The 56,358-nt window shown below is 64.8% G+C and carries 50 protein-coding genes and 2 pseudogenes (2 of these 52 only partly in view); 25 read left to right on the forward strand and 27 right to left on the reverse strand.

Annotation, left to right across the window (positions count from 1 at the left end):
* A pseudogene (locus RTH46_RS26270) lies at positions 1–441 on the reverse strand (cache domain-containing protein) (its annotated part extends 597 nt beyond the left edge of the window); the annotation flags it as partial.
* Positions 442–670: 229 nt separating this feature from the next.
* On the opposite strand from RTH46_RS26270, the gene bamE reads away from it, so the two are divergent.
* Together bamE and RTH46_RS11205 are read left to right on the forward strand one after the other, a co-directional pair.
* Positions 671–925, forward strand: a complete 255-nt coding sequence (gene bamE, locus RTH46_RS11200; protein ID WP_125465865.1) for an outer membrane protein assembly factor BamE — start codon at positions 671–673, stop codon at positions 923–925.
* Positions 922–1,494 (forward strand): lipocalin family protein, encoded by a 573-nt coding sequence (locus RTH46_RS11205; RefSeq protein WP_153788954.1) that lies wholly within the window; start codon positions 922–924, stop codon positions 1,492–1,494. Before bamE ends, RTH46_RS11205 begins: the two co-directional genes overlap by 4 nt.
* Before the next feature lie 89 nt (positions 1,495–1,583).
* On the opposite strand, the gene RTH46_RS11210 is transcribed toward RTH46_RS11205, so the two are convergent.
* The gene (locus tag RTH46_RS11210; RefSeq protein WP_316905706.1) at positions 1,584–2,948 is read right to left on the reverse strand and encodes a formimidoylglutamate deiminase; all 1,365 of its coding nucleotides are present in this window, start codon (positions 2,946–2,948) and stop codon (positions 1,584–1,586) included.
* 145 nt (positions 2,949–3,093) lie between these two features.
* On the opposite strand from RTH46_RS11210, the gene hutC reads away from it, so the two are divergent.
* The 11 genes from hutC to mdoH all read left to right on the forward strand — a co-directional run bounded on the left by hutC (position 3,094) and on the right by mdoH (position 17,912).
* On the forward strand, positions 3,094–3,804 hold the full coding sequence (gene hutC / locus RTH46_RS11215) for a histidine utilization repressor (protein ID WP_178125886.1): 711 nt from the start codon (positions 3,094–3,096) through the stop codon (positions 3,802–3,804).
* A complete protein-coding gene (locus RTH46_RS11220) occupies positions 3,801–4,373 on the forward strand; it encodes a HutD family protein (protein ID WP_316905707.1) in 573 nt (190 codons plus the stop codon). Before hutC ends, RTH46_RS11220 begins: the two co-directional genes overlap by 4 nt.
* A 180-nt stretch (positions 4,374–4,553) precedes the next feature.
* Positions 4,554–6,248, forward strand: coding sequence for a urocanate hydratase (gene hutU, locus RTH46_RS11225; protein ID WP_390965750.1), 1,695 nt, complete (start codon positions 4,554–4,556; stop codon positions 6,246–6,248).
* A gap of 108 nt (positions 6,249–6,356) precedes the next feature.
* On the forward strand, positions 6,357–7,889 hold the full coding sequence (hutH, locus tag RTH46_RS11230) for a histidine ammonia-lyase (RefSeq protein WP_153788950.1): 1,533 nt from the start codon (positions 6,357–6,359) through the stop codon (positions 7,887–7,889).
* Positions 7,890–8,010: 121 nt separating this feature from the next.
* Positions 8,011–9,414: an amino acid permease gene (locus RTH46_RS11235; protein ID WP_279848886.1), complete on the forward strand. Its 1,404-nt coding sequence runs from the start codon at positions 8,011–8,013 to the stop codon at positions 9,412–9,414.
* Positions 9,415–9,429: 15 nt separating this feature from the next.
* Positions 9,430–10,635 (forward strand): imidazolonepropionase, encoded by a 1,206-nt coding sequence (gene hutI, locus RTH46_RS11240; protein ID WP_316905708.1) that lies wholly within the window; start codon positions 9,430–9,432, stop codon positions 10,633–10,635.
* A 10-nt stretch (positions 10,636–10,645) separates the two neighbouring features.
* Positions 10,646–11,461 (forward strand): N-formylglutamate deformylase, encoded by an 816-nt coding sequence (hutG, locus tag RTH46_RS11245; RefSeq protein WP_316905709.1) that lies wholly within the window; start codon positions 10,646–10,648, stop codon positions 11,459–11,461.
* A 497-nt stretch (positions 11,462–11,958) separates the two neighbouring features.
* The gene (gene pip / locus RTH46_RS11250) at positions 11,959–12,930 is read left to right on the forward strand and encodes a prolyl aminopeptidase (RefSeq protein ID WP_153787269.1); all 972 of its coding nucleotides are present in this window, start codon (positions 11,959–11,961) and stop codon (positions 12,928–12,930) included.
* Positions 12,927–13,364, forward strand: coding sequence for a D-aminoacyl-tRNA deacylase (dtd, locus tag RTH46_RS11255; RefSeq protein ID WP_316905710.1), 438 nt, complete (start codon positions 12,927–12,929; stop codon positions 13,362–13,364). Before pip ends, dtd begins: the two co-directional genes overlap by 4 nt.
* A 263-nt stretch (positions 13,365–13,627) precedes the next feature.
* Positions 13,628–15,352 (forward strand): glucan biosynthesis protein G, encoded by a 1,725-nt coding sequence (locus RTH46_RS11260; protein ID WP_279848894.1) that lies wholly within the window; start codon positions 13,628–13,630, stop codon positions 15,350–15,352.
* A complete protein-coding gene (gene mdoH, locus RTH46_RS11265; protein WP_316905711.1) occupies positions 15,345–17,912 on the forward strand; it encodes a glucans biosynthesis glucosyltransferase MdoH in 2,568 nt (855 codons plus the stop codon). The genes RTH46_RS11260 and mdoH overlap by 8 nt, the downstream gene beginning before the upstream one ends.
* 75 nt (positions 17,913–17,987) lie before the next feature.
* On the opposite strand, the gene hpaE is transcribed toward mdoH, so the two are convergent.
* The 3 genes from hpaE to RTH46_RS11280 are packed head-to-tail and all read right to left on the reverse strand — an operon-like array spanning position 17,988 to position 20,892.
* The gene (gene hpaE / locus RTH46_RS11270; RefSeq protein WP_153785072.1) at positions 17,988–19,448 is read right to left on the reverse strand and encodes a 5-carboxymethyl-2-hydroxymuconate semialdehyde dehydrogenase; all 1,461 of its coding nucleotides are present in this window, start codon (positions 19,446–19,448) and stop codon (positions 17,988–17,990) included.
* 2 nt (positions 19,449–19,450) lie between these two features.
* Positions 19,451–20,221 (reverse strand): fumarylacetoacetate hydrolase family protein, encoded by a 771-nt coding sequence (locus tag RTH46_RS11275; protein ID WP_316905712.1) that lies wholly within the window; start codon positions 20,219–20,221, stop codon positions 19,451–19,453.
* Positions 20,218–20,892 carry a fumarylacetoacetate hydrolase family protein gene (locus RTH46_RS11280; RefSeq protein ID WP_316905713.1) on the reverse strand — a complete coding sequence of 225 codons (675 nt, stop codon included), beginning with the start codon at positions 20,890–20,892 and terminating at the stop codon, positions 20,218–20,220. The genes RTH46_RS11275 and RTH46_RS11280 overlap by 4 nt, the downstream gene beginning before the upstream one ends.
* 163 nt (positions 20,893–21,055) lie before the next feature.
* Here RTH46_RS11280 and hpaA point away from each other — a divergent pair, with 163 nt between their 5' ends.
* Positions 21,056–21,958, forward strand: a complete 903-nt coding sequence (gene hpaA, locus RTH46_RS11285; RefSeq protein WP_153785069.1) for a 4-hydroxyphenylacetate catabolism regulatory protein HpaA — start codon at positions 21,056–21,058, stop codon at positions 21,956–21,958.
* 175 nt (positions 21,959–22,133) lie between these two features.
* Positions 22,134–22,556, forward strand: coding sequence for a homoprotocatechuate degradation operon regulator HpaR (hpaR, locus tag RTH46_RS11290; RefSeq protein WP_110993855.1), 423 nt, complete (start codon positions 22,134–22,136; stop codon positions 22,554–22,556).
* Between the two features lie 392 nt (positions 22,557–22,948).
* On the opposite strand, the gene RTH46_RS11295 is transcribed toward hpaR, so the two are convergent.
* Both RTH46_RS11295 and RTH46_RS11300 read right to left on the reverse strand, forming a co-directional pair.
* Positions 22,949–23,542: a TetR/AcrR family transcriptional regulator gene (locus RTH46_RS11295; RefSeq protein WP_218575525.1), complete on the reverse strand. Its 594-nt coding sequence runs from the start codon at positions 23,540–23,542 to the stop codon at positions 22,949–22,951.
* A 5-nt stretch (positions 23,543–23,547) separates the two neighbouring features.
* Positions 23,548–24,747: a multidrug effflux MFS transporter gene (locus RTH46_RS11300; protein ID WP_316905714.1), complete on the reverse strand. Its 1,200-nt coding sequence runs from the start codon at positions 24,745–24,747 to the stop codon at positions 23,548–23,550.
* A 282-nt stretch (positions 24,748–25,029) separates the two neighbouring features.
* On the opposite strand from RTH46_RS11300, the gene RTH46_RS11305 reads away from it, so the two are divergent.
* On the forward strand, positions 25,030–25,221 hold the full coding sequence (locus RTH46_RS11305; protein WP_153785066.1) for a general stress protein: 192 nt from the start codon (positions 25,030–25,032) through the stop codon (positions 25,219–25,221).
* A 53-nt stretch (positions 25,222–25,274) separates the two neighbouring features.
* On the opposite strand, the gene RTH46_RS11310 is transcribed toward RTH46_RS11305, so the two are convergent.
* The 3 genes from RTH46_RS11310 to RTH46_RS11320 form a co-directional block, all read right to left on the reverse strand.
* Positions 25,275–27,614 carry an RHS repeat-associated core domain-containing protein gene (locus RTH46_RS11310; protein ID WP_316905715.1) on the reverse strand — a complete coding sequence of 780 codons (2,340 nt, stop codon included), beginning with the start codon at positions 27,612–27,614 and terminating at the stop codon, positions 25,275–25,277.
* Entirely contained in the window at positions 27,611–30,313 is a 2,703-nt protein-coding gene (locus tag RTH46_RS11315) for a hypothetical protein (protein ID WP_316905716.1), read from the reverse strand. Before RTH46_RS11315 ends, RTH46_RS11310 begins: the two co-directional genes overlap by 4 nt.
* Positions 30,314–30,546: 233 nt before the next feature.
* Entirely contained in the window at positions 30,547–30,858 is a 312-nt protein-coding gene (locus RTH46_RS11320; RefSeq protein WP_153785063.1) for a hypothetical protein, read from the reverse strand.
* A 312-nt stretch (positions 30,859–31,170) separates the two neighbouring features.
* Between RTH46_RS11320 and RTH46_RS11325 the strand changes: the two genes are divergently transcribed.
* Complete coding sequence (locus RTH46_RS11325) at positions 31,171–31,722, forward strand: ATP-dependent Clp protease proteolytic subunit (RefSeq protein ID WP_153785062.1); 552 nt, start codon at positions 31,171–31,173, stop codon at positions 31,720–31,722.
* 120 nt (positions 31,723–31,842) lie between these two features.
* Here RTH46_RS11325 and paaZ read toward each other — a convergent pair whose 3' ends face one another.
* The 15 genes and pseudogenes from paaZ to paaF all read right to left on the reverse strand — a co-directional run bounded on the left by paaZ (position 31,843) and on the right by paaF (position 47,302).
* Entirely contained in the window at positions 31,843–33,906 is a 2,064-nt protein-coding gene (paaZ, locus tag RTH46_RS11330; RefSeq protein ID WP_316905717.1) for a phenylacetic acid degradation bifunctional protein PaaZ, read from the reverse strand.
* Positions 33,907–33,940: 34 nt separating this feature from the next.
* Positions 33,941–35,173, reverse strand: a complete 1,233-nt coding sequence (locus tag RTH46_RS11335) for an OprD family porin (protein WP_153785060.1) — start codon at positions 35,171–35,173, stop codon at positions 33,941–33,943.
* Positions 35,174–35,208: 35 nt separating this feature from the next.
* Positions 35,209–36,777 (reverse strand): annotated as a pseudogene (locus RTH46_RS11340) (cation acetate symporter); the annotation flags it as partial.
* Positions 36,768–37,076 (reverse strand): DUF485 domain-containing protein, encoded by a 309-nt coding sequence (locus RTH46_RS11345; protein ID WP_110993846.1) that lies wholly within the window; start codon positions 37,074–37,076, stop codon positions 36,768–36,770. The gene RTH46_RS11345 and the pseudogene RTH46_RS11340, both read right to left, overlap by 10 nt.
* Before the next feature lie 129 nt (positions 37,077–37,205).
* Positions 37,206–38,282: a 1,2-phenylacetyl-CoA epoxidase subunit PaaE gene (paaE, locus tag RTH46_RS11350; RefSeq protein WP_153785059.1), complete on the reverse strand. Its 1,077-nt coding sequence runs from the start codon at positions 38,280–38,282 to the stop codon at positions 37,206–37,208.
* Between the two features lie 15 nt (positions 38,283–38,297).
* A complete protein-coding gene (gene paaD, locus RTH46_RS11355) occupies positions 38,298–38,822 on the reverse strand; it encodes a 1,2-phenylacetyl-CoA epoxidase subunit PaaD (RefSeq protein ID WP_153785058.1) in 525 nt (174 codons plus the stop codon).
* Entirely contained in the window at positions 38,809–39,567 is a 759-nt protein-coding gene (paaC, locus tag RTH46_RS11360; RefSeq protein ID WP_153785057.1) for a 1,2-phenylacetyl-CoA epoxidase subunit PaaC, read from the reverse strand. Before paaC ends, paaD begins: the two co-directional genes overlap by 14 nt.
* 8 nt (positions 39,568–39,575) lie before the next feature.
* A complete protein-coding gene (gene paaB / locus RTH46_RS11365) occupies positions 39,576–39,857 on the reverse strand; it encodes a 1,2-phenylacetyl-CoA epoxidase subunit PaaB (protein ID WP_023631078.1) in 282 nt (93 codons plus the stop codon).
* A gap of 26 nt (positions 39,858–39,883) precedes the next feature.
* Positions 39,884–40,873, reverse strand: coding sequence for a 1,2-phenylacetyl-CoA epoxidase subunit PaaA (paaA, locus tag RTH46_RS11370; RefSeq protein ID WP_279847134.1), 990 nt, complete (start codon positions 40,871–40,873; stop codon positions 39,884–39,886).
* A 240-nt stretch (positions 40,874–41,113) separates the two neighbouring features.
* Positions 41,114–42,433, reverse strand: a complete 1,320-nt coding sequence (gene paaK / locus RTH46_RS11375) for a phenylacetate--CoA ligase PaaK (RefSeq protein WP_316905718.1) — start codon at positions 42,431–42,433, stop codon at positions 41,114–41,116.
* A 93-nt stretch (positions 42,434–42,526) separates the two neighbouring features.
* A complete protein-coding gene (pcaF, locus tag RTH46_RS11380; RefSeq protein WP_316905719.1) occupies positions 42,527–43,747 on the reverse strand; it encodes a 3-oxoadipyl-CoA thiolase in 1,221 nt (406 codons plus the stop codon).
* A complete protein-coding gene (paaI, locus tag RTH46_RS11385) occupies positions 43,740–44,189 on the reverse strand; it encodes a hydroxyphenylacetyl-CoA thioesterase PaaI (RefSeq protein ID WP_316905720.1) in 450 nt (149 codons plus the stop codon). The genes pcaF and paaI overlap by 8 nt, the downstream gene beginning before the upstream one ends.
* On the reverse strand, positions 44,182–45,699 hold the full coding sequence (gene paaH / locus RTH46_RS11390; RefSeq protein WP_316905721.1) for a 3-hydroxyacyl-CoA dehydrogenase PaaH: 1,518 nt from the start codon (positions 45,697–45,699) through the stop codon (positions 44,182–44,184). The genes paaI and paaH overlap by 8 nt, the downstream gene beginning before the upstream one ends.
* Positions 45,700–45,701: 2 nt before the next feature.
* Entirely contained in the window at positions 45,702–46,496 is a 795-nt protein-coding gene (gene paaG / locus RTH46_RS11395; RefSeq protein WP_153785051.1) for a 2-(1,2-epoxy-1,2-dihydrophenyl)acetyl-CoA isomerase PaaG, read from the reverse strand.
* Between the two features lie 32 nt (positions 46,497–46,528).
* Positions 46,529–47,302, reverse strand: a complete 774-nt coding sequence (gene paaF / locus RTH46_RS11400) for a 2,3-dehydroadipyl-CoA hydratase PaaF (protein WP_153785050.1) — start codon at positions 47,300–47,302, stop codon at positions 46,529–46,531.
* A gap of 343 nt (positions 47,303–47,645) precedes the next feature.
* On the opposite strand from paaF, the gene paaY reads away from it, so the two are divergent.
* A complete protein-coding gene (gene paaY, locus RTH46_RS11405) occupies positions 47,646–48,245 on the forward strand; it encodes a phenylacetic acid degradation protein PaaY (protein WP_316905722.1) in 600 nt (199 codons plus the stop codon).
* Between the two features lie 59 nt (positions 48,246–48,304).
* Complete coding sequence (gene paaX / locus RTH46_RS11410; RefSeq protein WP_153785048.1) at positions 48,305–49,228, forward strand: phenylacetic acid degradation operon negative regulatory protein PaaX; 924 nt, start codon at positions 48,305–48,307, stop codon at positions 49,226–49,228.
* 35 nt (positions 49,229–49,263) lie between these two features.
* On the opposite strand, the gene RTH46_RS11415 is transcribed toward paaX, so the two are convergent.
* Complete coding sequence (locus RTH46_RS11415; RefSeq protein ID WP_316905723.1) at positions 49,264–49,761, reverse strand: DUF4019 domain-containing protein; 498 nt, start codon at positions 49,759–49,761, stop codon at positions 49,264–49,266.
* A gap of 200 nt (positions 49,762–49,961) precedes the next feature.
* Here RTH46_RS11415 and RTH46_RS11420 point away from each other — a divergent pair, with 200 nt between their 5' ends.
* The 4 genes from RTH46_RS11420 to RTH46_RS11435 all read left to right on the forward strand — a co-directional run bounded on the left by RTH46_RS11420 (position 49,962) and on the right by RTH46_RS11435 (position 53,373).
* Entirely contained in the window at positions 49,962–50,972 is a 1,011-nt protein-coding gene (locus RTH46_RS11420) for an aldo/keto reductase (RefSeq protein WP_316905724.1), read from the forward strand.
* 72 nt (positions 50,973–51,044) lie between these two features.
* Positions 51,045–51,455 (forward strand): SRPBCC family protein, encoded by a 411-nt coding sequence (locus tag RTH46_RS11425; RefSeq protein WP_153785045.1) that lies wholly within the window; start codon positions 51,045–51,047, stop codon positions 51,453–51,455.
* Between the two features lie 93 nt (positions 51,456–51,548).
* Complete coding sequence (locus RTH46_RS11430; RefSeq protein WP_153785044.1) at positions 51,549–52,445, forward strand: LysR family transcriptional regulator; 897 nt, start codon at positions 51,549–51,551, stop codon at positions 52,443–52,445.
* A 7-nt stretch (positions 52,446–52,452) separates the two neighbouring features.
* Positions 52,453–53,373 (forward strand): LysR family transcriptional regulator, encoded by a 921-nt coding sequence (locus RTH46_RS11435; RefSeq protein WP_153785043.1) that lies wholly within the window; start codon positions 52,453–52,455, stop codon positions 53,371–53,373.
* Between the two features lie 34 nt (positions 53,374–53,407).
* On the opposite strand, the gene RTH46_RS11440 is transcribed toward RTH46_RS11435, so the two are convergent.
* Positions 53,408–54,709 (reverse strand): MFS transporter, encoded by a 1,302-nt coding sequence (locus tag RTH46_RS11440; RefSeq protein ID WP_153785042.1) that lies wholly within the window; start codon positions 54,707–54,709, stop codon positions 53,408–53,410.
* A gap of 280 nt (positions 54,710–54,989) precedes the next feature.
* Between RTH46_RS11440 and RTH46_RS11445 the strand changes: the two genes are divergently transcribed.
* Both RTH46_RS11445 and RTH46_RS11450 read left to right on the forward strand, forming a co-directional pair.
* Positions 54,990–56,153, forward strand: coding sequence for an iron-containing alcohol dehydrogenase (locus RTH46_RS11445; RefSeq protein WP_316905725.1), 1,164 nt, complete (start codon positions 54,990–54,992; stop codon positions 56,151–56,153).
* 56 nt (positions 56,154–56,209) lie between these two features.
* Positions 56,210–56,358, forward strand: the 5' end (the start) of a protein-coding gene (locus RTH46_RS11450; protein WP_125858593.1) for an NIPSNAP family protein. It continues 166 nt past the right edge of the window; 149 of the gene's 315 nt are visible here — the first part of the coding sequence; its start codon is at positions 56,210–56,212; its stop codon lies off the right edge, out of view.

Raw genomic sequence — 56,358 nt, forward strand, 5'->3', positions numbered from 1 at the left:
CGAGATATACGGCTCGGTGACGATGGTCTGGCCGGCGGCAGTGGCCGCCTTGTACCAGCCGCGCACGCGCGGGTCGTAATCGGCGGCGCGGCTGCCTACCGGCACCGACTGCATGCTGCCGTCCTGGCCGCCGAAGTAGCTGAGCATGAAGTTGCTGGCGTACACCGGCAACGCCAGGCTGCGGTCCAGGCTGGCTTTGCCCGGGCCATCGACGGCGACTTGCTGGGCCAGGGTGTTGAGCAACTGGATACGGCTGTCGAGCCAATTGCGGATGTTACCGGCGGTGAGATTGCCCAGGTCCTGCAGAGTGGCCTCCGTGTCACTGCGCAGGGACTGGCGTTGTCGGTAATCGTTGAACAGCACGAAACAGGTGAAGGCAACGGCCACCACCAGGGCGGCAGCCAGCAGGATCTTGTGGCTGAACTTGAGGTTCTTGGTCATTTTTAGAAAGTCTGCGCACGGGCACGGAGGAGGGCAGGTGCGACGAAAAGCCACACCGTCGGAAGCTGTGTCGTCAGCGCCGGAAAAAACATTAATCGTTTGCGCAGATACCGACTGGCGGTGCCGGAGGAAAACCTCGGACGGCAGGGAACCGCGGGCCCTTTTTCCCTTCTAAGCTCCCAGCAGGCCTCTCAGAACCTGTGTATCCACCTCCAGGAGTGTCACTTTCATGTCGTTGCGTTCCCTCGCCCTGTTGTCCTTGTGCGTCGTCCTGACCGCCTGCAGCAAGATCAACCAGGAAAACTATTCCAAACTCAAGGCCGGCATGAACAAGGCCGAGGTCGAGCAGATGCTCGGCACGCCTACCGAGTGCTCCGGCGCGCTGGGCATGAGCAGCTGCACCTGGGGTGACGAGAAGAGCTTCATCAGCGTGCAGTACGCGGCGGACAAAGTGCTGATGTATTCCGGGCAGGGTCTCAAATGAGGCGTCTGCACCTGCTGTTGAGTGTGTGCCTGGTGATGCTGCTGGGTGGCTGCGCCACATCCGCCACCGACCCGCTGGCACCGAAGACCGCAGGTGCGGTGGACCTCAAGCGTTATCAGGGTAAATGGTTCGAACTGGCGCGCTTGCCGATGAAGTACCAGGACGGCTGCGCCCAGTCCGAGGCCCATTACAACCTCAAGCCCGACGGCACGGTGGGCGTGCTCAACCGCTGCCGCACCCTGGGTGACGAGTGGCTGCGCGCCGAAGGCCATGCCAACGTGCAACAGCCCGGGCATACCGACAAGCTGTGGGTGGAGTTCGACAACTGGTTCACGCGCTTGGTACCGGGTGTGGCCAAGGGTGACTACTGGATTCTGTTCGTCGACGAGCGTTACCGCACCGCCATCGTCGGCAGCCCGGACCGCAAGTACCTGTGGATCTTGTCGCGCACGCCGTCGTTGCCGGCGTGGGAGCGCGAGAACCTGTTGGCCAAGGCGCGCCAGCAGGGGTACGACACCCGCCGGTTGATCTGGCGCACGCCAGACAAGGAAATCGTCGCCCGGCATTGAGGTCGCGTTGCATGCTTCGCGGGTGAACCCGCTCCCACAGGCTCGTGCGAATCCTGTGGGAGCGGGTTCACCCGCGAATGGCCCTTCAATTAGCCCAGCAACTGGCGCAGCACCTCGACAAACGCCAGCGCACTCTCTGCTTCCTGCCCATGCCGCCCCTGGCGCACCACCCACTGCCCGTTGACCATCACATCGCGCACCTGGCGATCGCCGCCTGCAAACAGCCAGCGGTTGAGGATGGCGTCGCCGTCCGCCACGGCCAGGTACGGGTCCTGCCCGTCCAGCACCAGCCAGTCCGCACGCTTGCCCACGACCAGTTCACCGATCGGCTGGCCCAGCGCCTGGGCGCCGCCCACCAGCGCAGCGTCGTACAAGGTACGCCCGACCATCGGCTGATCGTTGCGGTACAGGCGGTTGCGGCGCTGGTCGCGCAGGCGCTGGCCGTATTCCAGCCAGCGCAGCTCCTCGACCACGCTCAACGACACGTGGCTGTCCGAGCCGATCCCCATGCGCCCGCCCTGGGCCAGGTAGTCCACTGCCGGGAAAATACCATCGCCCAAATTCGCCTCGGTGGTCAGGCACAGGCCGGCGATCGCGCCGCTGCGGGCCATGGCGCTGACTTCGTCGGGCTCGGCGTGGGTGGCATGCACCAGGCACCAGCGCGAATCGACCTCGGTGTGCTCATAGAGCCACTGCAGGGGGCGCAGGCCGCTCCAGGCCAGGCAGTCGTCGACTTCCTTCTGTTGCTCGGCAATATGGATGTGGATCGGGCACTGTTTGTCGCTGGCGCCGAGCACCTCGGCGATCTGCCCGGGCGTCACCGCGCGCAGGGAGTGGAAGCACAGCCCCAGCTGTTGCGCCGGTTGCGCGGCCAGCACCGGGGCGAGCTGCTGCTGCAGCGCCAGGTATTGCTCGGTAGAGTTGATGAAGCGCCGTTGCCCGTCGTTGGGCGCTTGCCCGCCGAAGCCCGAGTGGCTGTAAAGCACCGGCAGCAGGGTCAGGCCGATGCCGCTGGCGGCGGCTGCAGCGCTGATGCGCCGGGACAGCTCGGCCGGGTCGGCGTAGCGCTGGCCGTCCTGGTCATGGTGCACATAGTGGAATTCGGCCACCGAGGTGTAGCCGGCCTTGAGCATCTCGATGTACAGCTGGCGGGCGATGACCTGCAACTGCTCCGGGGTGATGCGCCCGACCAGGCGGTACATCAGGTCGCGCCAGGTCCAGAAGCTGTCGTTGGGGTTGCCAGCCACTTCCGCCAGCCCCGCCATGGCCCGCTGGAACGCGTGCGAGTGCAGGTTGGGCATGCCCGGTAACAGCGGGCCGGCCAGGCGCTCGGCGCCCTCGGCGCTGGCGTTGGCCTCGACCGCCGTCAGCCGGCCATCGGCGGCGACCTCCAGGCGGACATTACGGGCCCAGCCCGTGGGTAGCAGGGCGCGTTCGGCGAAATAGGCGGACATCGGTGAAATCCTGTTATTGTTTAACTTGTATATACATATACAGCCGTTTGCCTGCCGGGTAAACTCCGGCAAGCTACCGTTCACTCCAACCGTACAAGGATTCCACGCCGTGCCGACACCTCCTGTCTCCGCGCTGGTTGCCCAGATGGGCGAAGGGCCGGCGCCGCTGTATGCCCGGGTCAAGCAGATGATCGCCCAGCAGATCGAAAACGGCAGCTGGCCGCCGCATCACCGGGTGCCGTCGGAGAGCGAGCTGGTCAGCGAGCTGGGTTTCAGCCGCATGACCATCAACCGTGCCCTGCGTGAGCTCACCGCCGAAGGGCTGCTGGTGCGCATGCAGGGCGTCGGCACCTTCGTCGCCGAGCCGAAGAGCCGCTCGGCGTTGTTCGAGGTCAACAACATCGCCGACGAGATCGCCGGTCGCGGCCACCAGCACAGCTGCCAGGTGATCACCCTGGCCGAAGAGGCCGCCGGCTCCGAGCGTGCCCTGGCCTTGGACATGCGTGAAGGCCAGCGGGTATTCCACTCGCTGATCGTGCACTACGAGAACGGCGTGCCGGTGCAGATCGAGGACCGCTACGTCAACGCCGCCATCGCCCCGGACTACCTCAAGCAGGACTTCACCCGGCAGACGCCCTACGCCTACCTGTCGCAGGTGGCACCGCTCACCGAAGGCGAGCACGTGGTCGAGGCCATCCTGGCCGAGCCCGATGAGTGCCAGTTGCTGCAGATCGAGCGCGGCGAGCCCTGCCTGTTGATCCGCCGCCGCACCTGGTCGGGTCGCCAGCCGGTCACCGCCGCTCGCCTGATCCACCCCGGTTCCCGTCATCGCCTGGAAGGACGATTCAGTAAATGAGTGCGTTGCAGTTGTTGCGTGCGCAGGATTACCCGCGCATGCCCTGGAAGAACGGTGGCGGTTTCACCGAAGAGATCACCCGCGACGCCGGCGACGGCCTGGACGGCTTCGGCTGGCGCCTGTCGATCGCCGACATCGAAGCGTCCGGCGGATTTTCCACCTTCACCGGTTACCAGCGCATCATCACCGTGTTGCAGGGCGATGGCATGCGCCTGCTGGTCGATGGCCAGGCCAGCCGACCGCTGCTGCCATTCGATGCCTTCGCCTTCAGCGGCGAGAGCCAGGTCAGCTGCGAGCTGTTGGGTGGGGCGATCCGGGATTTCAACCTGATCTATTCGCCGCAGCGCTATCACGCACGGTTGCAGTGGTTCGACGGCACCAGCCGGCTGTTCAGCTCGGCCTCGACGGTGTTGTTGTTTGCCGCGAGCAATCACGTGGAAGTCGGGCTGACGGGGCACGAGACCCAGCAGTTGGGCCGGTATGACTGTTTGCGCCTGGAGGGCAACCAAGGGTTGCTGGCGCTGGATGTGCAGGGGCGGTTCTGCCTGATCGAGCTGATGCCGCGTTAAACCAGCTGTTGCACTATCGCGGGGCAAGCCCGCTCCCACGCCTGACTTTGGTTGGCGTGTGAGCGGGCTTGCCCCGCGATGCATTTCGGAGGAACGGTCCGGATTTTTTGGTTGTCCATGCTTGTACATACAAGTAAAGATGTGTTTGTATAGCACCACGACACACACACATGCCGTCGCATGACCGCAGAGGACATCCCCGTGACTGACAACAACAAATACCGTGACGTTGAAATCCGTGCCCCGCGTGGCAACAAGCTGACCGCCAAGAGCTGGCTGACCGAAGCGCCGCTGCGCATGCTGATGAACAACCTCGACCCGCAGGTTGCCGAAAACCCGAAAGAACTGGTGGTGTACGGCGGCATCGGCCGTGCCGCGCGCAACTGGGAGTGCTACGACAAGATCGTCGAGACCCTGACCCGCCTGGAAGATGACGAAACCCTGCTGGTGCAGTCGGGCAAGCCGGTCGGCGTGTTCAAGACCCACAGCAACGCCCCACGCGTGCTGATCGCCAACTCCAACCTGGTGCCGCACTGGGCCAACTGGGAACACTTCAACGAACTGGATGCCAAGGGCCTGGCCATGTACGGCCAGATGACCGCCGGCAGCTGGATCTACATCGGCAGCCAGGGCATCGTCCAGGGCACCTACGAAACCTTCGTCGAAGCCGGCCGCCAGCACTACAACGGCAGCCTGAAAGGCAAGTGGGTACTGACCGCAGGCCTGGGCGGCATGGGCGGTGCCCAGCCACTGGCCGCCACCCTGGCCGGTGCCTGCTCGCTGAACATCGAATGCCAGCAGAGCCGCATCGATTTCCGCCTGGAAACCCGCTACGTCGATGAGCAGGCCACCGACCTCGACGACGCCCTGGCCCGCATCGCCAAGTACACCGCCGAAGGCAAGGCCATCTCCATCGCCCTGCACGGCAACGCTGCCGAAATCCTGCCGGAGCTGGTCAAGCGTGGCGTGCGCCCGGACATGGTCACCGACCAGACCAGCGCCCACGACCCGCTCAACGGCTACCTGCCGGCTGGCTGGACCTGGGAACAGTACCGCGACCGCGCGGTGACCGACCCGGCTGGCGTGGTCAAGGCCGCCAAGCAGTCCATGGCCGTGCACGTGCAAGCCATGCTCGACTTCCAGAAGCAGGGCATTCCGACCTTCGACTACGGCAACAACATCCGCCAGATGGCCAAGGAAGAAGGCGTGGCCAACGCCTTCGACTTCCCAGGCTTCGTCCCGGCCTACATCCGCCCGCTGTTCTGCCGCGGTGTCGGCCCGTTCCGCTGGGCTGCGCTGTCCGGTGACGCCGAGGACATCTACAAGACCGACGCCAAGGTCAAGGAACTGATCCCGGACGACGCCCACCTGCACCGCTGGCTGGACATGGCCCGCGAGCGCATCAGCTTCCAGGGCCTGCCGGCGCGTATCTGCTGGGTTGGCCTGGGCCTGCGTGCCAAGCTGGGCCTGGCCTTCAACGAAATGGTCCGCAGCGGCGAGCTGTCGGCGCCGGTCGTCATCGGCCGCGACCACCTGGACTCGGGCTCGGTATCCAGCCCCAACCGTGAAACCGAAGCCATGCGCGACGGCTCCGACGCGGTTTCCGACTGGCCACTGCTCAACGCCCTGCTCAACACCGCGGGCGGAGCCACCTGGGTTTCGCTGCACCACGGCGGCGGCGTGGGCATGGGCTTCTCCCAGCACTCGGGCATGGTCATCGTGTGTGACGGTACCGACGAGGCGGCCGAGCGCATTGCCCGCGTCCTGACCAACGACCCGGGCACCGGCGTGATGCGCCACGCCGATGCCGGTTACCAGATCGCCATCGACTGCGCCAAGGAGCAGGGCCTCGACCTGCCAATGATCACCGGCTGATTGCCGCGCTTTGGATCGCACCCCACAAGGGTGATACTGAACAACAAGAAGTGGCCCGCGGGCACCCTGAACACAGGACCCGCGGCCACAAGCGATTGGAGTAGCGAAGTGACCGAACTGACCCTCAAGCCTGGCACCCTGACCCTGGCCCAACTGCGCGCCATCCATGCCGCGCCCGTGCGCCTGCAACTGGATGCCAGCGCCGCCCCGGCCATCGACGCCAGCGTCGCCTGCGTCGAGCAGATCATTGCCGAAGACCGCACTGCCTACGGCATCAACACCGGTTTCGGCCTGCTGGCCTCGACCCGCATCGCCAGCCATGACCTGGAAAACCTGCAGCGCTCGCTGGTGCTGTCCCACGCCGCCGGTATCGGCGCGCCGCTGGACGACGACCTGGTGCGCCTGATCATGGTGCTGAAGATCAACAGCCTCAGCCGTGGTTTCTCCGGCATCCGCCGCAAAGTCATCGACGCCCTGATCGGCCTGGTCAACGCCGAAGTCTACCCGCACATCCCGCTCAAAGGTTCGGTCGGCGCCTCCGGCGACCTGGCCCCGCTGGCACACATGTCGCTGGTGCTGCTGGGCGAAGGCAAGGCCCGCTACAAAGGCCAGTGGCTGCCTGCTACCGAAGCCCTGGCCGTTGCCGGCCTGGAGCCGCTGACCCTGGCCGCGAAAGAGGGCCTGGCCCTGCTCAACGGCACCCAGGCCTCCACCGCCTATGCCCTGCGCGGCCTGTTCCAGGCCGAAGACCTGTACGCCGCCGCCATCGCCTGCGGTGGCCTGAGCGTTGAAGCCGCACTGGGCTCGCGTTCGCCGTTCGACGCCCGTATCCATGAAGTGCGTGGCCAGCGTGGCCAGATCGACACCGCTGCCTGCTTCCGCGACCTGCTGGGCGATTCCAGCGAAGTGTCGCTGTCGCACAAGAACTGCGACAAGGTCCAGGACCCGTACTCCCTGCGCTGCCAGCCACAGGTCATGGGCGCCTGCCTGACCCAGATCCGCCAGGCCGCCGAAGTGCTGGGCATCGAAGCCAACGCCGTGTCGGACAACCCGCTGGTGTTCGCCGCCGAAGGCGATGTGATTTCCGGTGGCAACTTCCACGCCGAGCCCGTGGCCATGGCCGCCGACAACATTGCCCTGGCCATCGCCGAGATCGGCTCGCTGAGCGAGCGCCGCATCTCGCTGATGATGGACAAGCACATGTCCCAGCTGCCGCCGTTCCTGGTGGAGAACGGTGGGGTCAACTCCGGCTTCATGATCGCCCAGGTCACCGCTGCCGCGCTGGCCAGCGAGAACAAGGCGCTGTCGCACCCGCACAGCGTCGACAGCCTGCCAACCTCGGCCAACCAGGAAGACCACGTGTCGATGGCCCCGGCTGCCGGCAAGCGCCTGTGGGAAATGGCCGAGAACACCCGTGGCGTGCTGGCCATCGAGTGGCTGGGCGCCTGCCAGGGCCTGGACCTGCGCAAAGGGCTGAAGACCTCCGCCAAGCTGGAACAGGCGCGTCATGCCCTGCGCCGTGAAGTGCCGCACTATGACCGCGACCGCTTCTTCTCGCCGGATATCGAGGCCGCCGCCGCACTGCTGGCCCAAGGCACCTTGACCGGCCTGCTGCCGGCTGGCGTCCTGCCAAGCCTGTGATATCGCGATCGCGGGGCAAGCCCGCTCCCACGCTGGTAACACGTGGGAGCGGGCTTGCCCCGCGATTGGCTGCCTGGCAGCCCCCTCATTCTCACGACCAGAACAACAATAAGGACGTGACATGCAACAAGCTCAAGGCCTCACCCGCGGGCTATCTGCCCGGCATATCCGTTTCATGGCGCTCGGTTCGGCAATCGGTACCGGGCTTTTCTACGGTTCCGCCTCGGCCATCCAGATGGCCGGCCCGGCCGTGCTGCTGGCCTACCTGATCGGTGGCGCCGCGGTCTTCATGGTCATGCGCGCCCTCGGCGAAATGGCCGTGCACAACCCGGTGGCCGGTTCCTTCGGCCACTACGCCAGTACCTACCTCGGCCCCATGGCCGGCTTCATCCTCGGTTGGACCTACGCCTTCGAGATGGTCATCGTCGCCATCGCCGACGTGACCGCCTTCGGTATCTACATGGGCTTCTGGTTCCCCGAAGTCGCCCGCTGGATCTGGGTGCTGGGCATCGTGTTCCTGATCGGCGGCCTGAACCTGTGCAACGTCAAGGTGTTCGGCGAGATGGAGTTCTGGCTGTCGCTGCTCAAGGTCGGTGCCATCGTCGCGATGATCCTCGCAGGCCTGGGGATCATGGCCTTCGGTTTCAGCCAGGTGGGCAGCGGCCACGCCGTCGGCGTGAGCAACCTGTTCGAGCATGGCGGCTTCATGCCCAATGGCGTCAGCGGCCTGATCGCCTCGTTCGCCGTAGTGATGTTCGCCTTCGGCGGCATCGAGATCATCGGCGTGACCGCCGGTGAAGCGAAAGACCCGCAACGCGTGATCCCGAAGGCGATCAACGCCGTGCCGCTGCGCATCCTGCTGTTCTACGTGCTGACCCTGTTCGTGCTGATGTGCCTGTACCCCTGGCCGCAGATCGGCAGCCAAGGCAGCCCGTTCGTGCAGATCTTCAGCAACCTGGGGATTGGCTCGGCGGCGGCGGTGCTCAACGTCGTGGTGATTTCGGCAGCCATTTCAGCGATCAACAGCGACATCTTCGGCGCTGGCCGCATGATGTACGGCCTGTCCCAGCACGGCCAGGCGCCGCGTGGCTTCGGCAAGCTGTCCAAGCACGGCGTGCCGTGGATGACCGTGGTGGTCATGGGCGCGGCGCTGCTGATCGGCGTGCTGCTCAACTACCTGATCCCGGAAAACGTGTTCCTGCTGATCGCTTCCATCGCCACCTTCGCCACCGTGTGGGTCTGGCTGATGATCCTGGTCACCCAGGTGGCGATGCGTCGCAGCATGAGCCGTGAGCAGGTGGCGCAACTGAAGTTCCCGGTACCGTTCTGGCCCTATGGCCCGGCCCTGGCCATCGCCTTCATGGTGTTCATCTTCGGTGTGCTCGGTTACTTCCCGGATACCCAGGCGGCATTGATCGTCGGCGTGATCTGGGTGGTGTTCCTGGTCGCCTCCTACCTGCTGTGGTGCAAGCCGCGCGCAGGGCAGGGCGGGTCGGCCCAGGCAGCGGCCGAGCTGCACCGCTAGTTCAGGAGATAGCAAATGAGAACCCTCTGGCAGCACTGCCATGCAGCAACCATGGCCGAGGGCCGTTACTCGATCATCGAGGACGCGGCCATCGTCACCCACGACGGCTTGATCGAATGGATCGGCCCACGGGGTGAACTGCCGCCGGTTGCGGCCGAGCGTACGATGGACCTGGGCAATGCCTGGGTCACCCCCGGCTTGATCGACTGCCACAGCCACGCGGTATTCGGTGGCAACCGCAGCGGTGAGTTCGAGCAGCGCCTGCAAGGCGTCAGCTACGCCGAGATCGCCGCCCAGGGCGGCGGCATCGCCAGCACCGTGCGGGCTACCCGCGCGGCCAGCGAGGATGAACTGTTCGCCAGTGCCCGGCAGCGGGTGCTGGCGCTGATGCGCGATGGCGTCACCACGCTCGAGATCAAGTCTGGTTACGGCCTGGATCTGGCCAACGAGCGCAAGATGCTGCGCGTGGCCCGGCGCCTGGGCGAGGCGCTGCCACTGACCGTGCGCAGCACTTGCCTGGCGGCCCATGCGCTGCCGCCGGAGTATGCGGGCAGGGCGGACGACTACATCGCCCATATCTGCGACGAGATGCTCCCGGCGCTGGCGGCCGAGGGCCTGGTGGATGCGGTGGATGCGTTCTGCGAACACCTGGCGTTCTCCCCGGCCCAGGTCGAACGCGTGTTCATCAAGGCGCGAGCGCTGGGGTTGCCGGTCAAGCTGCATGCCGAGCAGCTGTCGTCGCTGCATGGCTCGAGCCTGGCGGCGCGTTACCAGGCACTGTCGGCCGACCACCTGGAGTTCATGACCGAGGAAGACGCCATCGCCATGGCCGAGGCCGGCACCGTCGCCGTGCTGCTGCCGGGGGCTTTCTACTTCCTGCGTGAAACCCAGCTGCCGCCCATGGATGCCCTGCGCCGCCATGGGGTGAAGATCGCCCTGGCCAGCGACCTCAACCCAGGCACATCGCCGGGGCTGTCACTGCGCCTGATGCTGAACATGGGTTGCACCTGTTTCCGCATGACCCCGGAAGAGGCGCTGGCTGGCGTTACCGTGCATGCCGCCACCGCACTGGGCCTGAGCGACAGCCATGGCACGCTGGAAGCCGGCAAGGTGGCCGACTTCGTCGCCTGGCAGATCGAACGCCCCGCCGACCTCAGCTACTGGCTCGGCGGCGACCTGCCCAAGCGCGTGGTGCGCCTGGGCCACGAGATAACCCACTGAGCGAGGCGACATGGACAAGGTATTGAGTTTCCACCAGGGCCGCCTGCCGTTGTTGATCAGCATGCCCCATGCCGGGCTTGGTCTGACCGACGCCGTGCGGGATGGCCTGGTCGACGCGGCGCGCAGCCTGCCCGACACCGATTGGCATATTCCGCAGTTGTACGACTTTGCCCGCGAGTTGGGGGCGAGCGTGGTGGCGGCGGAGTATTCGCGGTTCGTCATCGACCTGAACCGGCCGGATGACGACGAGCCGCTGTACGCCGGGGCTACCACCGGGTTGTATCCGGCGACGCTGTTCGAGGGGGAGCCGTTGTTCAAGGAGGGCCAGGCGCCCAGTGCTGAGCAGCGGGCGGTGTACCTGGAGCAGATCTGGCGGCCGTACCACGACACGATTCGTCGCGAGCTGGCGCGGATGCGTGAGGAATTCGGTTATGCGTTGCTATGGGATGCGCACTCGATTCGGTCGGTGATTCCGCACCTGTTTGACGGCAAGTTGCCGGACTTCAACCTGGGGACCTTCAATGGTGCCAGTTGCGATCCGGTATTGGCTGAGCGGCTGCAGGGTGTTTGCGCCGAGTTCCCGGCCTACAGCCATGTGCTCAACGGCCGCTTCAAGGGCGGGCACATCACTCGCCACTATGGTGATCCGGCCAATCACATCCATGCGGTGCAACTGGAGCTGGGGCAGTGCACCTACATGAATGAGGTGGAGCCGTTCGGTTATCGCGAAGATTTGGCGCAGCCGACGCAGGTGGTGCTCAAGCGCCTGCTGGAGACTGTGCTGGCGTGGGGTGAGGAGCGGTACCGGGGTGGTTCGCGAGGGTAGGGCGTTCGACCGCGTCAGGGCTAACAGGTGTTCGCCATGACCCTTGCAGCGCCTATGAGATCGAGCGCCGCCCGCGCGGCGCTTCGCGGGTAAACCCGCTCCCACAGTTTGTTTCGGGCCAATTATTCCTGTGAAAGTACCGGCGCCTGCCTTGGTGCATGTCTTGAGCCATGCGGGGCGGCGGCAACGCCCGCACTGAAACTGAGTCGTACCAACAAGGCGGACCAGGTGATGGCACTGGAAAGACTGGCCCGAAACAAACTGTGGGAGCGGGTTTACCCGCGAAGCGCCGCGCGGGCGGCGCTCGATCTCGAGGGCGCTGAAGATCCCTTGTCGAACACCTAGCAGCCCTGACGCAATATCAAGCCATGCCCACCCAGGCATCCCCCCATCACCAGCACCCCCAAAACCCCGACGTTTCACACGGACACATGCTCTGCGCGCAATTCAGGTTTATGATGCCCAACGGCAGAATAATTCCTCACACGGAGTGCGCAATGCAGACCCTCTACCCGCAGATCAAACCCTACGCCCGGCACGATCTGGCCGTGGAAGCGCCGCATGTGCTGTATGTCGATGAAAGCGGCTCGCCGGAAGGTCTGCCGGTGGTGTTCATCCACGGCGGCCCGGGCGCCGGTTGCGATGCCCAGAGCCGCTGCTACTTCGACCCCAACCTGTACCGCATCATCACCTTCGACCAGCGCGGCTGTGGCCGCTCCACGCCCCACGCGAGCCTGGAGAACAACACCACCTGGCACCTGGTCGAAGACCTCGAGCGTATCCGCGAGCATTTGGGCATCGACAAATGGGTGCTGTTCGGCGGCTCCTGGGGCTCGACCCTGGCCCTGGCCTACGCCCAGACCCACCCCGAGCGCGTACACGGCCTGATCCTGCGTGGCATCTTCCTGTGCCGCCCGCAGGAAATCAGCTGGTTCTACCAGGAAGGCGCCAGCCGCCTGTTCCCCGACTACTGGCAGGACTACATCGCGCCGATCCCGCCGGAAGAACGCGGCGATCTGGTAAAGGCTTTCCACAAGCGCCTCACCGGCAACGACCAGATCGCCCAGATGCACGCCGCCAAGGCCTGGTCGACCTGGGAGGGCCGCACCGCGACGCTGCGCCCGAACCCGCTGGTGGTCGACCGCTTCTCCGAGCCGCAGCGCGCGCTGTCGATCGCCCGTATCGAATGCCACTATTTCACCAACAACGCCTTCCTCGAAGAAAATCAGCTGATCCGCGACATCCCGAAGATCGCCCACCTGCCGGCAGTGATCGTGCATGGCCGCTACGACGTGATCTGCCCGCTGGACAACGCCTGGGAGCTGCACCAGGCCTGGCCCAACAGCGAGCTCAAGGTGATTCGCGATGCCGGCCACGCCGCCTCCGAGCCCGGCATCACCGATGCCCTGGTGCGCGCCGCCGACCAGATGGCCCGTCGCCTGCTCGATCTGCCCCTGGAAGAAGCATGAAAGCGTTGATCCAGCGTGTGCGTGGCGCGCGGGTCGAAGTGGCCGGCGAGATCGTCGGCGCCATCGACCAGGGCCTGCTGGCGCTGGTCGCGGTCGAGCCTGAAGATTCGCCCGAGCTGGCCGACAAGCTGTTGCACAAGCTGCTTAACTACCGGGTATTCAGTGACGAGCAGGGCAAGATGAACCGCTCGCTCAAGGATGTCGGCGGCGGCTTGCTGCTGGTGTCGCAGTTCACCCTGGCGGCCGATACCCGCAATGGCATGCGCCCGAGCTTTTCGACCGCCGCGCCACCTGCGCTCGGCGCCGAGCTTTTCGACTATCTTTTGCAGCAGGCACAGCGCCAGCACCCCGTGGTGGCCAGCGGTCGCTTCGGTGCAGACATGCAGGTGCATCTGGTCAATGATGGCCCGGTAACATTTATGTTACAAATATGAGGTCAAAAAACCCCTTGTTTGTAGGAAAACAAGGGGTTTTGTACGATAAATAGTTTCTCCAGCCTGATGCGTTGTAACGCGACCTGCTGGATAATCGCGCGCTGCTTGAACCTGCGTTCGCAGGTTCGTTTCACTTTGACCCGAGTATTGTCTGGATCCGTTTGGGGAATCATTACGCCCTCACGGGGTCCGAACAGTGCTCGCCAACCCGGCATTGGTCGCTGGCCGTTGGTTTCATGATCTGTTTTCGGCGAGGATTGCTCGTGATTGTAAGCCCCAGTTTTGCACCAAGAATCCCCAGCACTCGGCTACGCAAGGCGATGCTCGCCGGCGTTGCGCTGGTCGGCCTGATGAGCGCGGGCCAGTTGTGGGCATTCAATCTGGATGATGTTGCAGCCAAGGCAAAGGATCTGGCCGGCCAGAAGTACGAGGCACCGAAGAGCAACCTGCCGCCGGTGTTCCGCGACATGAAGTACGCCGACTACCAGAAGATCCGCTTCCTGCAGGAAAAAGCCGAGTGGGCCAAGGACAAGACGCCGTTCAAGCTCTCGTTCTACCACCAGGGCATGCACTTCGACACGCCGGTCAAGATCAACCAGATCAGCGCCAAGAAGGTCGAAGAGATCAAGTACGACCCGAGCCGCTTCGAGTTCGGCGACGTGCCGCATGACCCCGAGGCCACCAAGAACCTCGGCTATGCCGGCTTCCGGGTGCTCTACCCGATCAACAAGGCCGACAAGCAGGACGAGATCATGACCCTGCTGGGCGCCAGCTATTTCCGCGTGGTCGGCAAGGGCCACCGCTACGGACTGTCGGCCCGTGGCCTGGCCATCGACACCGCACTGCCGTCGGGCGAAGAATTCCCGCGCTTCACCGAGTTCTGGATCGAGAAGCCGAAGCCGACCGACAAGCACCTGGTGATCTACGCGCTGCTCGACTCGCCGCGCTCCACCGGTGCCTACAAGCTCACCCTGCGTCCGGGTGACGACACCGTGGTCGACGTCAAATCGCGCGTCTACCTGCGTGACCACGTCAGCCGCCTGGGCGTTGCCCCGCTGACCAGCATGTACCTGTTCGGCCCCAACCAGCCGTCGAAGATCATGAACTACCGTCCGGCCCTGCACGACTCCGAAGGCCTGGCTATCCATGCCGGCAACGGCGAGTGGCTGTGGCGCCCGCTGAACAACCCGAAACACCTGGCCGTGAGCAACTTCAGTGTCGAGAACCCGCGTGGTTTCGGCCTGCTGCAGCGTCAGCGCGACTTCAGCGACTACGAAGACCTCGACGACGAATACGAGAAGCGTCCGAGCGCCTGGATCGAGCCTAAAGGCGACTGGGGCAAAGGCACCGTCGACCTGGTCGAGATCCCGACCGCCGACGAAACCAACGACAACATCGTTGCGTTCTGGAGCCCGGAAACCCTGCCTGAGCCAGGCAAACCGTTCGAATACGACTACCGCCTGCGCTGGACTATCAAGGAAGACCAGCTGCACTCCCAGGAACTGGGCTGGGTCAAGCAGACCCTGCGCTCCGCCGGTGACGTCAAGCAGTCCAACCTGATCCGTCAGACCGACGGCAGCGTCGCCCTGCTGGTCGATTTCGTCGGGCCGAACCTGGCGGCACTGCCGGCAGACACCGCCCTGCGCAGCCAGGTCAGCGTCGGCGACAACGCCGAAGTGGTCGAGAACAACCTGCGTTACAACCCCGAGACCAAAGGCTGGCGTCTCACCCTGCGCCTGAAGGTGCAGGATCCGAAGAAGTCCACCGAGATGCGCGCTGCACTGCTGCGTGACGTTCCGGTCGAGCAACCGAAGCCCGCCAAGGAAACCAAACAGGACAAGGCTGCGGCCAAGCACGCCCAGGCCAAGGCCGAGAAAGCCAAGGCCGAGCAACCCGCCGCCGACGCGGCATCCACCACCGGTACCCCGGCCACCACCGAAAAAGTGCTGACCGAGACCTGGAGCTATCAGTTGCCTGCCGATGAGTAACTCAAGCGCAAGGCCGGAATCGCTTGGCGAATACCTGGCCCACCTCCCTCTGAGCGACGAGCAGCGCGCGGAACTCGCCAGCTGCACCTCGTTCAACGAGCTGCACCAACGTCTGGCGGCCAACCCGGCTGCCGGCACCGCCGAGGCCGTGCAGGCCTCGGTGGGTTCACGCCTTACCGTAGGCAGCGCCGCCGAGCTGGAAGAGGCCGAGATGCTCGGCGTCGACGGCAGCGGGCGGCTGTGCCTGAAGATCGCCCCGCCGATCAAGCGCACCAAGGTCGTGCCCGAGCCGTGGCGCACCAATGTGCTGATCCGCATGTGGCGGCGCATGACCGGCCGCACCAACGCCCCGCAGCCGCCCAAGCGCGAGCTGCCGCCGGCGCGCTGGCGCACGGTCGGCTCGATCCGCCGCTACATCCTGCTGACCCTGATGATCGGCCAGACCATCGTCGCCGGCTGGTACATGAAGGGCATCCTGCCGTACCAGGGCTGGTCGTTCGTCGACCTCGAGGAAGTGCTGCACCAGCCGCTGTGGGACACCGTGGTGCAGGTGTGGCCCTATGCGTTGCAGACTTCCATCCTGATCCTCTTCGGCATCCTGTTCTGCTGGGTGTCGGCGGGCTTCTGGACCGCGCTGATGGGCTTCCTCGAGCTGCTCACCGGGCGTGACAAGTACCGTATTTCCGGCAGCAGTGCCGGCAACGAGCCGATCCCCGCCGAGGCGCGTACCGCGCTGGTGATGCCGATCTGCAACGAAGACGTGCCACGGGTGTTCGCCGGCCTGCGCGCCACCTTCGAGTCGGTGGCTGCCAGCGGCAACCTCGACCGTTTCGACTTCTTCGTGCTCAGCGACACCAACGACACCGACATCGCCGTGGCCGAACAGCAGGCCTGGCTGGACGTGTGCCGTGAGGCCAAGGGCTTCGGCCGCATCTTCTACCGCCGCCGCCGTCGCCGCGTGAAGCGCAAGAGCGGCAACCTCGACGACTTCTGCCGTCGCTGGGGTGGCGAGTACAAGTACATGGTCGTGCTCGACGCCGACAGCGTCATGAGCGGCGAGTGCCTGAGCAGCCTGGTGCGCCTGATGGAGGCCAACCCGGACGCCGGCATCATCCAGACCGGGCCGAAAGCCTCGGGCATGGACACCCTGTATGCGCGCATGCAGCAGTTCGCCACCCGCGTGTATGGCCCGCTGTTCACCGCCGGCCTGCACTTCTGGCAGCTGGGCGAGTCGCACTATTGGGGCCACAACGCGATCATCCGCATGAAGCCGTTCATCGAGCACTGCGCCCTGGCGCCGTTGCCCGGCAAGGGCGCCTTCGCAGGGGCCATCCTCTCCCACGACTTCGTCGAAGCCGCGCTGATGCGCCGCGCCGGCTGGGGCGTGTGGATTGCCTACGACCTGCCGGGCAGTTACGAAGAGCTGCCGCCGAACCTGCTCGACGAGCTCAAGCGTGACCGCCGCTGGTGCCACGGCAACCTGATGAACTTCCGCCTGTTCCTGGTCAAGGGCATGCACCCGGTGCACCGTGCGGTGTTCCTCACCGGGGTGATGTCGTACCTGTCGGCACCGCTGTGGTTCCTGTTCCTTGTGCTGTCGACCGCGCTGCTGGCGACCAACACCCTGATGGAGCCGCAGTACTTCATCGAGCCGTTCCAGCTCTACCCGCTCTGGCCGCAGTGGCACCCGGAGAAAGCCATCGCGCTGTTCTCCACCACCATCGTGCTGCTGTTCCTGCCCAAGCTGCTCAGCGTCATTCTGATCTGGGCCAAGGGCGCCACCGAGTTCGGCGGGCGCATCAAGGTCACCCTGTCGATGCTGATGGAGATGCTGTTCTCCATGCTGCTGGCGCCGGTGCGGATGATCTTCCACACCCGTTTCGTACTGGCCGCGTTCCTCGGCTGGGCCGCGACCTGGAACTCGCCGCAGCGTGACGACGACTCCACGCCGTGGAGCGAAGCGGTGCGTCGCCACGGCCCGCAGACCCTGCTGGGCTTTGCCTGGGCCGCCCTGGTGGCCTGGCTGAACCCGAGCTTCCTGTGGTGGCTGGCGCCTATCGTGGGCTCGCTGTTGCTGTCGATCCCGGTGTCGGTGATCTCCAGCCGCACGCGCCTGGGCCTGGCGGCCAAGGACGAGAAGCTGTTCCTCATCCCCGAGGAATACGCCACGCCACAGGAGCTGCTGGCCACCGACCAGTACACCCACGAAAACCGCTGGCACGCCCTGCACGACGGCTTCGTCCGCGCCGTGGTCGACCCGCGCCAGAACGCCCTGGCCTGCGCCATGGCCACAGCGCGCCATGGTCAGTCCGCGGCGATCGAAACCCTGCGTGACGAGCGCGTGGCCAAGGCGCTGCAAGTGGGCCCCAAAGGCCTGGACGGCAACACCCGCCTGGCCTTGCTGAGCGACCCGGTGGCGCTGTCGCGCCTGCACGGGCAGGTCTGGGCCGAGCACAACGCGGCGTGGATCGATGTGTGGCGTGCGTCGATCGACAACGACCCGCACTCGCCGTTGCTGCCGTTGCATCCGGAGAACCAGGCGCAGCCAGCCCTGGCTTGATTCGCTGCAACACCATCGCGGGGCAAGCCCGCTCCCACGCTAACCTCGTGGGAGCGGGCTTGCCCCGCGATGGCGTCAGACGCCCCAGCGCGGAATGTGGTGGCTGCCCATGGAAATACACACGTTCTTGATCTCGGCAAACACCTCGAAGCTGTACTGTCCCCCTTCGCGGCCAGTCCCGGAACCCTTCACCCCACCAAACGGCTGACGCAGGTCACGCACGTTCTGGCTGTTGATGAACACCATCCCGGCCTCGATGCCCCGGGCCAGACGATGCGCCTTGCCGATGTCCTGGGTCCAGATGTACGAGGCCAGGCCGTATTCGGTGTCGTTGGCCAGCTGCAGCGCCTCGGCCTCGTCCTTGAACGGGATCAGGCACACCACCGGGCCGAAGATCTCTTCCTGGGCAATGCGCATGCGGTTGTTCACATCGGCGAACACCGTGGGCTGGATGAACTGCCCCTTGGCCAGGTGCGACGGCAGGCCCGCCGGGCGCTCCAGGCCACCGGCCACCAGGCGTGCGCCTTCCTCGATGCCGATGCGAATGTAGCCGGTGACCTTGTCGTAGTGCTGCTGGGTAATCATCGAGCCGACTTGGGTTTTCGGGTCGGTCGGGTCGCCGACGATCAGGCGCCGGGCACGGGCGGCGAACTCGCTGACGAAGCGCGGGTACACGCTCTCCTGGATGAAGATGCGACTGCCGGCGGTGCAGCGCTCGCCGTTGAGCGAAAAGATGGTGAACAGCGCGGCATCCAGGGCACGGTCCAGGTCGGCGTCTTCGAAGATCAGCACCGGCGACTTGCCGCCCAGCTCCATCGAGTACTTTTTAAGCCCCGCGGTCTGCATGATCTTCTTGCCGGTGGCGGTGCCGCCGGTGAAGGAGATGGCGCGCACGTCCGGGTGGCGCACCAGGGCATCGCCGGCGGTAGCGCCATAGCCCTGGATCACGTTGAGCACACCGTTGGGGATACCGGCCTCGACCGCCAGGCGGCCCAGCTCGTTGGCGGTCAGCGGCGACAGCTCGCTCATCTTCAACACCGCCGTGTTGCCCAGCGCCAGGCATGGCGCGGTCTTCCAGGTGGCGGTCATGAACGGCACGTTCCACGGCGACACCAGCCCGCACACGCCCACCGGCTGGTACAGGGTGTAGTTGAGCATCTGGTCGTCGACCGGGTAGGTGTGGCCGTCCATGCGCGTGCACACTTCGGCGAAGAAATCGAAGTTGTGCGAGGCGCGGGGGATCAGCACGTTGCGGGTCTGGTGGATTGGCAGACCGGTGTCGAGGGTTTCCAGCTCGGCCAGTTGCGGCACGTTCTGGTCGATCAGCTCGCCGAGGCGGCGCATCAGCCGGGCGCGCTCCTTGGCCGGGGTGTTGGCCCATTTCGGGAAGGCCTCTTTCGCCGCGGCCACGGCCTGGGCGACTTCCTCGGCGCCGCCGCTGGCCACTTCGCCGATGGCTTCACCGGTGGCTGGGTTGTAGTTGATGAAGGTGTCACGGCTCTCGACTTCGCGGCCGTTGATCCAGTGCTTGATCATGCTCATGCCTCTTGGGTTTTACGGGCGAAGAACTCGGCTTCGCTGACGATACGGTTGACCAGGCGGCCGACGCCTTGCACTTCCACCACCACTTCATCGCCTGGCACCACGTCGGCCAGACCTTCCGGCGTGCCGGTGGCGATCATGTCGCCGGGCTGCAGGGTCATGAAGCTGGAGAAGTATTCGATCAGGTAGGGGATGTCGAAGATCATGTCGGCGGTGGTGCCTTGCTGTTTCAGCTCGCCGTTGATCCAGGTGCGCAACGTCAGGTTCGACGGGTCCGGCACATCGGCGGCGTCGACGATCCACGGGCCGACCGGGGTGGTGGCGTCGCGGTTCTTCACCCGCAGGTTGGGCCGGTAGTAGTTCTCCAGGTAGTCGCGGATGGCGTAGTCGTTGCACACCGTGTAGCCGGCCAGGTAGGCGAGGGCGTCCTCGCGCTTGACGTTGCGCGCCGGCTTGCCGATCACCGCCACCAGCTCGCACTCGTAATGCATGTACTTGACGTTGTCCGGGCGCCAGGTGACCTGGTCGTGGCCGGTATAGGTGCCGGGCGACTTGATGAACGCCAGCGGCTCGGTGGGCGGCTTGAAGGCCAGCTCGGCGGCGTGGTCGGCGTAGTTCAGGCCCAGGGCGAACATGCTGCCGGTGGCCGGTGGCAACCAGGTCACCTGGTCTTGATGGACCAGGCGGCCATCGGCCAGGCGCAGGTGGTCATCTTCGACCGTGACGGCGTGAACCTGGCCGTCGAACTGGATACGGGCGTGCTTCATGGGGCGAGTCCTTGTTCGGCGACGATGGAGTTGGTCAGCTGGCCGAGGCCGTCGATCTCGACGGTCACGCGGTCACCGGGCAGCACATCGACGCGGCCTTCCGGGGTGCCGGTAATCAGTACATCGCCAGCATGCAGGGTCATGAACTCGCTGATTTCGGCAATCAACCGGGCCACGCTGCGCACGCAGTTGGCGGTGTTGTTGTACTGGCGCAGTTCACCGTTGACCCACAGGCGGATGCCCAGCGCGTCGGGGTTGCCCACCTGCGCCGCCGGTACCAGCTCCGGCCCCAGCGGGCAGAAGCCGTCGCGGCACTTGGCCTTGACGGCCGGGCGGTAATAGCTGTCTTCGGGCAGGCTGAACTCGTTGACGATGGTGTAGCCGGCCACGTGCTCGAGGGCGTTTTCGACGGTTACCCGGCTGGCGTCCTTGCCGATTACCACCCCTAGCGCCGGGCCGGGCTGCAGGCGCTCGACTCCCGCAGGGTAGGTAACTGCCTGGGCATGGCCATTGCGGGTGTTGGGGGTCTTGATGAACAGCACCGGCTTGACCGGCGGCTGCTGGTACGGCGCTTCATGGAAGGACGCCAGGTGCTGCTGCAGCAGGCCCTGGTAGTTCAGGGCAACGCCGAACAGGCTGCCGGTGGCGACCTCGTGCAAGGCACGGCTCATGCTTTTCTCCTGCGGAAGGCGAAGCGCCCGGGGACGCTTCATTGCGTTTTTGTTAATGTGTTAACGTTATAATTAAGATGTTAACGATCGTCAAGGCATTCCCCGCTCGCCGGGCAGTGCTACGATGCATCGCCCGGCCTGTTCCACCGGTACGAGAACAACAATGAAAGAACGACAGCCGATCCCCAACATCAACATCGGTCAGGTCTACGACCAGCGCTACAGCGACAGCGAGGTGCACTACGACCGGCTTGGCAACCTGGCCGGCTTTTTTGGCCGCAACATGCCGGTGCACCGTCATGACCGCTTCTTCCAGGTGCACTACGTGAAAACTGGCAGCGTGCGGGTGTACCTCGACGAACAGCGCTACCACGAGGCAGGGCCGATGTTCTTCCTCACACCGCCGACCATCCCCCATGCCTTTGTCACCGAGGCCGACGCCGATGGCCATGTGCTGACCGTGCGCCAGCAGCTGGTGTGGCAGCTGCTGGAAGCCGAGCCCGGGCTGATCAGCGCGCCGCGCCTGCAACCTGCGTGTGTTGCCCTGGGGCATTTGCAGGGGCCGGCGCTGGAAGAGGCGCATCGGCTGGAGCAACTGTTCGACCTGCTCGGCAGCGAAGTCGGCCATGGCCAGGCGGGGCAGGGCACCGCCCTGCAGGACCTGGCGCGGCTGGTGATGATCAGCCTGCTGCGGCTGTGTGCCAACTCGCTGGAGGCGATGCCGGCGCGGCACGAGGACCTGCAGCTGTTCCACCGTTTCAATGAGCTGATCGAGCGCCATTACCTGGAGCATTGGGCGTTGCCGGCCTACGCCACGGCACTGGGCGTGACCGAGGCACGCCTGAATGACGTGTGCCGGCGCATCGCCGACCTGCCGTCCAAGCGCCTGGTGTTCGAGCGCCTGATGCAGGAGGCGCGGCGCTTGCTGTTGTATACGGGCGGTTCGGCCAACGAAATCTGCTACCAGTTGGGCTTCAAGGACCCGGCGTATTTCAGCCGGTTCTTCCAGCGCCATGCGCAGATGACGCCGGGGGAGTACCGTCAGCGGCAAGCGGCGTTGCGGTGATGGTTGCATCAAGTGACTAGCTCCAAGCCTTGAGCTTCAAGCCAATCGTGCAATGACCCGGTTGCAGCGAGAATGGGCGTTAGCCAGGAGCGCTGGTACTTTTCACAGGGGCTGGACAGGCCGGGTACAAATGTATTTCACTTCATTAATATCTTAATAAAACCAGCTGAGCCCGATGACCATCCCAAGACCCTCCCTGACATTGACCCTGCTGCAGGCCCGTGAAGCGACCATGGCGTTCTTCCGCCCGGCGCTCAATGCCCATGATTTGACTGAACAGCAATGGCGAGTGATCCGCATCCTGCGCCAGCAGGGCGAGCTGGAGAGCCACCAGTTGGCGGACCTGGCGTGCATTCTCAAGCCGAGCATGAGCGGCGTGCTCAAGCGCCTGGAGCGCGATGGGCTGGTGGGGCGGCGCAAGTCGCCGGAGGATCAGCGGCGGATCTTCATCAGCTTGACCGTGCGCGGGCAGCAGGCGTTCCTGGCGATGAGCGAGGAGATGGAGCGCAATTATCAGGAGATCCAGCGCCAGTTCGGAGCGGACAAGCTGGAGCAGTTGATGGGGTTGCTTAATGAGTTGAAGAAGATTCAGCCGTGAGGGGGTAGGGGTATGGCTTGAGATTGCATGTGGGCCACTAGGTGCCAGGCGACAGTCTTGCAGCGCTCTTGAGATCGAGCGCCGCCCGCGCGGCGCATCGCTGGCAAGCCAGCTCCCACATCTGTTTCGGGCCAGTTATGCCTGTGAGGGTACCGCTGCCCGCCGTGGTGCATGTCTTGAGTCTGGCGCAGGGCGTTTAACGCCCACATCGAAATCGAGTCGGGCAAACAAGGCGTATAGCGATGAAACATCAGGAATAATTGGCCCGAAACAAACTGTGGGAGCTGGCTTGCCAGCGATGCGCCGCGCGGGCGGCGCTCGATCTTGAGAGCGCTGCAAGACTGTCGCCTGGCACCTGGTGGCCTCCACCCAATCCCCCGACAGACGCCCCATCACCCCGCCAACCCCAACGAATCATCCAGAATCTTCAACAACGATGCCGCCCGCCGCGCATACACCGCCGGGTTCGCATACAGCAGCTCCACATGCAGGCTGTCGATGATCCCCAGATAAGCATCCCCATACAGCTCCAGCTTGTTGCCATCGCTGCGTGCCCAGGCATGCCGCTCGCGCAGGGCCTGGCAGAAGCCCAGGCGAATCTGCTCCAGATATTCCTCAAAACCGGTGGTCACGATCGAGCGTATCGGCGCCGGCGGCAGGAACGCGCTGCGCAGCACGAAGCGCAAATTGGCCGAGCCCGCGTAACGTTCTGCCAGGTGCAGCGGATGCCAGTGCCCCGGCGCCTCGCGGCCGGCGGCCTCATGGCCGAACCCGGCTGCGACATAGGCAGTCTCCTCGGCCAGGGCACGCTCGAAGGCACACACGAACAACGCATCCTTGTTGGCGAAGTGCGCATAAAGCGAGGCCTTGCGCATGCCCGCCTGGGCCGCGATTTCGTTCAGCGACGAGCCGTCGTAGCCATGCTCGGCAAAATGCTCGACGGCGTGGTCGCAAATGCGCGCGGCGGAAGGGGTCAGGGCTTTCAAGGTGGTCACTCCGGGTTGACGCTGCAGTTCGAGGCGCTGATTGTCTTTGCCAGGGCGGCGCGGGTCAAACCCAGGATGACCACGGCGGCTGCGGCCAACAACCAGGCCCAGGCCTGCGGGCCGAGGGTCGCCAGATGCCCGGCAAGAGGTGTGGCGCTCGACGAGATCACCAGTTGCAGGGCACCGAGCAGCGCGGCGGTGGAGCCGACATCGCGGTGTTGCGAGGACATCGCCAGGGCCATCAGCGTGGCCTCGCAGATGCCCAGGCCGAACAGTGCCAGCACCACGCCGCCCAGCAGCACCGGCAAGCCGCCGCCCACTGCCGTCAGCAGTGCACCCGCCCCCATGCACAGCGCGCCCCACCAAGCCACCCGGGCTACGCCGTGGCGCTTCACCCACAAGCCGGACCCAGCAGCACCCAGCAGAATGGCCACGCCACAGGCGCCGAACAGCATGCCGAACTGAGTGCTGGTGAGCCCGAAATACTGTTGGTACACGTAGGCAGAGCCAGCGATGTAGGCGAACAGGAAAAAGAACACCGCAGACAGCGCCAGCGCCGGGCGCAGGAAAGTACCGTCACGGGCGATGCGCGCATAAGTGCGCAGCACGCTACGGGGCGCCAGTCGCACGCGCTGCGTGACGGGCAAGGTTTCACCCAGCGCCAGGGCCGAGTTGAGCAGGGTCAACAGGCCGAGCCCAGCGAGTACCAGCATGATCGCCCGCCAGCCCCAGGCCGCATCCACCACGCCGCCCAGCGCCGGGGCGAGGATCGGTGCCAGGCCTTCGATGGTCATCAGCAGGGCGAAGATCTGTGCCGCCCGTACGCCGTCGGCAACGTCGCGCACCATGCTCATGATCACCACCAGGGTCAGCGCGCTGGCCAGGCCCTGGATCAGCCGGGCCAGCAGCAGCGTTTCCAGTGAGTTGGCCGCCGCCGCGGCCAGCGAGGTGAGCGTGAACACCAGCAACCCCACCAGCAACGGCCGACGCCGGCCCAGCGCATCCACCAACGGGCCGAACAGCAGCTGCCCGGCGCCCATGGCCAGCAGGAACACGGTCAGGGTCAGTTGCACCTGGGGATAGCCGGTGCCGAAGTCGCGAGCCATTTGTGGGAGGCTGGCCAGGTACATGTCGATGGCCGAAGGGCCGAGGGCGCCGATCAAGGCGAGGGAGGCGGCGAAGCGCAGGTTCGAGTGGGTGGGCATGACAGCAGAATCCATTGGACAAAAATAAACCTACCGATCGGTAGGTTGCGCAAAGATTAAGTACATTCATGGGAGGGGTCAACAGGTGTGTCGCGGGTCTGTGGGAGCGGGCTTGCCCCGCGATTGGCCGAAACTGCTTGTGCACCAAATACACCGTCGTCGCTTGTTTAGCGCCACCGGTCCGATGAATCCGCAATAAACCGAATCCGCCGTTATCGCCGTACTCCCACACCATGTACGGCACGCAACCGTGCATCCCCAAGCCAAACGAGGTTGATGATCATGGCTAACAAAGACAATGACCGGATGGGCAAGGACAGCGACAAGATGGGCCACCAGGGTGGCAGCAAGAATCCAGGGAATTTCGCCAATGACCGCGACAAAGCCGCCGAAGCCGGGCGTAAAGGTGGGCAAAGCACCGGCGGGGATAACCGTCACAGCCCCGAGTCCGGGCGCAAAGGTGGCCGCTCGTAAGTAGGGCCGTGCAGTGCCAGGGCGACCTGGCACTGCCTTGCAATGTGACCAAGTTACTGGAACTGACGGCTGATAGGTTGTTTATCACCGTTTGCGGCTCGACCACGCTTTTCGAGCGTCGATGGCATCTGCGGCCGGCTGATGATTTCGGCTACTCGCTGGGCGGGCCCTGTCTCGGCCCGTTGCATGCTTGGAAGAGAAGGCTTGCGGGTGGCGCTTGCCTGCTCGACCTGGGGCCCGATTTGTCTGGCTCCTGTGGAGTAATTGCTCACTGGGGTAGATTGGTCCAAAAGTGTGTCAAAGTTCGATTCTGTATCGGAATAAACCACGTTGTTGATAGTCATCGTGGTAGTGCTGAGCGTCGTGATGGTGGAGGCAATAGCGGCGGATGCATCGGCCATGCTGCCCACCTCCTTGAAAGAGGTACTGATCACATCTTTGATCGCGATACCGCCTTTGACGGCCGAGGCTGCCCCACCCACGATCCCCGCGGCCATGTCCACATAGCCGAGAATCTTTGACGCTTTCGCGTCGGGATCATTCATCGCCAATATGGTGATGCTCGTTGCAAGCTTGACGGTGCTGGCCACGGCTGCAATCGCGCCCATTGCCCCGCTTACTGTCGATACCGATGTGATGCCGGCAACCAGTCCAGCGCCAAGTCCAGCGCCAAGCGATGCCGTTACCCCTGCACCTGCAGCACCAGCGGTAAATGCCCCGGTGGCAACAGCCATGCCTATCGGTGCGAGGATCGGAATGACAGTCATCGCCAGCGCCAGAGCAGCCAACCCGATACCTAGCCACTTCATCCAACTGTGCCCGTCCGGGTCGAAACGGTTGACCGGGTCACCACCACAATAGGTGTAGGGGTTAAGCCCGCCCCGCCCGAAGGGGCTGGCGCTATCGGGCGCGAGGAAAATCATCAGCACTGGGTCATAGGGCCGGTAACCTGCCGCGATATACCAGCCCGTCAGCGGCTCACGGCGCTCGCCTGCAAACCCGAACGGGTTGGCGGAGCTCTGCGATGGGCCTGCATCGGCCCCGTGGGCCGTGTAGTGGTACTGGCGCAACTCCTCATCGGCCTCCAGCCGCACACTGCCCTGGGCATCGCAGCCGAGCAGCGTGGCCCGGTGAACACCGGCGGCCAGCCGATCGACCGCGAACAGCTGGCCAGCTTCGCCGATCAGGCGCAATTGTTCTTCACCGCGCAGTTCGTGGGTGAGGGCTTTGGCGCTGTGGAAGCTGCGGGTGAGTTGGCCATCGACCCGGCGGTCGCACAAGTTGCCAGCTGGGTCATACCCGTAGGTGCAGGTCTGGCCCTGGTAGCTGACGCTGAGCAGGCGGTCTTGCCCATCCCAGGTCAGCACGCGGCCCAGGCTGTCACGCTCGAGGCGGCCGCGAGCGTCATAGGCCAGGTCGATCTGCCTGGGCCAGCTGGCATGGGTATGAGTGATACGGGTGACCTGGGTTGGGTCGCTGCTGTTTTGGTACTCGAAGGTCGCGGTATCGCTGCTGTTGTCGGCGAAGGTCGAGACCACGTCGATATAGCAATCCAGTGCATCCAGGCGCAATACCTGCTTGACCACCAGGTTACCGAAGGGATCCTTCGGCGCAACCGCGAGGTCGGCCTCGTAGGTGTTCAACCGGCCGTGGCGATCATAGGTGAAGCGCTCCTCGCCCTGCACCGAGCTGTCGTCCCAATGGCGGCTCTTGAGCTGGTCGAGGTCGGTGTAGGTCAGCGTCTGCACCTTGCGGCTGGACTCACCCTCAACCACGGCGTCATAAGTACGGGTATGCTCCCGGCCAAGGCCGTCATAGGTCAGGGTCTGGGTCAGGCGGGTACCGCTGACCGTGTCACGGGTGGTGTAAGTGTGCGGGCGGGAGAACGCGTCGTAGCCGATCTCGCTGGTGACGTTGCCGACTGTGATCCGTTGCAGACGGCCGGCGCTGTCGAACGCGCGCTGGTGGTCCACGCCGGCGGCGTCTTCGAAGCCCAGCTGCAGACCGCCGAGGCTATAGCGCCAGGTGGTGACATGCGCCTGGCCATCGACCGTCCAGGTGTCGGTCTGCGGCTTGCCGGCAGCGGTGAAGGTCATCTGCTGAACGCCCAGCGGGCCACTGGCCGAGATGGTGGTGCCCAGGGTGCGGTCATAGCTGAAGCCGTGGGCGCTTTCACCAGCAGGGAGAATCTGTTCGACCAGGTTCTCCAACGCTTTGAGGTAACGGAAATCCACACGCTTGCCGTCGGCGAGGATGTTGTGGGTGGGTTGCAGTTGGCCTGCGGCGTAGTGATGTTCAGTGATGCGGCCTGCGCATTGGATGCTCAGCGGGCGGCCGAGGCCGTCGAACTGCTGGCGACCCATGGTCACGGGTTGTGCATAGTTGTTCATCATGGGTTCTCCACGGTTTGCATGGCCACCGACGTGGGGTGCTCGCCGTTGCTGTGTGGGGCGTAGGTCCAGAGGGTCTTGCGGGACTGTGAATCGCCGGCTTCAAGGCGCTCGACGACACGAGAGAACGCGTCGTAAGTGGTGCGGGTGCTGCTACCCACGCCGATGGCGGGTACGACGCTCTGCTCGATGACACGGTCCAACCCATCGCGAAGCTGGTAGGTTGTGCGCACCAATCGTCGCTTGTCAGGGTCGCCGCCACCGTCGTCATAGTGTTCGGTCTTCAACGGGCTGCCGTTGAGGTTCTTGTGCACGATCTCCAGGCTGCCTGCCTTGCCCTGGGCGGATTGCCAACGTTGATCGGTCTGGGCGATCGGGTCGTGCACGGTGTAGGTGGTCACACCATTGCCCGCAGTCACCTGTGCAACGTTGCCCCAGTGGTCGTAGCTGGTGGTGCTGGTCGGGCTGAACAGCGGCTGGCCGTCGGCTGCCCAGTCCGTTTCGTTGCGCGAGGTTTCACGCCCCAGGGCGTCATACTCGATGCGGCTCATGCAGCGAAAAGGTGCAGCCGGGTGATCGAGGTCTTCGAGCTCTACCCATACCGTGCGGCCGGCGCCGTCGAGCCAGGTGCGCTTGCGCTGGCCAGTGGCGTCCTGCTCTTCATGGCCCACGCTGGCCAAGAGCAGGCTGGAACCGTCGATACTCGGCACGCGTGGGGCATGTTGCATGACGAATGCGTCGCTGAGGTGGTAGGCAGAGGTGCGGGTCACTTCATATTCGGTACCGCTGGCGATGACACTGCTTACCACGCGCCCGAGCCTGTCGTAGGCGTGGTCGGCGTGCACTCCTGCAGCACTGGTCTCGCGCAGGGTCCGGCCGCTGACCAGGGAGCGGGCGGTGCTGGTGCGCATGTGCTGGGTTTGATCCGCCTCGTCACCTTCGATCACGGTGGTGGTCAGCAGTGTCGCCACGCCGTTTACGGGCTCGATGCTGTAGGTATGGCGGGTGGCGATCGGCCGCCCTGCCACAGTCTTGGTGGCGCTGGCCAGGCGGGCGTAGTGCGGGCCAACCGTATCGATGTACGAGTTGTCGGTAGTTTCGACCACGGCTCCGGCCGTTTCGTCCTCCAGTTGCTCGCGCTCGACCAGTTGCAGGGCGGGGTCGCCGGTGATCAGCGAAGGCAACGCGGCATAGGTGTAGCGGGTGACCATGACCGGCGCGGCACCGTGGGCCGGTGCGGGCGGTGTAACCCTGTGCAGTTTCAAGCGGCGCACCATGTCCAGGCCATCTTCAGGCGCGCTGCCGGGCTCGCCTTCGATCGGGTAATACTCCTTGAACTCCGTCACGCCATTGGCCTGGACCGACTCGAGTGGGTTGCCATAGTGGTCGAAGGTGGAGGTGGTGACCTCGCTGCGTTCCCGTTTGACGGTATCGCCCTGCCACTCGATAAATGTGGTGGTCACCTGGCGCGGCAACTGGCAGAACGCCGCCTGCTCTTCCCAGGATTTGCCGTAGTCGACGTGGTAGCTGGTGTCGACGCGGGTTTCATGGTCGCCGGAGCGGCGGCGCTCGAGGGTTTGCAGGTGGTAGCGATCCCAGTGACGCTGTACGGTCTGCTTGATCGAGCCGCTTGAGTTGGTCTGGGTTTCAGTGACGGAATATTCGTAGCGCTCACGCAGCTTGTAGAGGTTGTCGCGGCCCGATTCCCATTGGAAGCCCAGCTGGCTGCCAAAGCCGAGGTAGTTGTAGGCACCCATCCAGGCGTAGCTATACGACAGCGTGCCTGATGCCGCACTGTCGGTGTGCTCCCAGCGCAACACGCGTGGCAGGAAACTGATCGGCGCGCCGCTGGGCAGGCGATGCGAGTCCCCAGCGGTCTTGCTCCAGAACAACTTGTCGGTGGCGCCAAGCGGGCCGCCGACTTCCTTGGGGAACAGCAGCGACTGGCCGTTGCCGACATCTATAGCCTCATAGCTGAAGGCAAAAGGCATTTCGACTTCAGGCAGGTGCAACTTCGCCAGGCGGCTGTTCGCTTGTTCGAAGACGTAAACCGCTTCTTCGGCAGTACCCGGTGCGAGCAGCAACCTAGGTGAAGTGCCGCTGCGGTCGAGCCGGGCCAGCACGCATTGGTTGTCGTCGGTGATCTCCCTGAGGAAGTTGACACCGTTGGCCGAGCTCCACTGCAGGTGCAGCCGCCGGCCTGCATCGCTGCGCAGCTCATGCAGCACATAGGGGCCGCTGCCGTTGACCTGCTTGAGGACCTCGATACGGCCGTCTTTGTGAGTGATCCGATAACTGCCATCGTCAGTACGCACTACCCGCAGCGCATGCAGCTTGTAGTCGCGAAACGTCAGCTGGCCGTCCACGACGGCCTGAACTGCGTACTGTTCGCCCGTGCCAAGGCGCAGCGCCTGGGCGCCTTGTGCCAGTGACAGTTCGCTGACCAGCAGCGACCAGCCCAGGCCAAAGCCTTGGTTGCGATGCGAACCCAGGCTGCTGAACGCCAGGGTGAAGGGCAGGGAAGGGCCGCCAAGGTTATTGGCGATACCCAATTCGATGTTGAAGAACAGGTTGAACTGGCCCGTTCGTGGGTCGACCGCTGATTGCATGGCCGAGAGGAAGTTGCCGGCTTGTGTGTGAATGCCGCCCGTGTTGAAGGGCAGTTCAGGTGTTTGGGAGGTTTCAATGATGGGGTCTGACATTTCTTCTCTTCTGTGAAAAGGGTGTGAGCAATCGTTGCCGCTGGTGCGGTGCGTAATAGGTCAAGTCTTTATAAGGGGGTGTAGCGATTACGCCAGGGCATCTACAGCCAGTTGCCGAAGTTCAGGGTTTTGCTGCTCGTTGATGCTTATTTTGTTTGGCTGATTAAATATATATGGTGCATATCCAGCAGGCTGTATGCGCAATGGGTTCTAATGTTGCAGCCATTTAGGTATCACTGCGATTGAACGATATTAGGTGCTGAGGCTTCGGCGATGTGGGAACTTTCTGGTACGCCCAGGAGATTAGTCGTAGGTATTGTAGGTGTGCCATTGGCATTTAATGAAATAACCGCGGCAAAACCAGGTGGGGAGGCACCATAAAGTGCGAACCTGCTCAGCAGGCAGGGCTTAAACTTCAAGATGTCAGGAACGACTGATGTGATGTTTACAGATTGGTCTGTAAAGTATGCGTCTTGAACGCCAATGTACGGGTACAAAGCATGGCCTATTACCCCATCTATGACACTCTCAAGTTGCATGTCCATGGTCTGTCTCCATTAGCTGATCAGCCAGAGACAGAGTAAAAGGTCCTACACGCGAAAACAGATGGTGAAGGTTCCTGGTGACCCGGCCTGACTGCCCGGTGCTGCAGGCACACAGGCTGCGGGTAGGCAAAAAAGTCCATGCATGGCACGTTCCCACGAGTCGATACGTCTGGGAGCGCTCCGCACATTACAACCGTCCCCCCTGCTGGCCAGCGAGGCCATGGAACTTTGCCCCTGCCTCACGCCTCCACCGCTAGCAGGACATCGCGCAGGATCAGCCATCCAGCAACCCGAACGACCGGGAGCCCCCTTATGGCCAGGCACATCATCCACTACACCGGCCCCATCAACTCGTCCACCTGCGGCAACCTGATCAACACTTGCTCGCGCGCCCTGCAGCAAGGCGCCGAGCTGCTGCAGCTGAACATCGCCACCATGGGCGGGGAGTGCAGTTATGGCTTCACCCTGTATAACTTCCTGCGCAGCCTGCCGGTGCCGGTGCACACCCACAATCTCGGCACGGTGGAGTCGATGGGCAACATCATCTTCCTTGCCGGTAGCCACCGTACTGCCTGTGCGCTGAGCAAGTTCCTGTTCCATCCCTTCCACTGGACCTTGCACGGCTCGGTGGACCATGCGCGCATGGCCGAGTACGCCATGAGCCTGGATTACGACCTGCGGTTGTATGAGCAGATTGTTGTCGAGCGGACCGCAGGGGGCAGCGAGGCGCTGGATGTGCCGCGCTACTTGATGGCTTACCCGCGGATTCTGGGGCCGGAGGAGGCGCTGCGTTGTGGGTTGATCCAGGCCATCGACGATTTGCCGATTGCGGCGGATAGCACGCAGTGGAGTGTGCATGCGTGATTGCATGTGGGCGGTAGAGTGCATGGCGACAGGTTTGTAGCGCCCTCAAGATCGAGCGCCGCCCGCGCGGCGCTCGATCTCAAAGGCGCGGAAAAAACACCGGCGAACACCTAGTGGCCTTCACCCCACCTCAACCCCTCGCTTCACCACCAACGTCAAAATGTCATAACTCGCCACCAGCTCCCCATCCTGATTGATCACCTCCACATCCCAAGCCACCACCCCTTGCGGTTGCCCCTGGGGGCTGGTCTTGCCCTGGTCTATCTTGCGCTTGCAGGTCAACCGCGCCTGGATGGTGTCGCCAATCCCCACCGGGGTAATAAAGCGCAGGGTATCCAGGCCATAGTTGGCCAGCACCGGCCCTTCACCCGGCGAAACGAACAGCCCGGCCGCCGCCGACAGCACGAAATAGCCATGGGCGATGCGCTTGCCGAACTGCGACTGTTTCGCCGCGATCTCGTCGAAGTGCATGTAGAAGTGATCGCCCGACAGGCAGCCGAAGTTCACAAGGTCGGCCTCGGTCACCGTGCGCCGGTGAGTAAGCAACGACTCACCGATGCGCAGGTCATCGAAGTGGCGACGGAACGGGTGTACCTCGGTTTCGATTACCTCGGCGCCACGCACGTATTCGCCGGTCACCGCCATCAGCATGCTCGGTGAACCCTGCACCGCGGCGCGTTGCAGGTAGTGCTTGACCGCGCGCAGGCCGCCGAGCTCTTCACCGCCGCCAGCGCGGCCTGGGCCGCCATGCTTGAGTTGTGGCAGCGGCGAGCCGTGGCCGGTGGATTCCTTGGCCGCTTCACTGTCGAGCACCAGCAGGCGCCCGTGCCAGGCAGCAGCGGCCGGGATGGCCTTGGCTGCCACCGTGCGATCGGCGGTGACCAGGGTCGCCACCAGGCTGCCCTTGCCACGAGCCGCCAGGGCCAGGGCTTCGTCGAGGTCGTCGTAGGCCATCAGCGTGCTGACCGGGCCGAACGCTTCGATATCGTGGGCGCCGCCCTCGGCGTGCGGGTCGCGGGCCAGCAGCAGGGTCGGGGCGAAGAACGCGCCTTCAGCCACGCCGTCACCGACCGGGCTGAAGCCATCGCTGGCGCCCAGCAGCTGGTCGCAGCTGTCCAGCAGCATGCGTACGCGTTCACCGACATCGCGCTGCTGCTCGTGGGAAGCCAGGGCGCCCATGCGCACGCCCTCGACCGACGGATCACCGACCACCACTTTGCGCAGCCGTTCGCGCAGGCGAGTGGCTACGGCGTCGATGTGCCTGGCCGGGACGATGGCACGGCGGATCGCCGTGCATTTCTGCCCAGCTTTGGTGGTCATCTCCCGCGCCACTTCCTTGATGTACAGCTCGAACTCTTCGCTGTCGGGGTTCACGTCCGGGCCGAGGATGGCGCAGTTGAGCGAGTCGGCTTCGGCGTTGAACGGCACCGAATTGCGCACCAGGTTCGGCGTGACGCGCAGCTTGGCAGCGGTGTCGGCGGAGCCGGTGAAGGTCACCAGGTCCTGGCCCTGCAGGCGCTCGAGCAGGTCGCCGGTGCTGCCGACCACCAGTTGCAGGCTGCCGGCCGGCAGCAGGCCCGATTCATTCATCAGGCGCACCACGGCTTCGGTCAGATAGCTGGTGGAGGTGGCCGGCTTGACGATACACGGCATGCCAGCGAGGAAGGTCGGGGCGAACTTCTCCAGCATCCCCCAGATCGGGAAGTTGAAGGCGTTGATGTGCACGGCCACGCCGGTGCGCGGCACCAGGATATGGCTGCCGGCGAAGTGGCCTTGCTTGCCCAGCGGAATCGCCGGGCCCTCATGCACCAGATTGCCCGACGGCAGCTCGCGGCGGCCCATGCTCGAATAGGCGAACAGCGTGGCGTTGCCGCCTTCGATGTCGATCCAGCTGTCGGCGCGGGTGGCGCCGCTGTGATGGGACAAGGCGTAGAGCTGTTCCTTGCGCTCGGCCAGGTACAGCGCCAAAGCTTTGAGGCGCGCAGCGCGTTGCTGGAAGTCCATGGCCAGCAGGGTTTGCAGGCCCTGGACACGGGCGAAATCGACCGCTTCGGCGAAGTCCGGGCGTTCTTCGTGGCTGTAGGCCAGGACGTGGCCGTCGAGGGCGCTGCGCAGGGCCTGGGCGCCGTGCTGGCCGATCCAGCGGCCGGCGATGAAGCTTTGCAGGGTAGGGGCGGCGGACATGCTGTTCTCCATGCTGTATAGACAGGCGGCGCGCTTACCAGAGCGCCAGGGTGTAGCCGATGATCAGGCGGTTTTCGTCCACGGCATTGGTCAGGCCATTGCCGGAACGGAAGGTCACGTTGCGCCAGCGCAGGCTGACGTCCTTGAACGGGCCGCTCTGGATGACGTAGGTGATGTCGGTGTCGCGTTCACGCTCGCGGCCATTGTTGAGGGTGGCGGTCTCGGCATGGCGGCCGTCGGTGTAGCGGGTCATGAAGCTCAGCCCGGGGATGCCCATGGCCACGAAGTCGTAGTCGTAGCGCAGCTGCCAGGAGTCGAGCCCGGCACGGGTGAAGGTGTTGTAGGTGACCAGGTTGACGGTGTACGGGTCGCCGCCGTTGAGGAACGGGAAGGCACTGTCGCCGGACATCTGCTGCCAGGTGGCGGTGAATTTGTGGGCTTTCACGCCGAGGGTGAACATGGCGTTGAAGTTGCGGTTGTCTATGCGCCCGGCGCGCTCGGCGCCATCGCCGCGGCTGTCGAAGTAGCGCAGGTCGCTGCGCAGGCTCACGCCCTCGGCCAGCGGTTGGGTGTGCAGCAGGCCGACGTACTGCTGGCGGTAGATCTCTTCGAGTTTGGCGTAGTAGTAGCTGACACTGGTCTGCGGGGTGAAGGCGTAGCTGCCGCCACCGAAGTCGAAGTGATCGCTGGTGGCGGCGCCATAGCCGATATCGTCGCGCCCGGAGGAATCACGCAGGTTGGCCTTGGTCAGGCGCCCGCCATTGAAGGTCAGGCCGTCGAGCTCCTGGCTGGTCAGCAGGCCGCCCTGGAAGGTCGAGGCCAGCAGGCGGGTGTCGTTGTACACCACCACCGGCAGGATCGGCTGCAGGGTGCCCAGACGCAGTGTGCTCTTGGACACCCGAAGCTTGCCGGTCAGGCCCAGTTCGCTGTAGTCCTCCACCGGTTCCTTGCTGTTGGGGCCGAACGGCAGCAGGCCGGTGCCGCGCCGGTCACGGCTGGAGTCAAGCTTGATGCCAAGCTGGCCCATGGCGTCTACCCCGACGCCGACCGGGCCATCGGTAAAGCCCGATTCGAAGCGCGCGGTGAAACCCTGGCCCCATTCCTCGGCCTTGTTCTGCGGTGCGTTGTCCTGGCGGAAGTCGCGGTTGATGTAGTGGTTGCGCAGCTCGACGCGCGCGTGGCTGTCGCCGATGAAGTCCGCCAGGGCCGGCAAGGGCAGGGCGAGGGTGGCCAACCAGGCGGCCGAGGTGAGGCGTGTGCGGTTCATTGTTGTTGTCCCCGTCGTTCTTATTGTTCTTGTGATCAGTGCTTGCTGGCGCCGGCGGCGCCGATACCGGTCATGGAGCGGATGAACTGCGCCAGGTAGCGGCCACGTTCGTCCTGGGCGCGCTGCGAGCTGTCGGTGACCGAGAAGGCCCAGGCGCCGAGGAACGCCAGCGACATGGAGAACAGCGCCGGGTTGCTGTAGGGGAACAGTGCGTGCTCGTTGTGCAGTACGTTGACCCATACCGCCGGGCCCAGCACCACCAGCACGATCGCCGAGACCAGCCCGGCCAGGCTGCCGCCCACCGCACCGCGGGTGGTCAGGCCTTTCCAGAACATCGACAGCAGCAGCACCGGGAAATTGACCGAGGCGGCGACGGCCAGTACCAGGCCGGAGAGGAAGGCGATATTCTGCGATTCGAACATCAGGCCCAGCAGCACCGCGAACAGACCGATCACCAGGGTGGCGATGCGCGACACGCGCATTTCCTGCTGCTCGCTGGCCTGGCCTTTGCGCATGACGCAGGCATACAGGTCGTGGGACACGGCCGAGGCACCGGACAACGCAAGGCCGGCAACCACGGCCAGGATGGTGGCGAAGGCCACAGCCGAGATGAAGCCGAGGAACAGGTTGCCGCCCACCGCCTGCGCCAGGTGCACCGCGACCATGTTGCCGCCGCCGATGATCGCGCCCGCGGCATCGCGGTAGGACGGTTCGGTGCCGACCATGACGATGGCGCCGAAGCCGATGACGATCAGCAGCAGGTAGAAGTAACCGATGAAGCCGGTGGCGTAGAACACGCTCTTGCGCGCTTCCTTGGCGTCGCTGACGGTGAAGAAGCGCATCAGGATATGCGGCAGCCCGGCAGTGCCGAACATCATCCCCAAGCCCAGTGAAATCGCATCCACCGGATTGGACAACAACGCCCCCGGCGCCATGATCGCCTGGCCCTTGGCATGCACGGCCACGGCGCTGGCGAACATCGCCTCGGTGCTGAAACCGAAGTGCTTGAGCACCATGAAGGCCATGAAGCTGGTGCCCGACAGCAGCATCACCGCTTTGATGATCTGCACCCAGGTGGTGGCGAGCATGCCGCCGAAGGTCACGTACAGCACCATCAGCACGCCCACCAGCATCACCGCATACAGGTAGCTGATGCCGAACAGCAGTTCGATCAGCTTGCCGGCGCCGACCATCTGCGCCACCAGGTACAGCAGCGCCACGGTCAGGGTGCCGAACGCCGAGGTGATGCGCACCGGGCCCTGGGCCAGGCGGTAGGAGACCACATCGGCGAAGGTGTACTTGCCCAGGTTGCGCAGGCGCTCGGCGATCAGGAACAGGATGATCGGCCAGCCGGCCAGTACGCCCAGGGCGTAGAGCAGGCCGTCGTAGCCGTTCATGAACATCATCGCCGAGATGCCCAGGAAGGACGCGGCGCTGATCATGTCGCCGGCGATCGCCAGGCCGTTCTGCATGCCGGTGAGGCCACCGCCGGCGGTATAGAAGTCACTGGCCGAGCGGGTGCGCAGCGCCGCCCAGCGGGTGACCAGCAGGGTGAAGCAGACGAACACCAGGAACATCGAGATGGCGGTCCAGTTCATCGTGCGCACTCCTGCTTGACCTTGTCGTTGAGCGGGTCGAGCACGGTGTTGGCGCGATGGGTGTAGATCCCGGTGAGGGCGAAGGACAGCAGCACCATCAGCACCCCGACCAGCATGCCGACACTGGTGACCCCGCCGCTGAGGGACTGGCCGAGCACGCCGGGGGCGAAGGCCACCAGGAGGACGAAGCCGTAGTAGGCGGCCAGCATGGTCAAGGTGAGGGTGCCGTTGAGGCGGCGCTTGCGCTTGATCAACTGCTGGAAGTCGGGGTGGTTGTTGATGCTCTCGAGGTGTTCGGGGGTCATGGCTGGCGTTCTCTCTGGCTGTTGTAATTGTTTTTTCAGGTCACGCGGGGGTAGCTTTTGGATATCGCGGGGCAAGCCCGCTCCCACGTCAGCTACCTGCGTGGGAGCGGGCTTGCCCCGCGATCGGGTTCAAAGCTGATCGAAGTCGAGCACCACCTTGTCGCTCAGGGGGTAGGTCTGGCACGACAGCACGTAGCCGGCGGCCACTTCGTAGTCTTCCAGGGCATGGTTGCTGTCCATCTCCACCTCGCCCTCGATCACCTTGCACTTGCAGGTCGAGCACACCCCGGCCTTGCACGAGTACGGCAGCTCGGCGCCGATGGCGTTGCCGGCATCGAGCACGCTGCGGGTGTTGCGCGGCAAATCGAAGGCCAGGGCGCGGCCATCGCTGATCACCGTCACCTGGCTGACCGCCGAATCCAGCTCGCGCGCCGCCTCGCGGGCTTCGCGACGGGCTTCGCTGCCGGCGGCGGCGAACAGTTCGTAGTGGATGCGCGCGTTGTCCATGCCGTTGGCCCGCAGGCTGTCGCGCACGGTCTCGGTCATGGCCTGGGGGCCACAGATGAACGCGGCGTCGAGCTGCTTCACATCCAGCCAACGGGAGAACAGCTGGCCGCACTTGTCGGCGTCGATGCGGCCGTTGTACAGGTCGACGTCCTGTTGCTCGCGGCTGAACACGAAGATCAGGTTGAGGCGGTCCAGGTACTGGTTCTTCAGGTCTTCCAGGCGATCGCGGAACAGCGCGCTGTTGCTGGCGCGGTTGCCGTACAGCAGGGTGAAGCGGCTGTGGGGTTCGGTGGCCAGCGTGGTCGCGACCAGGGACAGGATCGGCGTGATGCCACTGCCGGCAGCCACGCCCAGGTAGTTGCCCTGGCGCGCCGGGTCCAGCGATACGAAGAAGTTACCCGACGGCGGCATTACCTCCAGTTGCTGGCCGGCCTTGAGCACTTCATTGGCAAAGGCCGAGAAGCGCCCGCCGGGCACGCGCTTGACCGCCACGCGCAGCTCGCCATCCTGCACGGCGCTGCAGATCGAATAGGAGCGGCGCACTTCCTCGTCATCGAGCTGGGTGCGCATGACCAGATACTGGCCCTGGGTGAAGCGGAATTGTTCCTGCAGATGCGCGGGCACGTCGAAGGCGATGGACACCGCGTCGCGGGTTTCCTGGCGCACTTGCTTGATGGTCAGGCTGTGAAACGGGCTCATGGCGTTCTCCACGGCTCAAAGGCATTTGAAATAGTCGAACGGCTCCAGGCACGCGCGGCAGCGGTACAGCGCCTTGCAGGCCGTGGAGCCGAACTGGCTGAGCAGTTCGGTATGGGCGCTGCCGCACTGCGGGCAGCACACGCTGGGCGTGCTGCCGCGCAGGCTGGCGCTACCCGCGGGTGGCGCGATGCCATAGGCGCGCAGGCGCTCACGGCCTTGCGCACTGATCCAGTCGGTGCTCCAGGCCGGCATCAGTCGGCGCTCCAGCGCGGGTTCGGCGAAGCCGGCCTGCTCCAGGGCCTGACGGATGTCGCCCTCGATCACCTCGGTGGCCGGGCAGCCGGAGTAGGTCGGGGTGACCACCAGGTGCAGGTGGCCGGCGCGCCAGTCGAGGTCGCGCACTATCCCCAGGTCTACCACGCTGACCACCGGCACTTCCGGGTCCATCACTTCGGCCAGCACCGCCCAGGCATGGGCCAGGTCGCCGTGCTGCTGGGCCCGGGCGCCGCGGTCGCCGGCGATCAGCTCACCAGGTTGCATCGGGGTAGGCTCGCGGCAGGAATTGCATCTCGGCCAGCAGCAGGCCGAGGTGTTCGGTGTGCAGGCCCTTGCGCCCGTCCAGGTAGAAGTGGCTGGCGGCCTTGGGCAGGGGCAGGTCGACCGAGGCGAAGATGGCGGTGACGGTGTTCAGCCAGTGTTGGGCGATCTGCGCTGGGTCGGCGGCGATACCGGCCTGGGCCAGTTGCACTTCGCCGTCGTTGGCGACGCTCAATTCGACCGTGAAGCGCCACAGCGCCGGGATGGCTTCGAGCATGCGCCGACGGCTTTCTTCAGTGCCGCCACCCAGGCGCTGCACCCATTCGCCGGAGCGGCGCAGGTGATAGGTGACTTCTTTCAGGGCCTTGGCGGCGATGCCGGCGATGCGTTCATCGCTGGAGGCCGTCAGCGCTTCAAGCGTGGCGTGGTGCCAGGCGTCGTAAAGGAACTGCTTGAGCATGGTCACGGCGTAGTCGCCGTTGGGTTGCTCGACCAGCAGCAGGTTGCGGTAGGCGCGTTCATCGCGGCGGAACGCCAGCGCGTCGGCGTCGCGGCCGTCGTCCTGCAGTTCGGCGGCGTAGTCCAGCCAGTTGCGGGCCTGGCCCACCAGGTCGAGGCCGACGTTCATCAGCGCCAGTTCTTCTTCCAGCGCCGGGGCCTTGCCGCACCACTCGCACAGGCGCTGGCCCTGGACCAGGGCGCTATCGCCGAGCAGCAGCAGGTATTGGATAAGTGCTTGCTTGTGCATGGCGGGCCTCACATGTGTCCGACTTCGGCGGGCAGCTCATAGAAGCTGGCGTGGCGGTAGACCTTGTCGTCCGCCGGGGCGAACAGCGGGTCTTTCTCGTCGGGCGAGGAGGCGGTGATCAACGCCGAGGGCACTACCCACAGGCTCACGCCCTCGCTGCGGCGGGTGTACAGCTCGCGGGCGTTCTCGATGGCCATGGCGGCGTCGGCGGCATGCACGCTGCCGACATGCTTGTGGTTGAGGCCGTGCTTGCTGCGCACGAATACTTCGTAGAGGGTCCAGTCAGACATGCTCGATCTCCGCATCGATGGCCGCTTCAGGCGGCGTTCTTGTTCTGTTGTTTGCGTGCGTAGGCCACGGCGGCCTCGCGTACCCAGGCGCCGTCTTCGATGGCCTTGCGGCGGGTGGCGACGCGTTCCTGGTTGCACGGGCCGTTGCCCTTGATCACTTCGTAGAACTCGTCCCACTGGATCTCGCCGAAGTCGTAGTGACCGCGCTCGGCGTTCCACTTGAGCTCAGGGTCGGGGGCGGTGCAGCCGAGCAGCTCCAGCTGCGGCACGGTCTGGTCGATGAAGCGCTGGCGCAGTTCGTCGTTGGTCTGGCGCTTGATCTTCCAGGCCATCGACTGGGCGCTGTTGGGCGAGTGTTCGTCGCTGGGGCCGAACATCATCAGCGCTGGCCACCACAGGCGGTTGATGGCGTCCTGGACCATGTCCTTCTGGGCCTGGGTGCCGTGGCGCATCATGGTCAGCAGCAGCTCGTAGCCCTGGCGCTGGTGGAAGCTCTCTTCCTTGCAGATGCGCACCATGGCGCGGGAGTAGGGGCCGTAGGAGGTGCGCTGCAGCACCACCTGGTTGACGATCGCGGCGCCATCCACCAGCCAGCCCACTGCGCCCATGTCGGCCCAGCTGAGGGTGGGGTAGTTGAAGATGCTCGAGTACTTGGCCTTGCCGCTGTGCAGCTTGGCGATTTCTTCGTCGCGGTCGGCACCGAGGGTTTCCATGGCGCTGTACAGGTACAGGCCGTGGCCGGCTTCGTCCTGGATCTTGGCCATCAGTTGCAGCTTGCGCTTGAGGCTGGGAGCACGGGTGACCCAGTTGCCCTCGGGCAGCATGCCGACGATCTCTGAGTGGGCGTGCTGGGAGATCTGGCGGATGAGGGTCTGGCGGTAGGCGTCGGGCATCCAGTTCTTGGCTTCGATCTTGATCTCGGCGTCGATCTTTTCCTGGAAGGCGCGCTCTTCGGGCGACATCTCTTCCAGCGACTTGAGGCGTTTGACGCCGGTTTCTACGAGCTGTGCGTACATGTTCGGGCTCCCGGTGGTGGGCGGCTTGGGGCGTGGGGTATTTATAAGCGATACAAAACACAACATCAAACAGTATTTGATGTATCAAATAAGATTTGTGTATCGCATTGAGGCCCGATCGCGGGGCAAACCCGCTCCCACGCCACTGTCTCAGCGTGGGAGCGGGCTTGCCCCGCGATGGCGTTGTCATGGGCGAAAAAAAGCCCCGGACCATGCCGGGGCTCGATGGGCAGCTGCGAATCAGCCAGCCAAACGCTTGTCGTACACGTGGCAAGCCTTGCCTTCGGAACGCTTCAGCGCCCCGCACGGCTGCAGGTGCACTTGCGTGCTGATGCCGATATAGGTCTTGATCTGCTTCGCCAGCTCACCCACCACCTGCTTGCGCTGGCCTTCATCCAGGTACTGGCTGTCAGCGCGCAACTCCACATGCACCTCGACGCTGTCGAGATTGCCATTGCGATACAGATGAATCTCATATAGCTCTGAAAGTTGTTTGATTTTCAGAACCTGCTCTTCGATCTGCGTGGGGAACACGTTCACCCCGCGGATGATCAGCATGTCGTCGCTGCGCCCGGTGATCTTGCCGATGCGCCGCATCGGCCGGGCGGTGCCGGGCAGCAGGCGGGTGAGGTCGCGGGTGCGGTAGCGCACCATGGGCAACGCCTCCTTGCTCAGCGAGGTGAACACCAATTCGCCGAGCTGGCCGTCCGGCAGTACGGCGCCGGTCACCGGGTCGATGATCTCGGGGTAGAAGTGGTCTTCCCAGATGGTCGGGCCGTCCTTGGTCTCGATGCACTCCATGGCTACGCCAGGGCCCATGATTTCCGACAGGCCATAGATGTCCAGGGCGTCGATGCCCAGGCGCTGCTCGATGGAGCGGCGCAGCTCGTCGGTCCAGGGCTCGGCACCGAAGATGCCCAGGCGCAGCTTGAGGTCGTCGGGGGCAATGCCTTGGCGCTCGATCTCGTCGGCCAGGTTGAGCATGTACGACGGCGTGACCATGATGATGTCGGGCTGGAAGTCGCGGATCAGCTGCACCTGCTTTTCGGTCTGGCCGCCCGACATGGGGATCACCGTGCAGCCCAGGCGCTCGGCGCCGTAGTGGGCGCCGAGGCCGCCGGTGAACAGGCCATAGCCGTAGGAGACATGCACCTTGTCGCCCTTGCGCCCGCCGGCGGCGCGGATCGAGCGCGCCACCACGTTGGCCCAGGTGTCGATGTCGTTCTGGGTGTAGCCGACCACGGTCGGCTTGCCGGTGGTGCCGCTGGAGGCGTGCAGGCGCACCACCTGGTCCTGGGGCACGGCGAACATGCCGTAGGGGTAGTTGTCGCGCAGGTCGTTCTTGCCGGTGAAGGGGAACTTGGCCAGATCGTCCAGTGTGTGCAGGTCGTCCGGGTGGGCGCCGCAGGCGTCGAAACGCTGGCGGTATAGAGGAACGTTCTGGTAGGCGTGCAGCAGGCTCCAGCGCAGGCGCTCCAGCTGGTGCTGGCGCAGCGCGTCGAGGCTGGCGGTTTCCATCGGGTCGAGCAGGGCGCGTTCGGCTTTGGCGTAGTGGTTCATGGTCTCACTCGAATTGTTCTTGTCGTGGGCCGGGGCCCTGAGTGTCATGGGGGCAGCATACTGCCCGCGTTGCATTGCGTCTCTGGCGGCTGATCAGAGGCGCTCGATCACCAGGGCGATGCCTTGGCCTACGCCGATGCACATGGTGCACAGGGCGTAGCGGCCGCCGGTCTTTTCAAGCTGGTGCAAGGCGGTGGTGACCAGGCGTGCACCGCTCATGCCCAGCGGGTGGCCCAGGGCGATGGCGCCGCCGTTGGGGTTGACCCGTGGTTCGTCGTCGGCCAGGCCCAGTTCGCGCAGCACGGCCAGGCCCTGAGCGGCGAAGGCTTCGTTGAGTTCGATGACGTCCATGTCGGCCAGCGCCAGGCCGGTCAGCTCCAGCACCTTGTGGGTCGCCGGTACCGGGCCGATGCCCATGATGCGGGGTTCGACCCCGGCCACCGCCAAGCCCAGCACCCGGCCGCGGGCCTTGAGCTTGTGCCGGCGCGCGGCCTCGGGGCTGGCCAGCAGCAGGGCGCAGGCGCCGTCGTTGACCCCGGAGGCATTGCCGGCGGTGACGCTGCCGCCCTCGCGGAACGGCGTACCCAGGCGCGCCAGCTGCTCAAGGGTGGTGTCGCCACGGGGGTGCTCGTCGTGCTCGATGCATTTGGCCGGGCCTTTGCGCTGGGGGATCTCGACTGGCACGATCTCCTGGGCCAGGCGCCCACTGGCCTGGGCCGCGGCGGCCTTGTGCTGGCTGCGCAGGGCAAAGGCGTCCTGGTCGGCGCGGCTGATGCCGAACTGCTCGGCAACGTTCTCGGCGGTTTCGGGCATCGAGTCGATGCCGTATTGCGCTTGCATCAGTTTGTTGACGAAGCGCCAGCCGATGGTGGTGTCGTACAGCTCGGCGCTGCGGCCAAAGGCCTGCTCGGACTTGCCCATCACGAACGGCGCACGCGACATCGATTCAACCCCGCCGGCCAGCATCAGCCCGGCTTCGCCGCAACGCAGGGCGCGGGCGGCACTGCCGATGGCGTCCAGGCCCGAGCCGCACAGGCGGTTGAGGGTGGTGCCGGGCACGCCGATCGGTAACCCGGCCAGCAGGCCGGCCATGCGCGCGACGTTGCGGTTGTCCTCGCCGGCCTGGTTGGCGCAGCCGAGGATCACATCGTCGACCTGGCTCCAATCCAGTTCAGGGTGGCGCGCCATCAGCGCCTTGATCGGTACCGCGGCCAGGTCATCTGGGCGCACGCCGGACAGGGCGCCGCCGTAGCGGCCAATCGGGGTGCGCACCGCGTCGATGATCAGTGCATGGGGCTGGAGGCTGTCAGTCATGGGTGTTCTCCGGTGCCAGCACGCTGCCGCGCACCCTGTAGGATTTGCCGTGGAACAGGGCGATCAGCTCGCCATGCTGGTTTTCGATGCGCACGTCGTAGTTGCCGGTGCGGCCTTTGCGGCTCAGCTCGGTCGCGCTGGCGACGAGTTGGTCGCCACGTTTGGCCGGCGCGATGTAGTCGATGCCGCAACCCAGGGCCACGGTGGCTTCGTCATGGCTGTTGCAGGCGAAGGCAAAGGCCGAGTCGGCCAGGGCAAACAGAAAGCCGCCATGGCAGGTGCCGTGGCCCTGGATCATGTCGGCGCGCACGGTCATGGTCAGCCGAGCGCTGCCGGGGCCCGCGTCGAGCAGTTCGATGCCCAGGCCTTGGCTGGCCGCGTCGCGAGCGAACATGGCCTCGGCGCAGGCACGCGCCAGGGCTTGGGGAGAGTGATCAGACATGCAGGCGGCCTCCTTCGGCGTGGGTGCGGCGCAGCAGCAGGGAAGGGCGGTAGCGTTCCTCGCCGTAGCTGCGCTGCAGGTTGTCGAGCACGCGCAGGGTGTAGCCGACACCGAGGCTGTCGGCCCAGGCCAGCGGGCCACGGGGGTAATTGACCCCGGCGCGCATGGCCAGGTCGATGTCTTGCGGCGTGCCAACCCCTTGCAATACAGCGTCGGCAGCTTCGTTGGCGAGCATGGCGACGGTGCGCAGCACCACCAGGCCGGGCAGGTCGGCAACGGCGCTGACCTCGAGCCCGGTGCTGCGCAGCAAGGCAATCGCCTGCTCGCGTGCCTCGGCTGTGCAGTTGGCGGCGTGGCTGATGGCAAGGCGGGTAGCGCTGGCATAGTCCAGGGCCAGATCGAGCAGGACCAGGTTGCTCAGGCCGTCCTCGCGGGCACGCTGGCTGGCCAGGCGGCCGTCGGAAAGCGCTAGGGTGGCGTCGCCGACCCGCAGCAAGCCTGTGCCTGCGCGTTCGGTGACGCTGATGCCGGCGGCGCGTAGACGGTCAACCAGGGATCGCAGTACGCCGAGGTCACCTTCTACAGCGCAGCAGGCCACGCTCGCCTGGCTGGCAAGGGTGAGCGGTTGTGGCCTTTGTGCGCCCTCGGCATAGCTGTAGAAGCCCTGGCCGGACTTGCGTCCCAGGCGCCCGGCATCCACCAGCGCCTTCTGCACCAGCGACGGCTGGAAACGGAAATCGCCATAGAAGGCCTCGAACACCGAACAGGTCACGGCGTAGTTGACGTCATGCCCGATCAGGTCGGTGAGCTCGAAAGCGCCCATGCGAAAACCGCCGGCCTCACGCAGCAGGGCGTCGAGTGTGGCGCAATCGGCGGCGCCTTCCTGCAGCAGGCGCAGGCTTTCGGCATAAAAAGGGCGCGCTACACGGTTGACGATGAAGCCCGGCGTAGACTGCGTGTGCACCGGCTGCTTGCCCCAGGCCTTGGCCGTTTCGTACAAGGCGGCTGCTACGACGGGGTCGGTGGCCAGGCCCGAGACGATCTCCACCAGGGCCATCAACGGCGCTGGGTTGAAGAAGTGCATACCGATCACTTGGTGGGGGCGCTTCAGGCCGGCGGCCAGGCTGGTGATCGACAGCGACGAGGTGTTGCTGGCGAGGATGCAGTCCTCGTTGCACAAGGCTTCGAGCTGGCGCAGCAGCGCCTGCTTGATAGAGAGGTTTTCGACGATGGCTTCGATTACCAGACGAGCGTTCGCCAGTGCATCGAGGGTTTCCACCGGCTGCAGACGGGCGCTGATGGCATCGCGCTCGGCGGCTGCCAACTTGCCTTTTTCCACCAGGCGACCGAGTTGCCGGTCGATCCCTTCGACCGCCTGTGCAGCGGCGCCTGGGCGGTTGTCGTAGAGGCGAACCGGATGGCCAGCCTGGGCAGCTACCTGGGCAATCCCGGCACCCATGGCGCCGGCACCGATTACCGCCACTAGCGCATTGCTGTCGAGTGCACGCATGTTCAACGCCCCTTGAACGCGGGTGCGCGCTTGTTCATGAAGGCGCTGACGCCTTCGCGGTAGTCCTCGCTGCGCCCGGCCAGCCGCTGCAGGTCGCGCTCCAGCTCGAGCTGTTGGTCGAAACGGTTGTCGTAGCTCTGGTTCAGTGCGCGCTTGATCAGGGCCAGGCCGTAGGTGGGCTGGGTCGCCAGCTGGCGGGCCAGGGTCAGGGCCTCGTCGCGCAGGGCGGCATCGTCGACCACGCGGTAGATCAGGCCCCACTGTTCGGCCTGTTCGGCGCTCAGGCGTTCACCGAGCAATGCCAATGCCTTGGCCCGGGCCATGCCGATCAGACGCGGCAGCAGCCAGGTACCGCCGGAGTCGGGTACCAGGCCGATCTTGCAGAACGCTTGGATGAAACTGGCCGAACGTGCTGCCAGCACCAGGTCGCAGGCCAGTGGGAGGTTGGCGCCAGCGCCGGCGGCCACGCCATTGACGGCACAGATCACCGGTAGCGGCAGGTCGCGCAGGCTGCGCACCAAGGGGTTGTAGAACTTTTCGATGGACTCGCCCAGGTCGGGCATTTCGGCGCCGGGGGCGACATTGCGATCGGACAGGTCCTGGCCTGCGCAGAAACCGCGGCCTTCCCCGGTCAGCAGCAGCACCCGGGCGTGTTCGCTCTGGCGCACTTGCTTGAGGGCTTCGCGCACTTCCAGGTGCATGGCGCCGTTGAAACTGTTCAGTTGCTCGGGCCGGTTGAGGCTGAGCAGGGCGACGCCGTCGTCGTCGATGGAAAACAGGATGTGCTGGAAAGGCATGCTCAAAGCGCTCCGTCGGTGGAGGGGAGGGGTCACTGGCCGAGGAAGCGGGCCGGGCGTTTTTCCTGGAAGGCGCGGATGCCTTCATTGCGGTCGGCAGTGCCGGCCAGCAGGGTGAAAGCGTGGCGCTCGAAGCGCAGGCCGGTTGCCAGGTCGGTGTCCTGGGCCTTGAGCAGCGCCTCCTTGGCCAGGCGCACGGCCAGCGGCGCCTTGGCGGCGATGACGCGGGCCACCTGCAGGGCGCGCTCGACCGCAAGCTCCGGCTCGGTGACTTCGCTGACCAGGCCGGCCTGCAAGGCATGGCGGGCGTCGATGGCCTCGCCGCTGAGGACCATCTGCATGGCCAGCGGCTTGCCCACCGCGCGCAGCAGGCGCTGGGTGCCGCCGGCGCCGGGGATGACGCCGAGGTTGATTTCGGGTTGGCCGAAGCGTGCATCGCTACCGGCAATGACGATATCGGCGCACATCACCAGTTCGCAGCCGCCGCCCAGGGCGTAGCCATTTACCGCGGCAATCAGCGGCTTGGCGAAGGCGGCGATGCGTTGCCAGTGGGAGACGCGAGGGTCGTTGAGGATGCCGACCAGGTCGCGCTCGGCCATTTCGTTGATATCAGCGCCGGCGGCGAAGGCCTTGCGGCTGCCGGTGATGATCACGGCACGGGTGTGTTCGTCGCGCTCGGCGGCTTCGAGTTCGGCGGCCAGCTCGGCCAGCAGCTCGGTGCTCAAGGCGTTGAGGGCTTGCGGGCGATGCAGGGTAAGCAGACGGACGCCGTCCACTGGGGGCTGCACAACGAGGTTGCTTGGCATGGTGGTACCTCAGGCTGCACGTTCGGCGCCAGCTGGAGCTGGCTTTTCTTGGAGTTGTTGGCGGTGCCGGGGCAAGTATAGGTGCAATGCGATACCGATTTGTAACACATAAATTGATTGTTTGTATCTCAATTTGTTCTTGCTCTCACTGCTAGCATGCATCGCTGGCGAGCCGGTACAGCAGTAGAAAAGGCTTTCAAATTAGCGAGCAAGCCCTTTCAGACGCTGCTTCATCGGCAATGAGTCGTCGCTCTCAAAGCGATACACGCCTGGATAAATTGACTTGTGCATTTGAAGTGATACAAGATCGCCCTGTCATCTGAATCACATTGAGAAGCAACCTATGCCCAGCTACCGCCTCGACGGCCTGACCCCTGTGGTTCACCCCAGTGCCTATGTCCACCCCAGCGCAGTCCTGATCGGTGACGTGATCGTCGGCCCTGATTGCTATGTAGGCCCACTGGCCTCGTTGCGCGGTGACTTCGGGCGTATCGTCCTGGAGCAGGGCGCCAACCTGCAGGACACCTGCGTGATGCATGGTTTCCCCGGGGGCGACACGGTGGTGGAGCGCAATGGGCACGTCGGCCACGGCGCGGTGTTGCACGGTTGCCGGGTGGGCGAGGATGCCTTGGTGGGTATGAATGCGGTGGTGATGGATGGGGCGCATATCGCGCCGCGCTGCATCGTCGCCGCCACGGCCTTCGTCAAGGCCGGCTTCCAGTGCCCGGAACAGAGCCTGGTAGTGGGGGCGCCGGCCGAGGTCAAGCGCCCGCTCAGTGATCAGGAGCTGGCCTGGAAGCAACGCGGCACTGCCCAATACCACGCCCTGACCCAACGTTGCATGGCATCGATGGTGGAGTGCCCGCCATTGAGCGAAGCCGAGGCGCAGCGCCCGCGCATGGGGGATTCAGGCTTCCGGCCCAAGGCCGAGGGCGGCGCATGAACCTTGCACGGCCACGGCAGGCAGGTATAGTCGAGGCTTTAGCCGCGCCGCGTTCCCTCATGAGCAGCCTTGCCCCCCTGAATCACCTGATCACCCGCTTCCAGGAGCAGACGCCGATTCGCGCCAGCTCGCTGATCATCACGCTCTATGGCGATGCCATCGAACCCCATGGCGGCACGGTCTGGCTGGGTAGCCTGATCAACCTGCTGGAACCGATGGGCATCAATGAGCGGCTGATCCGTACCTCGATCTTTCGCCTGACCAAGGAAGGCTGGCTGACTGCCGAGAAGGTGGGGCGGCGCAGCTACTACAGCCTGACCGGCACCGGCCGGCGGCGTTTCGAGAAAGCCTTCAAGCGTGTCTACAGCGCCAACCTGCCGGCCTGGAACGGCGCCTGGACGCTGGTGCTGCTGTCGCAGCTCGATGCCGCCAAGCGCAAAGCCGTGCGCGAAGAGCTGGAGTGGCAGGGTTTCGGCGCCATGGGCCCGAACCTGCTGGGCTGCCCACGCAGCGACCGTGCCGACCTTGCGGCGACACTGCGCGAGTTGGACGCCGAGGATGACAGCATCGTGTTCGAGACCCACGCCCAGGAAGTGCTGGCCTCCAAGGCCCTGCGTGCCCAGGTGCGCGAGAGCTGGAACATCGATGAGCTAGGGCAGCACTACAGCGAGTTCATTCGCTTGTTCCGCCCTTTGTGGCAGGCGATGAAAGAGCTGGATGCACCCGATGCAGCAGACTGCTTCCTGGCCCGCACCTTGCTCATCCACGAGTACCGCCGCCTGCTGCTGCGTGATCCGCAACTGCCAGATGAGTTGTTGCCGGGCGACTGGGAAGGCCGAGCGGCTCGGCAGCTCTGCCGTAACCTGTATCGGCTGGTGCAGGGCAGGGCAGAGGAATACCTTGCCACTGCGCTGGAGACCGCGGACGGGCCGCTGCCGGATGCCAACAGCAGTTACTACCAGAGGTTCGGTGGGTTGAGCTGACTACACGCGTCGGCTTTGCATTGGCGGTCGGCCAATTAAAAAAGCCGAACCGCTGCGGAAACCTCGACGGCTTTGCTGATGTTGTAGCCGACGACGCGCCATTGATCAGCTTCCTCGCTGAGCAGCACGGCCTCGGTGACGGTCATGTTGGCAAAGGTTGAATGAGTCTGGACGGCCGCGTAATGGCCAGGCGGCGCAGCCGGCAGTTGTTTGGTGAACGCCACCTGGAAATGCTCACGCTGCTGCAGTTCACCAAGCCCCATGCGCAAACCGCTGATGCCTTTGACCCAGTTTGGCTCGGTCGTCGCTGCCTTGAGTACAGAGCCTGCCGACGCCCAGGTCATGTCGGCTCTTCCCGCGTCCAGCAACAGCAGGAACTCGTTCGCCGTATCCGCTATCTGTTTCTGCTGTTGCGCAGAGCCAGGCTGGGAGAGCACTACCGCCGACGTATTGGTCGCGGGCGCGTTGGTATTGATGGAAACGTCACAGCCTGCGAGCAACAGCAAACCGACCAGTAAAACACCATGCTTCATGCAAAAGCCTCGAGAGTAGAGGGGTCAGCGGGCTATTAAACCGAAAAGTGGGCGGATTGGACAGCCGCAAGGCCCTGCACAACACATTGCTCAAAAGGTCTGAAGTCTGTCGAATTATGACTTGGACGATCTTGGTAGGGGCGCAATAGGATTGCCGCCATCGGAGTTCATAACCAACTCCCCTTATCAGGAATGAACAGATGAACCTCAAATCCCTTATCGCCAACCCACTGGGCTTCGGCACAGCGCCCCTGGGCAACATGTTCCGCAATGTGCCAGAGGCCGAGGTACAAGCCACCGTCGACGCCGCCTGGAACAACGGCGTGCGCTACTTCGACACTGCGCCGTTCTACGGTGCCGGCCTCTCCGAATCGCGCCTGGGCAACGCCCTGGTCGGTCGTCCGCGCGACGAATACGTGCTCAGCACCAAGGTCGGCCGGATCATCCTCGACGAACTGGAAGACCCTACCAGCCGTGAACTGGGCGAGAAGAGCGGCCTGTTCGAACACGGCAACCGCAACCGCATCGTCAACGACTACAGCGCCGACGCTACCCTGCGCTCCATCGAGGACAGCCTGCGTCGCCTGAAGACCGACCGCCTGGACATCGTCTGGATCCACGACATCGCCCAGGACTTCTATGGTGACGAGTGGCTGGAGTGTTTCGAAACCGCACGCAAAGGGGCCTTCCGGGTCCTCACCCGCCTGCGTGAAGAAGGCGTGATCAAGGCGTGGGGCCTGGGCGTGAACCGGGTCGAGCCGATCGAACTGACCCTCGACCTGGACGAACCGCGCCCCGATGGCTTCCTGCTCGCCGGCCGTTACTCGCTGCTGGACCACGACCGCGCTCTGCAACGTGTCATGCCGCAAGCCGTGGAGCAGGGCGTTGGCATCGTCGTCGGCGGCCCATACAGCTCTGGCGTCACTGCCGGTGGCGAGCACTTCGAATACCAGAAGGCCACCCAGCCGGTGCTGGAGAAGCTCGAGCGTATCCGTGCGGTCGCCCGTGCCCATGGTGTCGACGTCAAGGCCGCCGCCTTGCAATTCGCCCTGGCCCACCCGGCCGTGGTCGCAGCGATCCCGGGCTCGACCCGTCCACTGCACGCCAACGAAGACCATGCAGCCCTGAGCGCTGTCATCCCCAGCGCGTTCTGGAGCGACCTGCGTCAACAAGGCTTGATCAACGCCCTGGCGCCTATTCCAAGCGTTTGAACTGACTTTGCGGGGCCGCGTCGCGGCCCTGTCCTTACCGCATCATCGGGGTTGAACCCCAGGAGAAACATCATGGCTACTGCACAATCGTCCATCGACCTTGACATCAATGCCGACCGTGTCTGGCAACTGATCGGCGGCTTCGACTCGCTGCCCGACTGGCTGCCGTTCATTCCACAAAGCGCCCTGAGTGAAGGCGGCCGCGTACGCACGCTCCAGAGCATCGGCGGCGACACCATCATCGAGCGCCTGCTGGACTTCAATGAAGCCGGGCGCAGCTACAGCTACACCATCCTTCAAGGCCCGGCGCCGGTTCGCGACTACCAGTCGACCCTGCGTGTGGTGTCGGCAGGCCAGGGGTCCCGGGTGGAATGGTCCGGCTCGTTTGTGCCGGTCGGTATCAGCGATGCCGAAGCGAGCGCGATGTTCGCCACCATCTACCAGGATGGCCTGGCGGCGCTGAAGCAGGCACTGCAAGGTTGATGGTCGACCTGGGGCCGCAAGGCGGCCCCAGGCCTCAGTTGCCGTGTTTCATTGCGCCGTTAACCACGGCCTTGCTCATTTGCGAAGACTTGTATGCTGGACTTCAGACAACTGCGTTATTTCGTCGCCGTGGCTGAGTTGGAACACGTGGGCAAGGCGGCAGAACAACTGCACATTTCCCAGTCGCCGCTCAGCCGGCAAATTGCCCAGCTCGAAGAACGCCTGGGCCTGCAGCTGTTCGAACGCAGCCAGCAACGGCTGCGCATTACCTCCGACGGCCGCACTTTCCTGCATGAGGCCAAGGCCCTGCTCAAACACGCCGAACGCCTCGAGTCGCTCGGCCGCCGACTGGGCCGGGGCGAGACGGGCGGGCTGTGCATCGGCTACGTCAGCCACGCCATCCATGCCGGGGTGTTACCCAAGGCGTTGCGCCGGGTTCGTGAGGAGCGGCCGGGCATCCATATCGCCCTGTACAACCTGACGGCTCAAGAGCAATTCGAGGGGTTGCGCCAGCGCAGCCTCGATATCGCGCTGGTGTGCGAGCCGATACCGGCGGAGGATCCGGAGCTGCTGGCAACACCGGTATTCAAAGACCCGCTCCATCTCGCGCTACCCTTTGGCCACCCACTGGCCGACAAGGCGCGGATCGAGCCTGCCGATCTTCACGAGCAGGACTGGATCATGGTCGACGGGCACGCTACCCCCAACCGTCGCGAGCGTTTCATGGCCCGTTGCGTGGAGGCAGGCTTTACCCCGCAGACCCGCCTGGAGGCCGCCGAACCACTGAGTGCGCTGGGGCTGGTGTCTGCGGGATTGGGGCTGGCGCTGATACAGCAAAGCATCGGCGCTGACAGCAACCCTGACGTGGTCCTGCGCGAGTTGCCGTGGTTAGGGCAAAGTATCGGCCTCTGGGCCGCCTGGCACCGTGTTGACCTGCGACCGATTGTGGGCGACTTTCGTCAGATCGTATTGGCTGGCGCAGCGTACTAAGGACTCTATGATTCCCTCCCTGGACAGTATTTTCGCCCGACTGCGTTTGCGTCAGTTGCGCCTGCTTATCGAGCTTGATCGCTGCGGCTCACTGCACAAGGCCGCCGAGGCCATGGCCATTTCCCAACCCGGTGCGACCAAGGCATTGCGCGAGGTCGAGGAGATCCTCGGCGTGCCGTTGTTCGTGCGCCAGCCCAGCGGCCTGGTGGCCAACGACGCCGGGCGCTGCGTGGTGCGCTATGCGCGGTTGATCCACAGCGACCTGGGGCATTTGCGCGATGAGATGCTGGGCATCGTCCAGGGGCAGGGCGGGCACCTGGCGGTGGGCAGCATCATGGGGGCCATGCCGATGCTGGTGGGGGCGCTGGGGCGGTTGCGGCGCAAGCAGGCGCAGTTGTCGGTGGAAATCGCCGAGAACACCAGCGCCAACCTGCTCGAACAACTGGACGAAGGGCGCCTGGACCTGGCGATCTGCCGCCCCGGCGTCGGGCGTAATACCGCTGACTACGTGTTCATGGAATTGGCGCAGGAGCCGCTGGCGGTGGTGGCCCATCCGCAGCACCCGTTGGCCAGTGCGCCGGCCCTGGCGATCGGCGACCTGAGCCACTACCGGTGGATCGTCTACCCCGCCAACATGCCCATGCGCCAGGCCCTGGAGCGCGAGTTGAGCGAGGCGGGCGTGGAGGTGCCGCGCTATCCGCTGGAGACGTCGTCCACCTTCGCAACCTTCATGTTGCTGGAGGAAGACCCGACCCTGGTGGCGGTGATTCCCAGCGCGGTGGCGGCCTTCGCCGAACAGCGTGGCCTGCTGGTGTCGCTTGCGGTGCGCTTGCGGGCGTTGAGCGAGCCGTTCGGGGTGGTACATCGGGTCGGCTCGCCACTGTCCCATGCGGCGCAGCTGCTGGTCGAAGAGTTGCTCACGCCCTGAATGCACAGGGACCGCCAAGCGGCCCCAGGCACCGTCAGAACTGCCGTTCGCGGTAGTCGATCAGGCTCGAGAACAGGGCAATCAGCAGCGCCGCGACCACGAAGAAGATCAAGGCGAAGAAGTACTCGCCGGTGAACTGCACGATCAGGCCGATTGCGATCGGCACCAACACGCCCGCCATGTTGCCGCAGAAGTTCATGGTCCCGCCCAGCACGCCGGTGCGCGAAGGGCCGCCGATGATCGCCGGCAGGCACCAGTACATGCCGCACCAACGGATGAAGAACATCGCCACGCACAGCAGGGTGATCACCGGGCCCGTGCTGGCGACGAAGGCCGCCGCGAGGATGCACGCCGCCGCGACCAGTGCCGAGCCGCTGAACATCGAGCGCATCACCAGGTTCGGCGAGGCGCCGCTGGCACGCCACTTGTCACCGATCCAGCCGCCGACCAGCTCACCGATGAAACCGCACATGAAGATCAAAAAGGTCGCCCCGCCCATCGCCGAGATGTCCAGGCCGTGGGCCTTGTGCAGGTAGCTGGGCATCCAGGTCAGCAGGCCGTAGAACACCGCGAGGATGCAGCTGTAGCCGGCGAACATGGCGAAGATCGAGCGGTCCTTGAGCAGCACGCGCAGGGGAATGCTGGCCCTGGCGGCGGCATGGGCGCTGGCGTTGCCTTCGGTGATGTGGCGCAGCTCGGCTTCGTTGACCCCTGGGTGTTCGCTGGGGTGGTTGCGGATGTACTTCCAGGCCAGGATGCCGGCCAGGATGGTGCCCACCCCGGCGACCACGAAGGCCAGGCGCCAGGAGCCGAGCCAGGCGATCAGCCCGGAGATGAGAATCGCGCCCAGGGCGCTGCCCAGCGGTGCACCGCCATCGACCAGCACCGCGCCACGGCCGCGCTCGTTTGGGGTGAGCCAGGAGCCGTTGAGCTTGGCGCCTGCGGGCATGATCGGCGATTCGGCCACACCCAGGCCGATACGCGTGAACAGCAGCACCAGCCAGTGATGCGAGGCTGCGCCCAAGGCCTGGAAGGCGCCCCAGGCGATGGTCGCGGCGCCGATGATGCCACGGGTGTGGAAACGGTCCAGCAACAGGCCACCAGGGATCTGCATCAGTGCATACGACCAGAAGAACGCGCTGAGCATCAGCCCCTCCATGGCCGGTGTCAGGTCGAACTCCGGCGCGATCAGCGGCAGGGCCACCGACAGCGAGGCGCGGTCGATGTAGTTGATCGCGGTAAGCAGCAACAGGATCAGGAAGATGCGCCAGCGCACCGTGGTCATGGGAGCGTTGGCGTCCAGCGCCAGGGCAGCCGGGGAGGAGGTCGTCTTCATCGCAGTGCTCGTTCTTGTGATTATCGGGAGGCACATCGTCCGCACCCTGTGCAGAGGCCGTGTGCGCCCCGATTGTTGGAGCCGCTGGCAAGCCTTCGGTAATGAAAAGAGCTGATCCAGGGATAACGCCTGCTTATCGATAAGCGTTGGTTATCCCCGGATCAGCTCTTTTCATTATCCGGCGCGTCTGCAGCGCCCCTAGATTGCCCAGGCACGGCTCGCCGCGACTCACGGCGGGTTCAACAAGAACAACGCGGCTCCACGTGCCTGAGGATCTTCCATGAGCAACTTCCAGTTCCATTTCCCCACCATCACCCAGTGCGGCGAAGGCTTGGCCAACCAGGCCGGCGCGCTGCTCAAGCCCCATTTCCAGGGGGCCTTGCTGGTGGTGACCGACCAGGGCCTGATCGACGCAGGCATCCTGGGCGGCTTCTTCGCTTCCCTGGAGCAGGCCGGCATCGACTACCACCTGTTCTCGGCGGTGCAAGCCAACCCCAGCACCGACGTCCTCGACGCTGCCGTGCTCCTGTTGCGTGAGCACGATTGCAAGGCGGTGATCGGCGTGGGTGGCGGCAGCAGCATCGACACCGCCAAGGGCGTTGCGGCGATGGCCAGCAACCCGGGCAGCATCCTGGACTACGAAGGTTATGACCGGCTGGTCAACCCGCCGCTGCCGATCTTCGCCATCCCGACCACCGCCGGCACCGGCAGCGAGTGCACCGCCTCGACGGTGTTCACCAACAAGCAGACGCTGTTCAAGACCGTCATCATCAGCCCGCAGCTGTTCCCGCGCCTGGCCATCCTGGACCCTGCACTGACCCTGAACCTGCCGGCTTCGATCACCGCCGCCACCGGCATGGACGCATTGACCCACGCCATCGAGTCCTACGTATCGCGCCAGGCCAACCCGATCAGCCAGGCCATGGCCTTGCAGGCGATCCGCATGATCGCGGGCAGCCTGCAGAAGTGCTACTTCGTCGGCGCCGACATGGCCGCCCGGGAGCAGATGCTGCTGGGTTCGTTCCTGGCCGGCGTGGCGTTCTCCCAGTCCAAGCTGGGCAATGTGCACGCCATCTCCCACACCTTTGGTGGCGTGTTCAACATCCCCCATGGCATCGCCAACGCGGCGCTGCTGCCCTATGTGATCAAGTTCAACCTGCCGGCCTGCCCGGAGCGCATGCGTGATATCGCCATCGCCATGGGCGCCGACGTCACCGGCCTGAGCCTGGAGCAGGCGGCGGCCTGCACGGTGGAGCGCGTGGTGGCGCTGAACCGTGCCATCGGGATCCCCGCCACCATCCGTGAGCTGGGCGTGGACCTGGAGTTCCTGCCGCAGATGGTCAGCGACTCCATGCGCAGCGGCAATGTGCGGGTCAACCCGCGCCTGACCACGGCCCGCGATGTCGAGCAACTGATCACCGACGCCTACCACGGCAACCTCTGAACCCCATTACCCAACGCGTGCCCGGCGCGGGCACGCCTGCCCAGGAGTCCCTGTTCATGTTCTATGAAATGCGTACCTACACCCTGCACATCGGCAAGATGAAGGAGTACCTGGAACACTTCGAGAAAGAAGGCCTGCCGGTGATCTCGCGCTACGCGACGCTGGTTGGCTGGTGGTACACCGAGATCGGCGAGCTCAACCAGGT

Source organism: Pseudomonas sp. zfem004 (genome assembly GCF_032621715.1).
Lineage (GTDB): Bacteria > Pseudomonadota > Gammaproteobacteria > Pseudomonadales > Pseudomonadaceae > Aquipseudomonas > Aquipseudomonas sichuanensis.

What these genes read in the sequence shown, in the direction of transcription:
- RTH46_RS11220 (WP_316905707.1), top strand. Translation starts at nt 3,801, where the DNA reads ATGAGTGCGTTGCAGTTGTTGCGTGCGCAGGATTACCCGCGCATGCCC.
- paaZ (WP_316905717.1), bottom strand. Translation starts at nt 33,906, where the DNA reads ATGTCCGCCGCCCCTACCCTGCAAAGCTTCATCGCCGGCCGCTGGATC.
- RTH46_RS11415 (WP_316905723.1), bottom strand. Translation starts at nt 49,761, where the DNA reads ATGAAGCATGGTGTTTTACTGGTCGGTTTGCTGTTGCTCGCAGGCTGT.
- RTH46_RS11300 (WP_316905714.1), bottom strand. Translation starts at nt 24,747, where the DNA reads ATGCCCACCCACTCGAACCTGCGCTTCGCCGCCTCCCTCGCCTTGATC.
- RTH46_RS11275 (WP_316905712.1), bottom strand. Translation starts at nt 20,221, where the DNA reads ATGAAGCACGCCCGTATCCAGTTCGACGGCCAGGTTCACGCCGTCACG.
- paaC (WP_153785057.1), bottom strand. Translation starts at nt 39,567, where the DNA reads ATGCACAAGCAAGCACTTATCCAATACCTGCTGCTGCTCGGCGATAGC.
- hutC (WP_178125886.1), top strand. Translation starts at nt 3,094, where the DNA reads ATGGGCGAAGGGCCGGCGCCGCTGTATGCCCGGGTCAAGCAGATGATC.
- RTH46_RS11335 (WP_153785060.1), bottom strand. Translation starts at nt 35,173, where the DNA reads ATGAACCGCACACGCCTCACCTCGGCCGCCTGGTTGGCCACCCTCGCC.
- RTH46_RS11345 (WP_110993846.1), bottom strand. Translation starts at nt 37,076, where the DNA reads ATGACCCCCGAACACCTCGAGAGCATCAACAACCACCCCGACTTCCAG.
- RTH46_RS11420 (WP_316905724.1), top strand. Translation starts at nt 49,962, where the DNA reads ATGAACCTCAAATCCCTTATCGCCAACCCACTGGGCTTCGGCACAGCG.
- RTH46_RS11315 (WP_316905716.1), bottom strand. Translation starts at nt 30,313, where the DNA reads ATGTCAGACCCCATCATTGAAACCTCCCAAACACCTGAACTGCCCTTC.
- paaB (WP_023631078.1), bottom strand. Translation starts at nt 39,857, where the DNA reads ATGTCTGACTGGACCCTCTACGAAGTATTCGTGCGCAGCAAGCACGGC.
- paaA (WP_279847134.1), bottom strand. Translation starts at nt 40,873, where the DNA reads ATGTACGCACAGCTCGTAGAAACCGGCGTCAAACGCCTCAAGTCGCTG.
- RTH46_RS11305 (WP_153785066.1), top strand. Translation starts at nt 25,030, where the DNA reads ATGGCTAACAAAGACAATGACCGGATGGGCAAGGACAGCGACAAGATG.
- RTH46_RS11320 (WP_153785063.1), bottom strand. Translation starts at nt 30,858, where the DNA reads ATGGACATGCAACTTGAGAGTGTCATAGATGGGGTAATAGGCCATGCT.
- RTH46_RS11445 (WP_316905725.1), top strand. Translation starts at nt 54,990, where the DNA reads ATGAGCAACTTCCAGTTCCATTTCCCCACCATCACCCAGTGCGGCGAA.
- RTH46_RS11210 (WP_316905706.1), bottom strand. Translation starts at nt 2,948, where the DNA reads ATGTCCGCCTATTTCGCCGAACGCGCCCTGCTACCCACGGGCTGGGCC.
- paaG (WP_153785051.1), bottom strand. Translation starts at nt 46,496, where the DNA reads ATGCCTTTCCAGCACATCCTGTTTTCCATCGACGACGACGGCGTCGCC.
- mdoH (WP_316905711.1), top strand. Translation starts at nt 15,345, where the DNA reads ATGAGTAACTCAAGCGCAAGGCCGGAATCGCTTGGCGAATACCTGGCC.
- paaX (WP_153785048.1), top strand. Translation starts at nt 48,305, where the DNA reads ATGAGCAGCCTTGCCCCCCTGAATCACCTGATCACCCGCTTCCAGGAG.
- RTH46_RS11430 (WP_153785044.1), top strand. Translation starts at nt 51,549, where the DNA reads ATGCTGGACTTCAGACAACTGCGTTATTTCGTCGCCGTGGCTGAGTTG.
- paaY (WP_316905722.1), top strand. Translation starts at nt 47,646, where the DNA reads ATGCCCAGCTACCGCCTCGACGGCCTGACCCCTGTGGTTCACCCCAGT.
- RTH46_RS11205 (WP_153788954.1), top strand. Translation starts at nt 922, where the DNA reads ATGAGGCGTCTGCACCTGCTGTTGAGTGTGTGCCTGGTGATGCTGCTG.
- dtd (WP_316905710.1), top strand. Translation starts at nt 12,927, where the DNA reads ATGAAAGCGTTGATCCAGCGTGTGCGTGGCGCGCGGGTCGAAGTGGCC.
- paaD (WP_153785058.1), bottom strand. Translation starts at nt 38,822, where the DNA reads ATGCAACCTGGTGAGCTGATCGCCGGCGACCGCGGCGCCCGGGCCCAG.
- hpaA (WP_153785069.1), top strand. Translation starts at nt 21,056, where the DNA reads ATGAAAGAACGACAGCCGATCCCCAACATCAACATCGGTCAGGTCTAC.
- RTH46_RS11440 (WP_153785042.1), bottom strand. Translation starts at nt 54,709, where the DNA reads ATGAAGACGACCTCCTCCCCGGCTGCCCTGGCGCTGGACGCCAACGCT.
- paaI (WP_316905720.1), bottom strand. Translation starts at nt 44,189, where the DNA reads ATGTCTGATCACTCTCCCCAAGCCCTGGCGCGTGCCTGCGCCGAGGCC.
- hutU (WP_390965750.1), top strand. Translation starts at nt 4,554, where the DNA reads ATGACCGCAGAGGACATCCCCGTGACTGACAACAACAAATACCGTGAC.
- paaF (WP_153785050.1), bottom strand. Translation starts at nt 47,302, where the DNA reads ATGCCAAGCAACCTCGTTGTGCAGCCCCCAGTGGACGGCGTCCGTCTG.
- RTH46_RS11235 (WP_279848886.1), top strand. Translation starts at nt 8,011, where the DNA reads ATGCAACAAGCTCAAGGCCTCACCCGCGGGCTATCTGCCCGGCATATC.
- hutG (WP_316905709.1), top strand. Translation starts at nt 10,646, where the DNA reads ATGGACAAGGTATTGAGTTTCCACCAGGGCCGCCTGCCGTTGTTGATC.
- RTH46_RS11325 (WP_153785062.1), top strand. Translation starts at nt 31,171, where the DNA reads ATGGCCAGGCACATCATCCACTACACCGGCCCCATCAACTCGTCCACC.
- hutI (WP_316905708.1), top strand. Translation starts at nt 9,430, where the DNA reads ATGAGAACCCTCTGGCAGCACTGCCATGCAGCAACCATGGCCGAGGGC.
- paaH (WP_316905721.1), bottom strand. Translation starts at nt 45,699, where the DNA reads ATGCGTGCACTCGACAGCAATGCGCTAGTGGCGGTAATCGGTGCCGGC.
- hpaE (WP_153785072.1), bottom strand. Translation starts at nt 19,448, where the DNA reads ATGATCAAGCACTGGATCAACGGCCGCGAAGTCGAGAGCCGTGACACC.
- hpaR (WP_110993855.1), top strand. Translation starts at nt 22,134, where the DNA reads ATGACCATCCCAAGACCCTCCCTGACATTGACCCTGCTGCAGGCCCGT.
- bamE (WP_125465865.1), top strand. Translation starts at nt 671, where the DNA reads ATGTCGTTGCGTTCCCTCGCCCTGTTGTCCTTGTGCGTCGTCCTGACC.
- pcaF (WP_316905719.1), bottom strand. Translation starts at nt 43,747, where the DNA reads ATGACTGACAGCCTCCAGCCCCATGCACTGATCATCGACGCGGTGCGC.
- RTH46_RS11435 (WP_153785043.1), top strand. Translation starts at nt 52,453, where the DNA reads ATGATTCCCTCCCTGGACAGTATTTTCGCCCGACTGCGTTTGCGTCAG.
- paaK (WP_316905718.1), bottom strand. Translation starts at nt 42,433, where the DNA reads ATGAACCACTACGCCAAAGCCGAACGCGCCCTGCTCGACCCGATGGAA.
- RTH46_RS11280 (WP_316905713.1), bottom strand. Translation starts at nt 20,892, where the DNA reads ATGAGCCGTGCCTTGCACGAGGTCGCCACCGGCAGCCTGTTCGGCGTT.
- pip (WP_153787269.1), top strand. Translation starts at nt 11,959, where the DNA reads ATGCAGACCCTCTACCCGCAGATCAAACCCTACGCCCGGCACGATCTG.
- RTH46_RS11310 (WP_316905715.1), bottom strand. Translation starts at nt 27,614, where the DNA reads ATGATGAACAACTATGCACAACCCGTGACCATGGGTCGCCAGCAGTTC.
- RTH46_RS11425 (WP_153785045.1), top strand. Translation starts at nt 51,045, where the DNA reads ATGGCTACTGCACAATCGTCCATCGACCTTGACATCAATGCCGACCGT.
- paaE (WP_153785059.1), bottom strand. Translation starts at nt 38,282, where the DNA reads ATGAGCCCGTTTCACAGCCTGACCATCAAGCAAGTGCGCCAGGAAACC.